General features: G+C 47.0%; 35 protein-coding genes (2 of these 35 running past the window's edge). 6 read left to right on the top strand and 29 right to left on the bottom strand.

From position 1 onward, the window contains the following. The 10 genes from QFZ51_RS09135 to QFZ51_RS09090 form a co-directional block, all read right to left on the bottom strand. Nucleotides 1-1,191, bottom strand: the 5' portion of a protein-coding gene (locus QFZ51_RS09135; protein WP_429045252.1) for an ATP-binding protein. The gene continues 210 nt to the left of window position 1, outside the view; only the first 1,191 of its 1,401 coding nucleotides appear in the window; its start codon is at nt 1,189-1,191; the stop codon falls past the left edge of the window. A gap of 113 nt (nt 1,192-1,304) precedes the next feature. Continuing rightward, entirely contained in the window at nt 1,305-3,602 is a 2,298-nt protein-coding gene (bglX, locus tag QFZ51_RS09130; RefSeq protein ID WP_429045250.1) for a beta-glucosidase BglX, read from the bottom strand. 10 nt (nt 3,603-3,612) lie between these two features. Beyond that, nucleotides 3,613-5,352 (bottom strand): family 43 glycosylhydrolase, encoded by a 1,740-nt coding sequence (locus QFZ51_RS09125; RefSeq protein WP_429045249.1) that lies wholly within the window; start codon nt 5,350-5,352, stop codon nt 3,613-3,615. Between the two features lie 5 nt (nt 5,353-5,357). Further along, nucleotides 5,358-6,674, bottom strand: coding sequence for a glucoamylase family protein (locus tag QFZ51_RS09120; RefSeq protein ID WP_429045247.1), 1,317 nt, complete (start codon nt 6,672-6,674; stop codon nt 5,358-5,360). A 12-nt stretch (nt 6,675-6,686) separates the two neighbouring features. After that, complete coding sequence (locus QFZ51_RS09115; RefSeq protein ID WP_429045245.1) at nt 6,687-8,345, bottom strand: glucoamylase family protein; 1,659 nt, start codon at nt 8,343-8,345, stop codon at nt 6,687-6,689. A 6-nt stretch (nt 8,346-8,351) separates the two neighbouring features. Continuing rightward, nucleotides 8,352-9,179 (bottom strand): LamG-like jellyroll fold domain-containing protein, encoded by an 828-nt coding sequence (locus QFZ51_RS09110; RefSeq protein ID WP_429045243.1) that lies wholly within the window; start codon nt 9,177-9,179, stop codon nt 8,352-8,354. 17 nt (nt 9,180-9,196) lie between these two features. Next, nucleotides 9,197-10,681 carry a RagB/SusD family nutrient uptake outer membrane protein gene (locus tag QFZ51_RS09105; RefSeq protein ID WP_429045241.1) on the bottom strand — a complete coding sequence of 495 codons (1,485 nt, stop codon included), beginning with the start codon at nt 10,679-10,681 and terminating at the stop codon, nt 9,197-9,199. A gap of 18 nt (nt 10,682-10,699) precedes the next feature. Next, nucleotides 10,700-13,963, bottom strand: a complete 3,264-nt coding sequence (locus QFZ51_RS09100; protein ID WP_429045239.1) for a TonB-dependent receptor — start codon at nt 13,961-13,963, stop codon at nt 10,700-10,702. Between the two features lie 222 nt (nt 13,964-14,185). Next, a complete protein-coding gene (locus QFZ51_RS09095) occupies nt 14,186-15,262 on the bottom strand; it encodes a FecR family protein (protein WP_429045237.1) in 1,077 nt (358 codons plus the stop codon). 85 nt (nt 15,263-15,347) lie between these two features. Then, complete coding sequence (locus QFZ51_RS09090) at nt 15,348-15,917, bottom strand: RNA polymerase sigma-70 factor (protein ID WP_370909602.1); 570 nt, start codon at nt 15,915-15,917, stop codon at nt 15,348-15,350. Nucleotides 15,918-16,106: 189 nt separating this feature from the next. Here QFZ51_RS09090 and QFZ51_RS09085 point away from each other — a divergent pair, with 189 nt between their 5' ends. From QFZ51_RS09085 to QFZ51_RS09075, 3 genes are read left to right on the top strand one after another with little or no spacing between them, the layout of a single operon-like run. Next, complete coding sequence (locus QFZ51_RS09085; RefSeq protein WP_429045235.1) at nt 16,107-19,451, top strand: RHS repeat domain-containing protein; 3,345 nt, start codon at nt 16,107-16,109, stop codon at nt 19,449-19,451. A gap of 10 nt (nt 19,452-19,461) precedes the next feature. Beyond that, on the top strand, nt 19,462-23,910 hold the full coding sequence (locus QFZ51_RS09080; protein WP_429045233.1) for a DUF6443 domain-containing protein: 4,449 nt from the start codon (nt 19,462-19,464) through the stop codon (nt 23,908-23,910). A 2-nt stretch (nt 23,911-23,912) separates the two neighbouring features. After that, complete coding sequence (locus tag QFZ51_RS09075; protein ID WP_429045231.1) at nt 23,913-24,416, top strand: hypothetical protein; 504 nt, start codon at nt 23,913-23,915, stop codon at nt 24,414-24,416. 58 nt (nt 24,417-24,474) lie between these two features. On the opposite strand, the gene QFZ51_RS09070 is transcribed toward QFZ51_RS09075, so the two are convergent. The 10 genes from QFZ51_RS09070 to QFZ51_RS09025 form a co-directional block, all read right to left on the bottom strand. Then, the gene (locus tag QFZ51_RS09070) at nt 24,475-26,832 is read right to left on the bottom strand and encodes an ABC transporter permease (RefSeq protein ID WP_429045230.1); all 2,358 of its coding nucleotides are present in this window, start codon (nt 26,830-26,832) and stop codon (nt 24,475-24,477) included. A 566-nt stretch (nt 26,833-27,398) separates the two neighbouring features. After that, nucleotides 27,399-27,800: a hypothetical protein gene (locus QFZ51_RS09065; RefSeq protein WP_429045228.1), complete on the bottom strand. Its 402-nt coding sequence runs from the start codon at nt 27,798-27,800 to the stop codon at nt 27,399-27,401. Nucleotides 27,801-27,937: 137 nt separating this feature from the next. After that, nucleotides 27,938-28,534 carry a class I SAM-dependent methyltransferase gene (locus QFZ51_RS09060; protein WP_429045226.1) on the bottom strand — a complete coding sequence of 199 codons (597 nt, stop codon included), beginning with the start codon at nt 28,532-28,534 and terminating at the stop codon, nt 27,938-27,940. Next, nucleotides 28,522-29,259, bottom strand: a complete 738-nt coding sequence (locus tag QFZ51_RS09055; protein WP_429045225.1) for a DUF2071 domain-containing protein — start codon at nt 29,257-29,259, stop codon at nt 28,522-28,524. The genes QFZ51_RS09060 and QFZ51_RS09055 overlap by 13 nt, the downstream gene beginning before the upstream one ends. Further along, nucleotides 29,243-29,623 (bottom strand): DoxX-like family protein, encoded by a 381-nt coding sequence (locus QFZ51_RS09050; protein ID WP_429045224.1) that lies wholly within the window; start codon nt 29,621-29,623, stop codon nt 29,243-29,245. Before QFZ51_RS09050 ends, QFZ51_RS09055 begins: the two co-directional genes overlap by 17 nt. A gap of 83 nt (nt 29,624-29,706) precedes the next feature. Further along, nucleotides 29,707-31,188 (bottom strand): glycoside hydrolase family 32 protein, encoded by a 1,482-nt coding sequence (locus tag QFZ51_RS09045; protein WP_429045223.1) that lies wholly within the window; start codon nt 31,186-31,188, stop codon nt 29,707-29,709. Between the two features lie 18 nt (nt 31,189-31,206). Further along, nucleotides 31,207-32,925 (bottom strand): RagB/SusD family nutrient uptake outer membrane protein, encoded by a 1,719-nt coding sequence (locus QFZ51_RS09040; RefSeq protein ID WP_429045221.1) that lies wholly within the window; start codon nt 32,923-32,925, stop codon nt 31,207-31,209. 18 nt (nt 32,926-32,943) lie between these two features. After that, nucleotides 32,944-36,018 (bottom strand): SusC/RagA family TonB-linked outer membrane protein, encoded by a 3,075-nt coding sequence (locus QFZ51_RS09035; protein ID WP_429045219.1) that lies wholly within the window; start codon nt 36,016-36,018, stop codon nt 32,944-32,946. 42 nt (nt 36,019-36,060) lie between these two features. Continuing rightward, nucleotides 36,061-36,966, bottom strand: a complete 906-nt coding sequence (locus QFZ51_RS09030) for a carbohydrate kinase family protein (RefSeq protein WP_429045218.1) — start codon at nt 36,964-36,966, stop codon at nt 36,061-36,063. A gap of 11 nt (nt 36,967-36,977) precedes the next feature. Continuing rightward, a complete protein-coding gene (locus QFZ51_RS09025; RefSeq protein WP_429045216.1) occupies nt 36,978-38,306 on the bottom strand; it encodes a sugar porter family MFS transporter in 1,329 nt (442 codons plus the stop codon). A 219-nt stretch (nt 38,307-38,525) separates the two neighbouring features. Here QFZ51_RS09025 and QFZ51_RS09020 point away from each other — a divergent pair, with 219 nt between their 5' ends. Further along, complete coding sequence (locus tag QFZ51_RS09020) at nt 38,526-41,291, top strand: hybrid sensor histidine kinase/response regulator transcription factor (RefSeq protein ID WP_429045215.1); 2,766 nt, start codon at nt 38,526-38,528, stop codon at nt 41,289-41,291. Nucleotides 41,292-41,354: 63 nt separating this feature from the next. On the opposite strand, the gene QFZ51_RS09015 is transcribed toward QFZ51_RS09020, so the two are convergent. The 4 genes from QFZ51_RS09015 to QFZ51_RS09000 all read right to left on the bottom strand — a co-directional run bounded on the left by QFZ51_RS09015 (nt 41,355) and on the right by QFZ51_RS09000 (nt 48,056). Further along, nucleotides 41,355-41,546 (bottom strand): cold-shock protein, encoded by a 192-nt coding sequence (locus QFZ51_RS09015; RefSeq protein ID WP_079469125.1) that lies wholly within the window; start codon nt 41,544-41,546, stop codon nt 41,355-41,357. Between the two features lie 145 nt (nt 41,547-41,691). After that, a complete protein-coding gene (locus QFZ51_RS09010) occupies nt 41,692-43,608 on the bottom strand; it encodes a SusD/RagB family nutrient-binding outer membrane lipoprotein (protein WP_370909588.1) in 1,917 nt (638 codons plus the stop codon). 18 nt (nt 43,609-43,626) lie between these two features. Continuing rightward, a complete protein-coding gene (locus tag QFZ51_RS09005) occupies nt 43,627-46,743 on the bottom strand; it encodes a SusC/RagA family TonB-linked outer membrane protein (RefSeq protein WP_429045212.1) in 3,117 nt (1,038 codons plus the stop codon). 128 nt (nt 46,744-46,871) lie between these two features. Next, the gene (locus QFZ51_RS09000; protein ID WP_429045211.1) at nt 46,872-48,056 is read right to left on the bottom strand and encodes an ROK family protein; all 1,185 of its coding nucleotides are present in this window, start codon (nt 48,054-48,056) and stop codon (nt 46,872-46,874) included. Nucleotides 48,057-48,324: 268 nt separating this feature from the next. Between QFZ51_RS09000 and QFZ51_RS08995 the strand changes: the two genes are divergently transcribed. After that, complete coding sequence (locus tag QFZ51_RS08995) at nt 48,325-48,522, top strand: KTSC domain-containing protein (protein ID WP_429045209.1); 198 nt, start codon at nt 48,325-48,327, stop codon at nt 48,520-48,522. A 3-nt stretch (nt 48,523-48,525) separates the two neighbouring features. On the opposite strand, the gene QFZ51_RS08990 is transcribed toward QFZ51_RS08995, so the two are convergent. After that, a complete protein-coding gene (locus tag QFZ51_RS08990) occupies nt 48,526-49,377 on the bottom strand; it encodes an AraC family transcriptional regulator (protein ID WP_429045208.1) in 852 nt (283 codons plus the stop codon). Between the two features lie 130 nt (nt 49,378-49,507). On the opposite strand from QFZ51_RS08990, the gene QFZ51_RS08985 reads away from it, so the two are divergent. Further along, nucleotides 49,508-50,476: an NADP-dependent oxidoreductase gene (locus QFZ51_RS08985; RefSeq protein WP_429045206.1), complete on the top strand. Its 969-nt coding sequence runs from the start codon at nt 49,508-49,510 to the stop codon at nt 50,474-50,476. A gap of 37 nt (nt 50,477-50,513) precedes the next feature. Here QFZ51_RS08985 and QFZ51_RS08980 read toward each other — a convergent pair whose 3' ends face one another. The 4 genes from QFZ51_RS08980 to QFZ51_RS08965 form a co-directional block, all read right to left on the bottom strand. Then, the gene (locus QFZ51_RS08980; RefSeq protein ID WP_429045204.1) at nt 50,514-51,650 is read right to left on the bottom strand and encodes a redoxin domain-containing protein; all 1,137 of its coding nucleotides are present in this window, start codon (nt 51,648-51,650) and stop codon (nt 50,514-50,516) included. A gap of 20 nt (nt 51,651-51,670) precedes the next feature. Continuing rightward, nucleotides 51,671-53,185, bottom strand: a complete 1,515-nt coding sequence (locus QFZ51_RS08975; RefSeq protein ID WP_429045202.1) for a RagB/SusD family nutrient uptake outer membrane protein — start codon at nt 53,183-53,185, stop codon at nt 51,671-51,673. Nucleotides 53,186-53,203: 18 nt separating this feature from the next. After that, nucleotides 53,204-56,665: a SusC/RagA family TonB-linked outer membrane protein gene (locus QFZ51_RS08970; protein WP_429045200.1), complete on the bottom strand. Its 3,462-nt coding sequence runs from the start codon at nt 56,663-56,665 to the stop codon at nt 53,204-53,206. Between the two features lie 341 nt (nt 56,666-57,006). Further along, nucleotides 57,007-57,671 carry the 3' portion of a FecR family protein gene (locus QFZ51_RS08965; RefSeq protein ID WP_429045198.1) on the bottom strand. 523 nt of this gene lie beyond the right edge of the window, so 665 of the gene's 1,188 nt are visible here — the last part of the coding sequence; its start codon lies off the right edge, out of view — the gene reads right to left on this strand; the stop codon is at nt 57,007-57,009.

Genomic DNA, 57,671 nt, shown 5'->3' with positions numbered 1-57,671 from the left:
GATATGCACACACTGGCGGTCCTTTGTGGTGGCTATTTCCAGCCGTCCTTTTTTAGCAGGTTCCATGGCATCCAGCGCATTATCCACGAGGTTGGTCCATACCTGGTTCAGCTCTCCGGGCAGCGCTTTTATTTTTGGCAGTGAGGCATCATAATTTTCTACCAGCTCCACGTTTCCTTTTCTGAACCGGTAATCCAGCATGGCCAGCGTGTTGTGGATACCGCTATGGATATCAATAAATTGTTTATCCGGCTCCTGGTCCATGTACGTATATCTTTTCACGGCGCTTACCAGGTCAAATATTCTTTTTGAAGAGATCTGCAGGTCGCCTACCATCCTGTTGGCTTCCAATGCACCATGTATCCAGTTGAAGATCACATCCAGGTGCGCGGGATCAAACAGCCGGCTGAAATCTTCCAGTGTAGTGGTTTCTACCCCGTATTCCGCCAGTATTTCTGCTATTTCTATCCGGGAGATGTTTTTGCTGTCCATCCAGTCCTCGATAGCAGTCGTTTTATCAGACAATTCCAGCACCGTAGGTGCTTTCACCGGCTTGTTGCTCCACCATTGCTGGAGGTTATCAACAATAGCGGTGGCCTGCTCCTGTGATAAACACAGCGCTGCCATCTCTTTAAATATGGCGGGAATATGGCTGATATTCTCAAACAGTTTATCCGAGCTTCTGCAAATGGCGGCTACCGGGTTATTCAGTTCATGGGCCAGGCCCGCGGATAATTTTCCCAGCGCCATCATTTTTTCGTTCTGCTGCTGCGAGGAAGTGGTTTCCCGCACGCGGCTCGTCATGATATGCACCAGTGCTTCCGTCAGTTCGTAATGTTGTTCAATATGTGCTTTAATCTTTTCCGACGGGCAAATCAGCAACCGGGTATCTTTCAGGCACAGGCCATTCCCCATGGCGTTTTTCACACGGGAAAAAGGCAGCCACCCGGTAATGTTATCGTCGTTCAGTTCCACTATTTCCCGGTAATGCCCGTTGATGGTGGCGGAGATGCGTATCTTTCCTGAAATCACAATGATGGTGGCCACCACCGGGTCACCGGCTTTAAACATCAGTTCGCCTTCCGGCACCAGCTTTTCCTCCGACTGGGATATCAGCCACTGCAGTTGTTCCAGCGGCACTTCTTTGAGAGCAGGAATACTTTTTAGTTGTATCGCAGTGATAGGTTCCATATAATTAGCGCTAATGGTCAGTTCTCAAATATAAGCTTTCAGCATCCCAAAAGCAAAAGGCCGTCCTTCCGGGCGACCTTGCTTCTTTTAACCAGTAATAAAGATATGCGGCTTTACAATAATTCAACCGTATTTTTCAGCCTGATATCGGCGGAAGAGGCGCCAATCATGAGGTCGAATGTACCCGGTTCGGCTATCCATTGCAGCTGGCTGTTGAAAAACGACAGCTTTTCCCTGTTGATGGTGAAGTGAATGGTTTTGCTTTCTCCCGGCTGCAGCTTTATCTTCTGAAAATCTTTCAGTTCTTTCACGGGCCGGGTAACGGAAGCTTCCCGGTCTCTCAGGTACAACTGTACTATTTCCTCGCCGGCATAAGCGCCGGTGTTGGTGAGTTTAAACGCTACATCGATGGTCTGACTGCCATTTATTTTATTGGTGCTCAGTGTAAGTCCTTCGTATTTAAAAGTGGTGTAACTGAGCCCGTATCCGAATGGAAACAGCGGGTCATTGGGCACATCGAGGTAGTTGGAATGAAATTTCTGGGTGGGGCCTTCCGGTTGCGGCCGGCCGGTATTTTTATAATTGTAGTAGATAGGGATCTGGCCTACGTTCCGGGGGAAGCTCATGGTGAGTTTTCCGGAAGGATTATAATTCCCGAAGAGTACATCCGCGATGGCGTTGCCGGCTTCGTGGCCCTGGAACCATACTTCCAGTAAGGAAGTAGCCTGTTCATTTTCGGTGGTAAGGGTTAATGGCCGTCCGCTCATTACCACTACTACCAGTGGTTTGCCGGTTTGTGCCAGTGCGGTCAGCAGTTTACGCTGACTTTCCGGGATGCCTATATCCGATCTGCTGGCGGCTTCGCCGCTCATTTCAGATGCCTCTCCCACCACGGCCACTACCACATCTGCCTTGGCGGCTGTGGTAATTGCCTCTGTGAGTAACTGCTCCGGTGTGCGGGTATCGATGTTTATTCTTTCGCCAAATACATTTACTTTTTTGGCAAAGCTGGTATCATCGCTGATGTTAGCGCCTTTGGCATAGAGGATATTCACGCTGCTGCCGGCTACCTGTTTCATGCCGTCGAGCACAGGCACTGATAATTGCGCGTCGCCACTTACGGCCCAGGTGCCGAGCATATTGCTTTTGTTATTGGCCAACGGTCCTATCAGCGCGATGATGCCTGATTTTTTCAGCGGCAATGTTTGCCGGTCATTTTTCAGTAATACGCAGGAACGGGCGCCCAGCTCCCTAGCAGCCTGCCTTTTATCTGCGCTCAGCACTTCTTTGGCAGCGGAAGCGGTATTGCAGTAGCGGTAGGGATCTTCAAACAGGCCGAGTTTATATTTTGCTTCCAGCACCCGGCGGCAGGCATCATTGATGTCGTTCAGTGTTACTTTACGCTCTTTCAGTGATTGCTGTAGGGTGGTCACAAAACCTTCGCCTACCATGTCCATATCCACACCCGCTTTTAATGCCAGCGCCGATACCGTTTGCAGGTTGCCCAGGCCATGGGCCATCATTTCATTGATAGCGGTATAATCCGTTACCACAAAGCCTTTAAAGCCCCATTGTTTGCGGAGCAGGTCTGTCAGCAGCCATTTATTGGCCGTAGCCGGGATGCCATCAATTTCGTTGAAGGAAGTCATGACGCTGCCGGCGCCGGCATCTATGGCCGCTTTATACGGTGGCAGGTAATATTCATACATTTTGATGCGGCTCATATCAGTGGTATTGTAATCCCTGCCTGCTTCAGCCGCGCCATATAAGGCGAAATGTTTTACACATGCCATCACACTGTTTTTATCGCCGAGGCGGTTACCCTGGTATCCACGCACCATGGCGGCGGCGATTTTTGAACCCAGGTACGTATCTTCCCCCGAGCCCTCTGCTACGCGGCCCCATCGCGGGTCGCGGGCAATGTCCACCATTGGGGAATACACCCAGCAAAGACCATCGGCACTGGCTTCTGTTGCCGCCAGCCGCGCACTGTGTTCAATCAGCGGCAAATCCCAGCTGCAGGATAATCCCAGTGGAATAGGAAAAGTGGTTTTGTAGCCGTGGATTACATCGGATCCAAAAATCAACGGAATTTTAAGCCTGCTTTTAGTAACGGCCAGCTCCTGCGCCTGCCGGATCTTTTCCACACCAATTACACCAAACAAACCGCCTACATTTCCTTTGCTGATCTTTGTCTCCACATCACTGCTTACCACTGAGCCGGTAGCTACGCCACCGCCGGGTGTAAGCAAATTCAACTGCCCGATCTTTTCTTCCAGCGTCATTTTTCCCATCAGCGCACTCACGAAAGTATTCATTTTCGCGCTGGTTGTTTGCGCCTGTACCTGGCCGGCAACCAACAGTATCAGCGCCACCAGCGTACTTTTAAAAAGGGTATGTATATCTTTCATACTGTTTGTTTTAATCTTCTTTTATCACCTTTGTTCTGGCAGATACGCCGTTTTCATTAATGGCTTCTATACAAAAATAATAGGGGAGATCTTTGTCCATGCCTTTGAAGTAGTAATCATTGTTGTTATGCACCATGATGCAGCTGTATAATTTATCCGGTGAGGTGCCGGTATAAATATTGTATGCGTATGCATTATCTACCGGCGACCACTTAATCCATGCACTTCGTTTATCCTTCTCCGTGCGAAGCACCAGCAGGTCTTTCACCGTATCGGGCACTGCGCCGTTGCCGTTGCCAAATACCCTTAGCCCACTGAGTGCAAATTTTCCGCCGGGCATATGGATGTTCTCCATTTTGATATAACGCGCCTGCACCGGCTTTGCTAACTCAATATAATCGTGCGGCACATCTTTGCGTTGCCTGCTTTTATCCGCCAGCATCTTCCAGTGTTTTCCATCTTCCGAAAACCAAAGTATATACTGGTGATATATAGCTGTTTGCTTACCCAGAAAGGGAGCATCCTGATCGGCATAGTTTACCTGTACTGCATTTACGCGGCTTACTTTCCCAAGGTCTGTTTGTATCCATTCGCCCTTGTTGCCGGTGGCGGCGCTCCAATACGTTTTTATGCTTTCATCTACGGCGTTGTTGGGCACATAGCCACCATATGTGGAAGATACGGCAACTGGTTTGTTATAGTTCAGCAGCATCCAACCGGTAAACCCGGCGTTATCAAAAGCGGTGGTATCAGCGCCCCTTGAAATATAATGCGGGTAGTCGCCGAAAGAGGTATTACAAAACATCACGTCTTCTTTATCGAATCCGGCGGGCCAGTAGCCGATACGGCGCTCGAAGCTGTTTTTTACCGCAATTACCATGGTAGACACATGCCACCAAAATCCTTTATTATCCTGGAACGTAGCGCCATGACCCGCACCACGGGCATAACCTCCGGGCTTATACGAAACGGGGTCTGACTGCGGCGTAAAAGGCCCCAGCGGATGATCACCTACCACTACTCCATCGGCATAGCCGCTGAATTCTGTTCCCGGAGCGCCGTATTGCAGGTAATATTTCCCGTGGTGCTTTGTCATCCACGCGCCTTCAATGAAGGGGTCCAGGAAAGTATTATCCAGGTTTTCGCCAAACCGTTGCCAGCCATAGCGGTCGGGCTCCAGCAGGTACATTTCTTTCCTCGTGCCTTTCGGTTGCAGGGTGCTGCGATTCATTTCCACGCCATACAACGGGTACCGGTTGCTGCTGCCGTTGTACATATACAAACGGCCATCGTCATCTGCAAAAAACGCAGGATCCCAACCGCCTATCTGCAGCGAGTCGATCGCTTCTTTCCATTCATTTCCTTTGGGATTAGTGCTCATCCAGATGGGGAAGTCGCTGGTATAGGTAGATCCGAATACGAGCAACGTATCGCCCATTACCCATGCTGCGGGCGCACACAGTTCATCGTACACATGATGATACGGCTTCAGGAATTTCCTTTCCACAAAATGCCAGTTGAGCAGGTCCGGGCTCCACCAATATCCCCACTGATTGGTGGAAAACAGGTAGTAGTCGCCTTTGTAATTTACAATTACCGGATCGGCGGTAGCACGGTGTTTCCCCCAGGTGGTGAAGTTGGGAATAGGACAATAGCCGTAGTCGATATTCACCGGGTTACAATAGGTAGTTTGCGCAGTTGTATCCATGCATATGAACAGGATCACCAGTGCATATATCCATCTTTTCATCATCACTATTTTTCCGTTGTTTCAAAATCAAGTTTCTTTAGTCCCTGCTTAATCTCCGGGCAACTCATGAACAACTTCCACAACAACCCGGTGCGGTAGTTTTCTATCATTACAACAATGGGTCCCTGGTCAATGGCCAGGTGCGAGGATGCATACCATTGCTTTGTTTCGTTGAAAGCGTCAGTAAAGCCATACTCCGTCCAGATTTTATCGCCCAGGTCGTAGTAAAAATGTTTCAACGCCTGCATAGAATATTCAGGCGTGTATGGGAACGCCGATAATGCCGCCGTGGGTGTGATCGTACCCAGGTCGTTTTCCGGCGAATGTGCATTATATCCGTCGTAGGTGTCGCTGGCGGTGAGTCCCCAGCAATTGGCGCCATAGCCTTTAAATCCTTTTGGATTACGAACACAGTGTTCGCGGTTGATAAGCGTATGATGCAGGTTTTGTTCCCAGTAATCGGCGTAACGGTCTTTTAAGCCGTGTGGGTTTAAGCCCAGGAAAGAATAGTGCGAGAAAAATAACGGTCCGCCGTAATCAAATCCCAGCGGGAGTTTGATCCCATAAAAGGTACGGTCGTTCCTGAAATAAATATTATTCATCCAGCCCTGGTGATATACTTCCGGGTTGATGGCATAGCTGGGAGATGAAGCAGCCAGTACATATGTGATAAGACATTCGTTCCATCCTTTGATTTCGTGGTTCATGCTCCAGCCGTTGTTGGGGCTCCAGTGCCAGTACAGTACATTGCGTCCGCCCTGCGTATACCAGTTCCATTCTGTTTCATTCCAGGTCCAGCTGATCTTATTTCGTAGCTCCGTTTCCGTTGGATTGTCGTTGCTGAAATACTGGCGGGCGCAAAGGAGTCCCTGGAACAGGAAGGATGTTTCCACCAGGTCGCCGCCATCATCTTTACGGCTGAAGGGAATCGTTTTGCCTGTGTTACCATTCAGCCAGTGTGGAAAAACACCATGGTAGCTGTCTGCCTTCCGGAGGAAGTTCACTATTTTCAGCAGCCGTTGTGCGGCAGCTTCGCGGGTGATCCATTTACGTTCAGCAGCTACAATGATCGCCATTACGCCGAAGCCGGTGCCACCGGTGGTAACCACTTCATCGCCATAGTCAAAGGATTTGTTGCTGCGTTCGCGCGCCATACCTGACACCGGGTGACCAAAATCCCAGAAGTAGCGGAACGTTTGTTTTTGTACCAGTTCCAATAATTGTTCGTCCGACATTTTTTGCCGGTTAACTTTGATCTTCTTTTGTGCCATTGCCGGCTGCAGCAGGAAAAACAAACAGCCAATAAACAGTATATACTTCATTCTTTTTCTTTTTTAGAGATGTGGGCTGGTAAAGCCGAGGTTATGCATACCCGTTTTTATTTCCGGGCAGCTCATGAACAGGTTCCACAACAATCCGCTGCGGTAATTTTCTATCATCACTATTACCGGCCCCTGATCGATGGCCAGGAATGAGTTGGCAAACCAAATGTGCTGAAGGGAGAAAGCGTCTGTAAAGCCGTATTCTTTCCAGATCTTATCGCCCAGTTTGTAATAAAAGAATTTCAGCGCCTGCATGGATTCCTGCGGCGTATACGGGAAAGACGACAACGCAGCAGTGGGTGCAATTACACCCACATCATTGGTGGGTGAACTGGCCGTATAGCCGTTGGGGATATCACTGGCGGTAAGCCCCCAGCAACTGGCGCCGTAGCCATAATTCTTTTCCGGGTTGGCAACACAATAGGCGTAGTTAATGCGGGTATGATTCACCACCTGTTCTTCATAATCCGCATAAGTATCTTTCAATCCTTTGGGATTGATGCCCAGGAACGAGTAATGCGAGAAAAACAGTGGGCCGCCCATAGCAGGACCCAGCGGCAGTTTGATATTATAGTAAAGATTGTTGTTGCGCATGGCGCCGTTATTTGCCCAGCCGCTGTCGTAAGTAGCTTTTGGTACCGGCGTTTGTGCGGAGGCCGCGAGAATATAGGTAATAAGACATTCATTCCATCCTTTTACCGGCAGGTTCATCTCCCATTTATACTCGTTGCTCCAGTGCCAGTACAGCACGTTTGCATTATCTTTCCGGAACCAGTTCCATTCCACTGCATTACAAATGGCATTGATATCGCTTCGTAGCTGCGTTTCCGTTACATCCACATTTTTAAAGTATTGGCGTGCGGTTAGGAGTCCCTGGATGAGATAAGCTGTTTCCACCAGGTCGGCGCCATTATCCTTTGTACTGAAAGGAATAGCTGCGCCGGTGCTGCCATTGAGCCAATGCGGGAAAGCGCCGTGAAAGCGTGCTGCCTTTGTGCCCAGGAAAGTGGTTATTTTCTGCATGCGTGCCAGTCCTTCGCTGCGGGTAATAAAGCCGCGTTCTATCCCGGTGATGATGGCCATGATACCGAAGCCGGAGCCGCCGGAGGTAACGGTTTCACCACTGGTGTTTCTTTCGCGTGCGAGGCCGCTAACCGGGTGACCAAAGTCCCAGAAGTATTTAAACGTTTGCTGTTGTACCAGTGTGAGCAGTGCATCATCGGAGATACGCGGGAATTTATCGGTGGTATCTATAGCGGTTACCAGCGACAATGAAACGGCCGATTGGAGCTTCGCATTTTTCACCGACAATAAACCTGCGCCTACGCTAACCGTATAGGCGGTGAGGTTAGACAATGGCGCCAACGGTTTCAGCACAAGGGTACTGTCGCCATGCTTCCACGCTACATTGTATGGCACGTTGCCACCGCTTTTACTGGTGAAAGAACAGGCGGCGGCCACAGCACTGCGCAATACGGCGTCTGAAAAAGAAATCCTGATGGCGGGTTGTGTGCCGGTACCATAATAGGAAAATCCCGCAGACACGCTATCCACGCTCAGGGCCTGAAAGCTGAAGGAGGGCGGCGTAACGGGCGGAGGCGACGTATTGTCGCCCCCGCCCTTACTGCAACCTGCTGTTATTATCAATAATAAACAAGCTATCCATTTCATAAAAAACTATTTACCCCGCCCTTCCAGTTTAACGAGGGCGCTGATATCCGCTTCTTCCAATGCTTTATTATAGATCCTTACTTCATCGAGGCCGCCGGTGAGATAGCTGGCCCAGTCCTGTGCGGTGGCTTCAGAAGTGAGACTGGGAACGGTCTGGAACTGTGAAGTACCAAATACCATTTTGCCGGGATTGAGGAACTGGATCGGGCCTGCCCCGCTCATCACGTGTGTGGCGATCCTTAATCCGTTTACATATACCTTAAAAGAATCCACACCGTTATATGACAGGGCGAGGTTGGTCCACCTGTCCCATACATTCTGCACATCATAGTTGCCCAGCCATGCTTCGCCCTGCGCGCTGGCTACGTGCATTTTCAGCACCGCCTTCGTATCGGTACTGCCATTTTCAAAAAAGATATCGATGTTGCCCCAGAAGCTTTTGGTATTGCTGAGGCTCAGCAGTCCTACAATACCTTTGGTATTCTGCGGGTTGTTTACCCATAGCGTGATCGTAAATGCTTTGAGACCGGTGATAGCAGTTCCCGGTGTGAACAGCGCGTATGCTTTTTCTGCGCCTTTAAGGGCGCGGCCTTTGATGCCTGTTGTGAAAGAGGTACCGTTGTTGTCGCAGTTTGTTTTAGAGACGCTGTCGGTGAGGTTGTCGTTGAACCCCCAGTGGGCCACCAGGTTGCCCGGCGCAATTTCAGAGGCACTGGTATAACCACCGATAGACAATGCCGGTTTATAGCTGTCGGCATCAAACTTTTTATAGCAGGACGACGTGAACAGCGTGATGGCTGCCAGCAGTGCGTATGATTGATATCTGAAGTTCATAATAGTTTTATTAGAGATTAGTAACCCGGATTTTGTGTCAGTGTTCCTGCGCTGATATCAATTTCATTCTGCGGAACAGGCCATACCTCATTTTTCCCGGCCACAAAGCCTTTGGCGCTAAACAGGGCAGCGCCTCTTCCCTGGCGGATCACATCGAAGTAGCGATCGTTTTCCATTGCCAGTTCTACTCTTCTCTCATGCCAGATTGCATTGCGCAATGCTACTTTATCGGTAGTGGTTACATCCGGAAGAATGGCGGTATTGCCGCCGCGGGCACGGGCCCTTACTGCGTTCAGCGAGCTGAGTGCCAGGGCGGTATTGCCTTGCTCATTAGCTGCTTCTGCATTCATCAGCAGCACTTCCGCGTAGCGGATTGCACGAAAGTTCTGATCGGCGCCTTCATTGTAGCCGGTTACAAACAAACGGAAAGGCACATACGCTTTCTGGTTGAACATTGGGTTATCGCCGGTAGGTGGAATGAGATCCCCCTGCGGTGTGGTTTCCCCTCTGAAAATGATGGTGGCATCTCTCCGCGGATCACCGGGTTCATACTCGCTTACGAGGCTTTGCGTAGGTACGTTGAAGCCCCATCCGCCGCCTACAACACCTTTTACGCCCTGTATTTGTGAGTACTGGGAGTTAGAGGCGTCTTTACTGTTCAGGATCAGCTGACACTGGATTTCAAAAACGGATTCTTTCGAATTTTCATTGGCGATGCGGAACAGTTGCTCATAGTTAGGATACAGGGTATAACCCAGTCCCATTACCTGGTTGGTATAATTGAGCACATCCGGCCATTTTTTGAGGTACATGGCTACCTTTGCATGCAGGGCCAGTGCAGCGCCTTTGGTGGCACGTCCTGCCTCGGAGGCAGGATATGCCGGTGGCAATACCGATGCGGCTTCCGTCAGGTCTTTTTCAATAGCCGCCCATACTTCTGCCTTGGGTGTTCTTGGTAAATTATATTCACTGGCATCAACCGGTATTTTCAGGCGCAGGGGCACATCGCCAAAGGCGCGTACCAGCCGGAAGTACGCATACGCACGTACGAATTTTGCTTCTGCGAGGTAGCGGTTTTTCAGTGCGTCGTCCATGCTGATGGCAGGAATATTATCCAGTACCTGGTTACAGAAATTAATTTCCTGGTATTGTGATTTCCAGAAATCAAGGATTTGTCCTTCTGTAGCGGTCACTGAAAAATCGTCGTATTTATTGAGGAAGCTGGCATCAGAAGCGTTACTTCCTTTTTCGGCGTCATCGGAGCCCAGGCTTTCTATAGCTACGGCGGCAAATCCCACCTGTTTCCATTCGCGGAGGTTTGCATAAATAGCATTTACTGCTTTGGTAGCATCTGCTTCATTTTTCCAGAACTGCTCGCTGGGTTGTTGTCCCTGCGGCGGTACATCCAGAAATGATTTTCCGCAGCCTGCGATGGCCAGTAATGCCGGCAATATAACGCCACCGGCTAAACGTTGTATATTAAGTTGAGTATTTCGTTTCATAACAAGTCTGCTTTATTATCAGAAAGTAACATTTACACCAAAATTGTAGGTTGCGTAGAGTGGGTATACGTTGTTATCGATACCAGCTTCCCTGGGCTTACCACCAATTTCCGGTGTAAATCCCCGGTATTGGAAGAAGTTGAAAGCATTCTGTGCGTTTGCAAATACGCGCAGGTTTTTCATGCCCCATTTTTCTGTCATAGCAGCGGGGAAATTATATCCCAGCTGAATGTTCCTGATCCTGAAGTAGCTGCCGTTTTCCACGAAGAAAGAGTTAGGCAGGTAGTTATCGCGACCGCCGATGAAAGCAGAGGGATAGGTATTGGAAGTACCTTGTCCATGCCAGCGTTTATCATAAAAATCTTTCGTGAAATTTTCATTACCAAAACGCGCACCGAGGTTTACATTGTAAACATCTACACCTGCAACACCCTGGAAATCGAGGGCAAGATCAAATTGTTTCCAGGTGAAAGATGTATTAATGCCATAGCTGAAGCGGGGATTAGGGTTCCCCAGTGGCACGCGGTCGTTCGCATCAATAACGCCGTCGGGCACGCCTTTAGGTCCGCTTACGTCCCTGTACTTAAAGTCGCCTGCTCTTGCTTTTTTTTGTGCAGAGGTTAACACCTCCGCATCTGTCTGGAAAATCCCATCTACTATATAACCAATAAACTCACCTATGGGCCTGCCGAGCATAGTACGGGTACTCAGTGCGCCGCTGGTGAGGCCACCACCGCCGCCATAAATAGGGTTCTTCCCGGATACCACGCTTAATACTTTATTTTCGTTATAACCGAGGTTACCGCCAACGGAGTAGGTAAAGTCTTTCTTTATCTGGCTTTTCCAGCTTATTGCGATTTCAATTCCGCGGTTCTGAAGATCGGCCTGGTTGGCGATGATAGTACCAGAGTTGGTACCCACAGAACCCGGAATATTTACATCAAAAATGGCCTGCATTGTTTTCCGGTTATAGAAACCGGCTTCCAGGTACAAGCGGTTATTAAGCATGCTGGCTTCCAGTCCTACATCCGTACCTACGCCTTTTTCCCAATAGGTAGTAGGCGGTACCACGGAGTTGATGCTTGCGCCGGTGTATACATTACCACCAAAGACGGCAGTGAGATAAGGGTCCTGGGCTACTCTCAATATAGAAATATTGGAAGAAACGGAGGCATTGCCTATCTGGCCCCAGCTACCACGCAGTTTCAGGTTATCGAAGAAATGTTGTTGCTTCATAAAGCTTTCCTCGCTGATGATCCAGCCCACCCCTACAGAAGGGAAATAGCCCCAGCGTTGATTACCGTAGAACCGGGAGGCGCCGTCGGCACGCAGCGAGGCATTGAGGAGGTACCTGTTTTTAAAGGAATAGTTGATCCGTCCGAAGTAGGAGGATACAGTGTAGATATCTCCTTCATCTGTTATTTCCCTGCCGGCGGTGCTGCCCAATTTCAGGTACATATCTCCTTCACTGTTATTCGGCACATTAGGTGCGGTAGCAGTGAGCTTATAAGTTTGATAACGCTGTGCACCCTGGCCCAGCAATACTCTCAGATCGTGGTCTTTGAATTTATTCTGATAGGTCAGTGTATTTTCCACAATCCAGTTACGGGTATCAGTATTTTCGCGGGTGAGTTTACTGTTGGTGGCGCGTTGTGCAATGGTAGCTGTAAATACAGGTACATAGTTGCGCATCAGGTTTTCGCCATATTCGCCGCCGATGCTGGTATGAAAAGAAAAGTGTTTGGCAAACCGCAGGTCGGCGTATACGCTACCTGTAACGGTTTGTTTTTTGGTGAACTGGTTGAAAAAGTCGAGGGTTGCCTGTGGGTTGAAGTTCGCGCCTTCACCGAGGTTATAATCGTTCGGATCGCCATAAGTACCGTCGGCGTAATGCACGGGTACTACAGGGCCTGCACTGTACAACTGGCGCCAGATAAGATCGGGAACGTCATTTGATTTATTGGCAGATGCAGTAACGGTATAACCAACCTTCAGTGGTTCAAATACCTGGAAATCGTTTTGTAACCGGGCGGTGTAGCGGGTAAAGTCGTTTGTATTTACCAAACCTTGCTGGTGCAGATAACCTATAGAGAAATTATAGGTAGATTTTTCTGAGCCACCGCTTACGGACAACTGGTGATTGGTTACCATTGCATTCCGCAGGGTTTGATGGTACCAGTCGGTGCCTCTTCCAAACTGGGAAGGATCATCGAACAACGGGGCTTTATCATTACGTTCCTGCAGTTCATTTACCAGGGTGGCATACTGGCTGGCATCCGCCATTTTCACCTCGTTGGTTACTTTCTGATAGCCCACATAGCCGTTATAATTCACGACTGGTTTTCCGGATTTTCCTTTTTTAGTGGTGACGAGCACCACGCCGTTTGCTGCGCGTATCCCGTAAATAGCTTCGCTGGAAGCATCTTTCAGGATACTCATATTTTCGATATCGGCAGGGTTGAGGAAGTTGATATCATCATACCACACACCGTCTACCACATACAATGGATTGGCGCTGCCATAGATGGTACCTGTACCGCGGATCTTGATTTCCGGTGCTGCGCCGGGTTTACCCATATTGGTAATGGTTACGCCGGGCACTTTTCCCTGAAGGGCGCTTACTGCGTTATTGATAGGCTGTTTATTGATTTCTTCTCCTTTGATCTGGCTGATAGCGCCGGTAACATCTACCTTGCGTTGCACACCATAACCCACTACTACCACCTGTTCCACCATACTCACCGATTCTACCAGGGTTACGTTGATCACAGAGCGGCTGTTGACCGGTATTTCCTGGCTGGTGAAGCCGATAAAAGACACCAGGAGCGTAGCGTTTTCCGGCACCGTAAGCGTATATGTGCCATCCGGCCCTGTAACGGTTCCGCGGGAGGTTCCCTTGATGCTGATAGTAGCGCCGGGCACCGGTGTATTGCCATCTTTACTGGTTACTTTACCGGTAATTTTGATATCCTGCAACTCCCCTGTGTTAGCCATGATGACCACCAGGTTGTTCTCTATCACTTTATATTTCAGGCCGGTATCGTTGAGTATTTCGCTCATGAGATCAGCCAGACGTGTGTTGGTCACATCCACATCCACTTTCTTCCTGATATCCTTCAATGCGTTGTTATAGAGAAACCGGTATTCGCCTTGTTTCTCAATACTACTGAGTACCTTGGCGATCTCCGTTTCTTTGAGCCGGAGGGTTATCGTTCCCTGCCCCTTCGCATTGGCAGATACCTGGAGCACACCTGCCAGCAGCAGTACGGCGGTCCAATTCATAATTAATAAGACTTTTTTGAAGGCATGGGAAGGTCGCTTCGCAGTTGTTAGCGATTTTTTCATACTTTTAGATCTAGAGGTAATAAAATGGAAGCCAGCTGTTTTTCACGATTGGCGAAGCTTCCTGTTATGCTTCAGGGGGAAATGTTGGCGCATTTCCCTTTTTAGTTACCAGCAGCTCAAGACGAATTAAATCTGTTTCCTTTTTTCATAACGGAAATATTACTGGTTAATAATAATTTCAGTACCGTGGATGGTATAATTAAATGCGGCAGTCATTTGTAATGCCTGCAACGCCTGTTGAATATTTTCCTGTGCAAACACGCCCGTGAACCGCAGCTCTTCTTTCTTTTTATCTGCAAACTGAATAGTTACCCCATACCAGCGTTCCATGCGGGCGGCCAGCGATGCAAATGACTCATCACGGAATACGAGTTTATTTTCCATCCAGGAAGTTTCTACAATGGCATCTTCTTTTTCAGCATAGTAAGTAAGATGCTTTACCGCCATCACCGGATCATTGGTTTTTACCGTGTGTAAAGAGTCATCTGATACCAGGATTTTCTCTGTGGGTTTCAGGATGATCCGTTCACCGGGACGGCTGGCGAGGGAAGCTTCAATGCTGCCCTGCAGCAGTGTGGCTTCTGTCATTTTATCTCCCGGGTAAGCCTTCAGGTTAAACCGGGTACCCAATACTCTCACATCCATGCGGGCAGTATGGATAATAAAAGGATAATCTGCGTTTTTAGCGATATCAAAAAAAGCTTCGCCGCTAAGGTTTACTTCGCGGTTGCTGTTGCCAAAATCTTTGCTGTAGGTAAGTTTACTGCCGGCGTTGAGCCATACATGTGAGCCATCGGGCAATTGTATAGAAGTGCGGGAACCGTTGCGGGTGGATACTTCGCTGATGGCCGGTGCATGTACCGCTTTTCCCGCAGGCCACCACCAGGTGGCTGCTGCAATGAGGATGCCGGCAACTGCAGCGGCAGCCAGGTAACGCAGCCATGGACTTCTTGTCCGGGTTTCCAGCTGGAAAATGGCAGACTGCTGTTCTTCTGCAGATAAACCAATAGCTATCCCCTTCTCCTGCATACGGCCAATAAGACGGGTATGCGCGTCCTCTCCTTCTGCCCTGTCGGCCGGATCAGGCGTGGTTTTCCAGATATCTGTAATGGCTTCCACGGGAAAGTGAAGATCAGGGTAGGCACGCAATAAACCTTCCAGTTCCTGCAGTTCTTCTGCAGATGCTTCTCCGGCCAGTTTCCTGCCAATCAATTCCCATACGCGCTTATTATTCATAACGTTTCGATAGCTACTCTGTATTTAGGTACCATTTGAAATCAATATCTACTAAAGGAAACAAAAATATTTTCCGGGCGGGGTATCAGCGGGAGGATTTCTTCAGCTGCACATTCAATACCCTGGCTATTTTAGCGAGGGCAACAGCCAGCTGGTTATCAATGGTTTTAACGGATACATTCAGGATTTCCGCTATTTCTTTATATTTCAGGCCATCTTCACGGATCAGCTTAAAAATGATCTTGCAACGGGGCGGCAGTCCTTCAATGGCGGCCTCAATGCGTGAGAGCATCTCTGCCGTCAGCAGCATTTGCTCCGGGTTCTGGTGCGGGCTTGCCAGCTCTACAGATAATTCATCAATGGTGATAGCAGACTGCTTCTTTTGTTTGAGCAGGTATTTCAGCGAGGTGTTCTTTACGCTTACATAGAGATATACCTGCAGGTTATTCACGTTTTCCAGCTGCTGGCGGCGCTCCCACAGGCTGATAAACACATCGGATACTACTTCTTCGGCTGTTTCGGCAGACTTTACAAAAGAGGTGGCAAACTTCAGCAGCGGCTTATAGAAGCGCAGGAACAGTTCCCTGTACGCCACTTCGTCGTCGTATGAGCTGATACGACGCTGCCATTCCTTTATTTCGTTTGCGTGGAACATAAAGTGAAAAGTGATTAGCTGCTTCTATGGACAAAGTAAAGAAAAAAAACAATGCGGGCGTGGGATGAGGGTGGTTTAATCGTTTTTAGAAGATCCTTTGTCCCAAAAAAATACAAGAGGAAGAAATTATAATATTATATTGGTGAAGGAATTATACCCTACCCTTTTATTTGTTAACTGATTTTTTATATGTATCCCTATAAGTTACGTTCTTTCCTGACCTTTTTTGTTTTATTCCTTTGTGTTGGAACTATTGTGAATGCCCAGGATTCCCTGTACCGGGGTGCAAAGGTAATTCCTCCATCGCCTACGTCGGCATCACTGGGGAAATATGGTAATACACCAGTAAGTTTGTACAAAGGCACTCCTAACATTTCCATTCCAATGTACAACATCAGTACTGCCGACCAATCGCTGGACATTGGACTACAGTATGATGCCAGCGGAACAAAGGTAGCCCAGGATGCTTCTCTGGTAGGATTGGGATGGTCTTTAAATGCCGGAGGCGCCATTACCCGGGTGGTACGACAGGGAGATGATTTTTCCGGGCATGGATATTATAATTATGCCGCTTTACCACCAAATACTACCGGCAACGATTATGCGTATGATCCCGCCCGCGAAAACCTCGACAGAGTATATTTTGATGATGTTTATCTGAATCAGGCAGATGCTGAACCTGACGTTTTCAGTTATAATTTTGCCGGTTATTCGGGAAAATTTGTTTTAGGAAAAAGAAATGCCGGTTCCATTGTTTTTTATGATGATAAGAACAATATGGATCTTGTATATATTAGCGGGCATTGGGAGGCAACCGATGCGAAGGGGTATAAATTTTATCTGGGCACTCCTGAGCATACACAAGATTATAGCAGATCTTCTCCGGTTGAGCTGACTTCTTTCAACGGAATAAATGGCCTCAACATGAGCATTAGCTCATTTCCCGTAACAGCGTGGTATATCGATTCCATTGTAGCGCCTACTGGTGGAAAAATTACGTTTGAATATATACTCGGCAAAAGCCTGAGCCTTGTGCAGCAGAGTGAAACTCTACAGAAGCTGGGAGGAATAACCCCTGGTTCAAGCGGTTGTTCTCCTGAAATTTACACACAGTTTCAGAGTGAGCAACATTCTTATGACGCAAGCCGCCAGGAATTGCGAGATGTGTATTTAAAACGGATTAATTATATCAATGGCTCAGTAGAAATGAAATACTCGCAGCGGATGGACATTGAATATCTGGCTGACCGTTATCCTGAACAAATAGTACCATCGAAACTGGATAGCATTATCGTAAAGAATGCTATAGGTACAAAGTTAAAAGCGTGGTCGTTTTACTACAACTATTTTAACGGATCATCGATACAAGGGCGGCTAAAGCTTGATTCTATCGTTGAATCAGGTGGCGCCGGAGAAAAAAAGCCTCCTTATGTATTTAGTTATTATGACCTTGGATTGCTACCAGACAAATACAGTAAAGCCGTAGACCACTGGGGATATTATAACGGAATTAATAATTCCACATTTCTTCCGACCAGTGTGTTTATCAACGCTCCATCTTCTTTTTATGGCGCGGACAGAAGTGCCGACACCTTGCATATGTATCCAATGAACGGGGTATTGTCCAATATAAAATACCCCACAGGAGGCACCACCAAATTTGAATATGAGCTAAACGATTATTCTAATCTCCATGGTGAGCAGGCGTATAGAACTATTTCCAATTCTGCCACTGTCCGTGCCAATCCTGACATAAATCCTCAAGGAGACATTACAGACGTAACTTTTCATATCCCTCCGCCATTAGGCGAACCATATCATCAAATACCTATTACTATTCAATGCAGCTATCAGAAAGTAAATCCTAATGTAAGTGACATTGTCAGCCTTGGATACTCCAACTTCTGGAGAATCAGACCTGATAATAGTTTGGAAATTATAAGCGGATGTACATCCGCCAATTATAACCAACCCAATCCGAGCCCTGTTTTTACGAACAGGAACGTAGACAGCGGCAATTATAAAATACACCTGCTCTCTACTTCCGGGTGGTCATTTTTTATGTCTGTTTCCTGGGAAGAAAAGGAACCCATCCCACTTGATAACCGTAAAGGTGCCGGCATCAGGATCATGAGAATAACAGATGATGATGGCATGGGCACCAAGCGGGTAAAGCGCTACACCTATAAAGGTGACGACGGGAAATCGTCCGGTGTTTTGATGACACCTCCGTTATATGCCTGTCATTACCAAGTGGGCGGCACCGAGTATTATATTGGTATTGGAAATGTATCCAGTTGTAATTTAGTGGCTGATTTTAACGCAGTTCTTGCACAACCCGGGCTTGTTCCCGGACTGTCATCAAAATCCGGCGTATTGGGATATACGAAAGTCACCGAGCTAGATGGCGAAAACGGAGAAAATGGGAAAACTACTTATTACTACCACAACAATGAAGATGCGGTAACCTTGTTCCCAAGCACTCCTACTGTTGGCGATCCATTAAATGGCAAACCCGATTCCGTAATTGTATACAACGCTAACGGGCAACCGGTGAAAAGAAATGATTACACCTATCAGGTAAAGGAAAATGACATTCTAAAGGGCATTAAAATATGGAATGTTATTGCTGCTGAGTCACCAGTTTATTATTATAAGATGAAATATTACGACAATATTTCCAGCTGGACCGTACCAGTTACTGAAAAGGAAACATTGTTTGATGGAACACGCCAGTTGATCACTACTAAAAAATATTATTATGACAATAATACACATAGGTCTCCAACCAGGATAGATATTGATCAAAGTGATGGCCGGCAAATGGTACAAAAGTTCAAACGCCCTGGTGATTATCCGGCAACTACTACTCCATCTTTTGCAAATCAAATGAAAAGTGTACATCTGATCAGTCCCGTACTGGAATCACAAACCTTTATTCAGAATGGAGCAGATACTAAATTACTTGGCGGCACCTATACCAGTTATAAGAAATATAACAGCAGGTTTTTCAAACCTGAAATTGTATATAATATTGAGACCGCAGAACCAGCGACCAATTTGCAGGAATCATCTTTTGCATCCAATGGTACGCCTGTCATGCACCCCGCCTATAAAGCTCAGGCTTACTTCGATGTTTACGACTCGCTCGGCAATGTTCAGGGACTTCATAAAAGCAATGATGCAGCTGAAACGTACTTATGGGGTTACAAGTCAACCTATCCTTTGGCAAAGATCACCGGAGTGGATTATAATACAATTAAACCGTATATCAATCAAAGCCTGTTGAATAATCCTGCGAGTGACCAGCAGCTGCGGGATCATCTGGCAGCTCTGAGGCTTCAGTTCCCTGCAGCGCTCATTACTTATTATACCTATCTTCCACAGATAGGCATAACAAGTGAAACTGATCCTACAGGAAAGACCACTTTCTATGAGTATGACGGGCTGGGCAGATTAATAAGAATTAAAGACAGCGATGGCAAAATACTCAAAGTGTTCAACTATCAATATCAGCAACCTATATCTCAATAACACCCGGTATATGTGTAATACTTTCTTAGGATTCGCATCCCCAATTTTTGTTGTTTGTTTACTGGGAACCGGATTATTATATGGTCAGGTCCCTACATCCAGCCAGCCTCCGGCAGCGACACCAATAGCTTTACCAGCGGTCTACACAAATACCGCTATTAATTATATACGAACCTGGGAACCTTCCATGCCATCCTCTGATCCGGCCGTAGTAACGGCAACGGCAAGAACAACCGCAGAAGTAAAACAGTCGACCCAATACTTTGATGGACTAGGAAGATTAGTTCAAAGCGTGGCAAAAGGGGCCAGTGGCACAGGAAAGGATCTTGTATCGCCCGTGGTGCATGATGCATTTGACCGTGAGGTCTTAAAATATCTGCCCTACGCCCCTCAATCCGGAAATACGAGTGACGGGAAATTCAAGACCACACCATTTGCAGCGCAACAGACCTTTTATCAGAACAGCACGCTGCTTCCAGGTGTAGCTGGAGAAAAAGTGTTTTATGCCAGAACAGATTATGAAGCATCTCCACTAAACAGGGAGCTTAAACAGTATGCACCTGGTAACAGTTGGGCAAAGATCGATGCCGCCACAGGTGAAGTTGGTGGTAATCTCCCTGTAATAATCTCGCAGCAGATAAATACGCTTGCTGATTCTGTCAGATTATGGAGAATGATTCCTGGATCAGCTATCCCTACCACTACTGCCATATACGATGCAGGACAATTATACAAGAATATAATTACAGACGAAGCAAAAAACCAGGTAGTTGAGTACAAGGACAAAGCCGGCCGGGTCATACTAAAAAAGGTTCAACAACTGGCTGCTATCGGTACTGCTCACATGGGATGGTTATGTACCTATTATATATACGATGACCTGAATAATCTGCGTGTCGTGGTCTCCCCCCGGGCAACGGCAGCTATCACAGGCAACTGGAGCCTGACTGCCGCCTTGATGGCAGAACTATGTTTTGTTTATCGATATGATGAAAGACAGCGGATGATCGTAAAGAAAATACCTGGTTCAGACTCCACCGAACTGGTATACGACGTGCGGGACAGAGTTGTATTCTCGCGTAATGGTAATATGAAAGGCGAAAATTGGTTAGTTACTTTTTACGACAATATAAATCGACCTGTTATGACAGCCTTATATAATTCGGCTGCTGAAAGATCTGCATTACAAAGTACCATGAACAACGCCACTTCCAATACGCAAACATTGCCTTATACTTTCCCTGCAGCAACAGACCTTGTTCTGAATAACCACGACGGTACCCCACTTTACCAGGCAACACAGAGCATTACCATGACGGATGGCTTTGATACAGGCACCGGCATGGAAATGACAGCAGAGATCAGTGCCACTGCCAACAATGGAATTATATCCCTTACTATTACCAATCCATTACCGAATATTCCAGCTGCTTCGTTAACACCACTTACCTATCTTTTCTATGGAAATTATACTTTCCCCGGAAAACAAAACTATGTTGCCGGCGATAAGGACAAAGTAGAAGCAGGCGGTAATCCCTACCCGGAAGCATTACCGGCCACACCAGCAACAACAGTAAATGGTATGCTCACCGGTACAAAAACCAGGATACTTGGCACAGATCAATGGCTTACTACTACGAATTACTATAATACTAAAGAAAGATTGATACAGTCAGTATCCAATAATATTACCGGTGGAACCGAGGTTAACACCAACCTCTATGATTTTAACGGAAAGCTACTGAGTAATTATTACCGGCATCGCAACCAAAGAAGCAGCGCCACCCCGCAAACTACTTTACTAACAATCCTCGTCTATGATGCTACCGGCAGGGTTGCCAGTATCAAAAAACGTTTAAACGATGTGGTGTCCCAGGAGAAAACCATTGAAATGAATGCTTATAATGAATTAGGGCAACTGGCAAGTAAACGATTAGGTATTAATGGGTCAGGACAACTCGAAACATTAAATTACGAGTACAATATCCGTGGATGGCTCAAAAGTATTAACAAAGGCTTTGTAAACAGCGACCAAAGCACTGCCAACTGGTTTGGACAGGAATTAAGCTACGATTACGGGTTTGATGGGCCACAATATACGGGCAACATTGCCGGAGCGAAATGGAAAAGCAAATCGGATGGCAAAGCACGCGCTTATGGATATAGTTACGACAAAGTAAACCGATTGACAGGGGCAAATTTTACAGAAAACAACAGCGGAGTCTGGAATCGTACTACCAATGATTTTTCTGTTAGTAACCTCTCCTATGATGCAAATGGAAATATCAATACCATGAACCAATCCGGGAAACGGGGTAGTTCTTCAGGAGTAATCGATCAGCTGACTTATACCTATCAAAGTAACAGCAATAAGCTAATGAAAGTAAAGGATGTAATTCCTGTTTCCACTGATAAACTAGGTGATTTTGAAGATGGCATCAATACCAACGATGATTACGCATATGATGCAAACGGAAATCTGATAAAAGATGAAAACAAGAAAATAAATACCATTAGCTATAATCATCTCAATTTAGCAGAAACAATAGCTATCACAGAGAAAGGGGAAATTTCTTACTTATATGATGCTAATGGTACAAAGCTCAGAAAGATAGTTGCAGACAACACTGGCACGATTAACCGAATGATTACCACCGACTATATAGATAATTTTGTATATCAGAATGACACACTTCAATTTATCGGTCATGAAGACGGCCGTATACGGCCGGTGTACGTTGTCAATCAACCTGTCAGCTATTGGTATGATTACTTTCTGAAAGATCATCTTGGCAATGTAAGAATGGTTCTCACCGAACAATCCGATCTTTCAGTGTATGCCGCCTCTATGGAAACGGCAAATGCTGCTACTGAAACCCAGCTATTCAGCAATATTGACAATACCCGTATTGCCAAACCTGCAGGTTATCCAGCCACAGACAGCAGTAATAAAAGCGTAGCTAAGTTAACACCCACCGGTAATGGAAAAAAAACAGGGCCATCACTCGTACTCCGGGTAATGGCTGGTGACACTATTGCCGTTTCTACCAATGCATTCTATAAATCCACTGGTCCCCAAAAGGATAAAGCGCCTTCTTCTGCCACCAATATGCTGGCAGATCTTATACAGACTTTCGGTGGTAACGCAGCCACTACAGGCACACACGGAAACTCTAATGCAGGATTGTCGGCACCATTTACCAGCAGCTTCTATAACAACGACTATCAGCAATTGAAAGAAAAAGAGCCTGATCAGCAAAACCCCGATAGACCCAAAGCTTATCTTAATTTTGTTTTGTTTGATGATCAGTTTAAATTAGTGGAAGAAAATAGCGGTGTAAAGCGGGTAACTGCATCTCCCGATGAGTTGCAGAAATTGATAAAGGACAAGATGCCCATAAAGAAAAGTGGATTCCTGTATGTATATACCAGCAATGAAAGTAACCAGGATGTATATTTTGACGATGTGGTGGTAACCCAGGCATCGGGTCCATTACTAGAGGAGACGCATTATTATCCGTTTGGGTTAACGATGGCAGGGATTAGCAGCTCCGCTATTAAAGGGCCTAACTATCCGGAGAATAAATATAAATACAACAAGGGGGCTGAACTACAAAATAAGGAGTTTAGTGATGGTAGTGGTTGGGAGATGTATGCTACGCCAATAAGAAGCCTTGACCCACAGTTAGGCAGATGGTGGCAGGTAGACCCCAAGCCAGACTATGCACAGAGTTTATACTCTGCAATGTATAATAATCCAATTAGCTTTAATGATCCATTAGGTGATACCGCGAGAATACAATTTAGGACGGGATTTTTGGGATTAGGTGGTAGAAAGAAAGTAGATTATAATGGAGGGAAATTAACAAATACAGACGGTTCTGCTTATACTGGTAAAGTAAAGGGGTTCTTAAAGAAAGCTGTTGCTGGTTTAAATAAAATTTCTTCAGGGGGACCTACCGGAAAGGGTTTGATAAATGATATTGTGAACAGTAAAGAAACAGTAAACATTATGAAAGGCAGTAATAGTTTTAACGCAAATGATAACGCAACAGGAATGACAAATGTGGTGCGTTGGACCCCAAGTAGTACAAATGGTGGGCCTGATGCCTCTTTAAATCAAAACAGACCTGCTTTTATTGGATTAGGGCATGAATTAGCTCATGCTGACGACCAGATATCGGATGGTAAAGTTGATTATAGTACTTGGTACACCACTTCTGGAGGGATTAATATACCTAAGGCTGAAATTTATTCTACACACATTGAAAGCCTTTTGCGAGCTGAGAACGGAATAAATTTAAGAGCTTTTTATAGTATAGGGCAGAATGCGGCAGGTGCGCCTATTGGAGAGGGTAGCGTATTAATACCTGGAACTAGAACAAATGCAAACTATCCAATTATCAGTAATATGTCTTTTTCACCGTTCGGATTAATCCCGATACCTTATACTTATTGATTATGAGAATCTGTATATTACTATTATTATTTAGTTTGGGCATAAGCCTAATGAGCAAAGCGCAGAATGATATTGATACATCACATAAATTTAGCGTAATCTATCTCCCTTCTTATTATAAAGAGAAAGGAGTGATTTTTAATAAAGATTACGTTGTCGGAGTTGAAATGCAAAATTTTAAATTAAGATATACGCCGACAAAAGACGACATAATAAAAGCAGAACAAATTTTCAATCAAAAGCATAATGAGGCACAAAAAGCAACTGTTGATACCAAAGTATTTTTTTGCCATTGGGTAAGACAATACGTGGGGTTTATAGATACTAATGGTGATAAGAATATTCTTTTACAACTTATTGACAATACAAAAGCAAGAAAAATAAATCGGTTATTGGGAAAAAATTGGGAAACTGTTTTTACCATTATGCTATCAGATAGTTTTTATAGTGTAAGCAAAAGGGTCAGGATTAATATAGATAGAAGCGAAATATCAGATAAACTATAACTATACCGTTAAAGAAAAATTTTTTCTCGCTGATCAATTCAGGGCTCCCCCCATCTATCTACTCACTTCTCAAACTCTTTACAGGATTCACAATAGCTGCTTTTACAGACTCATAACTCACTGTTATCCACGCTATGGTTAATGCCGCTAATGAAGCCATCAGGAAAATAGCCCAGCCAACATTTACACGATAAGCGAAACCGCCGAGCCACTTATTGGTGGCAAACCAGGCAATGGGTATTGCAATTACAATGGCAATCAGGATAAGCTTTGTAAATCCTGTTGATAACAGATATACTACATTGAATACAGATGCTCCCAGCACTTTTCTAACGCCTATTTCCTTAGTGCGTTGCTCCGCCATAAATGCCGATAGGCCATACAAACCCATACAGGAAATAAAAATGGCTATCATCGCAAATACATTAAACAGGCTACCCATTTGTTGCTCGCCTTTGTATAAATTATTAATGTCCTGGTCAACAAAACCGTAAGAGAAGGGGAAAGCGGGATTAAGCTGTTTGCTTATTTTCTCCAATGCCTGGATGGTGGCTGCCGCTTTTCCGGGTTGGGTACGCACCAGCACTATTCCTCCATTCCATTTATTGAACGCAAGGATCATTGGCTCAATGGCCGTTTGCGCCGGTTTATAATTAAAATCCTTTACTACGCCTACAATAGTTCCTTTATCGCCCGAAAACGTAAGTGATTTACCAATGGCCGCCGCCGGGGTCATCCCCATAATTTTTGCCGCTTTTTCATTAATCACATAATTACCTGAGTCAGCAAATTCGGTAGCAGACAAAGCCCGTCCGCTTACCATTTTCATTTGAAGAACGTCGAAGAAACCCTCCGTTACCCATGTTTTTGAAAACCAGATGTTCTTATCCTGCAAGGCCATTCCCTCCCACTCTATCCCGGTGGTGCTGCTCGTCAGATTGGATATTGGATCGGTGATAGCAGTAAAATTTGCAGTAAGCGGGTTCGCTTTGAGCTCCGCGTTCAATGCCAGTTGCTTGTCTCCCATTTCGCCGGTCATCGGCATATAAAGCAGGTTCGATTTATTAAAACCGATATCCCTGTTTTTGATATAATTCAATTGTTTGTATACTACAGCCGTGCCGGCGAGTAATGCGATCGAAACAACAAATTGCATTATCACTAACCCATTACGAAAATATAGATTCCCTCCACTCATTTTCATGCTTCCCTTCAGCACCTCCACGGGCTTAAATCCGGATAGAAATAAAGCAGGATAACTGCCGGAAACAAGCCCTGTAAATAATGCGATGCCGAGCAGCAATGCGATTAATTTTCCATCCAATAGTTGTATAGAAAGTTCTTTGCCTGCCAGGTTATTAAAAACAGGTAGCAACAGGCATACAATGCCAACAGCCATTAACATGGCCATAAAAGAAATGAATAATGACTCGCCGAGGAACTGACCGATAAGTTGCCCGCGACCCGCACCTACCGCCTTTCGCAAGCCCACTTCTTTTGCCCTGCGTTCCGACCTTGCGGTAGCCAGGTTCATAAAGTTGATACAGGCTACCGCCAAAATAAACAACGCAACAATAAAAAATATGTTTACATATTGGATATTGCCCTGGCCGGGCAAATTAGTTTGGTAATCAGAACGCAGATGAATATCAGTTAAAGCCTGCAGTTTCATATCAGGTTGATTTTCCTTTACGTGCTCTCCAAAAATTTTATTTACTTGCCTGCTAAGGCCGGCCAGGGCGGCCGGCGTAGCCTTGAAATTTTCATCAAGTTGTACATAGTCATAGAAATCATAACTAGCCCAGATGTTCCGGCGTAAACGCCAATCGGTCTGTGCAATGGCAGACAGCGGCATAATAAAATCAAATTGCAGATGCGAGTTTGCCGGAATATTTTTGAGCACGCCTGTAACTTCTACATTATCTTTGTTATCCCTTTTTAAAATTTTCCCAATTGGATCTTCATTGCCAAAATATTTCTTAGCCATATCTTCCGTAATTAAAACAGCATCAGGCCGTATTAATGCGGTTTCGGCATTTCCGTTTAACAGGGGAAATGAGAATACCTGCAACAGGGAAGAATCGGCATAGAAGACGGCTTTTTCTTCAAACTTTTTTGTACCCGTTTCAAAAACGGTAGGAGTAGGCTGACTAAAGCGTACAAAGTTTTTTATAGCAGGAATTCTTGCTTTAAGTTCGGGAACCATGGGCCCGGAATTTGTTGCACCACCAGCCGTAAGGCGGTAGATAGTACCCGCGTTTTTATGGAATTTGTCGTAGCTCAACTCATGCTGCACCCAAAGCAAAATGAAAATGCTGCAAGCCATGCCAATGGCCAATCCTGCAATATTAATTGTAGCGAAGGCCTTATGCCGGACGATGTTTCTGAAAGCAATCTTGAAATAGTTCTTTAACATGGCTGTTTTATTAGGTTTCCAGACTCCCTGGCAGGAATGCCCAAAGAAATGCCAAATAACAATTCATTATTACTTGATTTTTTATAGATATGGTATTTATTTAAACTGTCCGTTTATGAACTGGGGATGTTCACTTTCAGGAGATGATAATGCAGCTAATACTTCTCCCATACTTCTTGGATACTTCTCGGATACTTAGGAGTCGTGTATGTGTCGTATTCCCCATATATTCCCCATATAGCCCCCTTACATTCATGATACACTCCCCATACACTCATGATACACTTCCCATACACTCCCTATACACTATGACTCGTCCTGAAATAAGGTCACGTCCTGAAATAGGTTTACACTTTTGTTAGATAATCCTGTTTAAAATTTACAATATAAGTGTTAAATCTGGAAAAGGTTTATGTTGCGGCGGCATAATCCGGTAAAAATCGGCAAAAACGGCGGATTTGTTTTTCCATGGTTTCACACGTCCATACCTTTATGTTGTATTCCGGGATATAACATTGTACGATCAGATGGGAAACGCTTACTGGCGCGGGTTTTAACAACTGTATTTATACCTCCGTACGGAATACAAGCAGGAAAACAACACTGAAATATCCCCACACCAGTGAAAACAGGATATGCACAGTAGTTTCAAACCGTTTACCCTTCCACAACAACGGCGAGTAAACAAAGAACTGGAAAAGCAGCCGGCATAACCAGAATACAAATAACCCAAACGCCAGCAGATGCCCCAGGCGGGTATGCAGGATGTCGTGGGTTGCATAAATACATCCTATCCCCATCAGCAACACCATCAGCGCAATAAAAAAAGTATGCACATACATGATCTGCCTGCTCAAAAGACTGATCGCCGTGAACTCCTTCTTCCAGTTAAAATACCGCGGAAAGAAAATATGTATCAGCGATAATAGCACCAGTATATAACCGGCAATTTTAAGATGCAATTCCATTCTTTTTCAATATAAAGGCCGACAAAAAAGGGGTGATCTTCTTTTCTTTTACGACGATCAGGCCTGCGTTGTTGAATGCCCGATTCCAGGCAGTACGCGAAAAGAAATGCAGGAACCCGATCGTATATGCGATGAAGTTAGGTACATCCCGCCAAATGCTCCAGTACCACTATTCTTCCGTCAGCAGCCAGGCAGCGACGCAACTCTTTAAAAAAAGTGATCCTTTCCCCTGGATCCCTGATTTCATGCGCCGCCAGCAAAAGAAACACCACATCCGCTGATGCAGGTGCCAGCGGAACAGCGGCCGTGCTGATGATTTTCGTACCAGCATAAGGCACATACCTTTTCCGGGCACGTTCAATAGATACCTCGGTATGCATCTCCGGGTTATAAAAATCAAATACCTGCAAGTCAGCTCCCGGGTATTTATGCGCCAGCAGCTGGCTGGTTTCATCAAACCCTGCGTGGATGTTTACTACACGGCGGCATGGCCGAAGCGCCATATCGTCCAGCCACCGGAAGGTATATAAATCTGAATGGTCGTAAATATACCAGGAGACGACTAACGACGATAAGGTGGCGATGGCAGCTCCACACAACATCAGCCTGGTTAACGTGTATTGCGTGAATAGCAACCCTGCTACCAGTAACAGTAAAAACAACACATAAAAATGCCAGTTAAACCGGATGATATTCACGATGCCCTGAAACGGCGTTCTGTTTACCTTTTCCATAGATCCATTTTTCCTTTTTTCCAGTAGTAGGGAATTTGCCGGATGATAAATGCGTTCGCCAACAGGGCGCCCTGTAACGCAGGCGTGTTCAAAAAACCGGCTTCGCTATGCAACACCGATACCGGTACTGGCATCCAGTTTTCCCGCACACCTTCGATAATCAGCACTTCGCCGGAATGTTCGTTACAGGTAAATGTAAAAGGCAATGGACCTGCAAACCGCCTCGCCTCTTTCCAGTCAGCAAAAGGAGATCCTGCTGGTAATGCTGCTTCAGCACCGGTATCAACCGTGATATTCAACCCAGATGCCACCGATCTAACGGTAACCATATCGTCTTCTCCCGTAATACTGATATCGGTAGTGGTATAACTGTAATGGGTAAACAGGTTACCGAAAAATTCCATCTTCTTACTGTCTGTTTCTGATTTTAAAATATATAACCCCCGTAACCGCTTTCCCTCACTATTGGTATAACGTACAAACACCCGGTAACCGGTTAATACAAAATCATTCCCCATAAATGCCGGGAAGCCTTTAGGCCGCAGGTTCCTCGTTTTCACAATGGCAATGGCTATGAAGGCCCACTGATCCTGGAATATATCCAGCTCCAGTTGCGGAGGTATTAAGGGTTCCAACACCGATACCGGCAACGCATAGGTAAGCACAAGGGAGCTTTCAAAGAACGCTTCCACGGCAAAGGGATGATTTTTAAGAAAGGCTAACATGGGTACTATATTCATTCCGGTAAATGATAAATATAAAAGCGGCAGCGATGATAATATTCATTCTCCCAAACAATAACAGGTCGGGTGCTGCTATAAACTCTATGATGTTCATAGCGGCTACCAGCAGCATTTGCAAAATAACACACCAGCGGGATTTTATCCGGGAAAGTATCCATATCGCCATTCCGGCTTCCAGGACACCGATGATACGGGTCAGTACAGGCGCATGGGATTCGCCAAGTATTCTTGCTACAATTAACTGGTGCCGGGGAACGTAGTTCAGCACTTTACAGTACACGCCATTTATCATCCACACAAGGGCTATTCCGGTGTTAACCACATTTTTTTGCTTACTAAAGGCCATGGGACCAACTTTATCAATACAAGTTAACACAAAAAGCGCCGGTCTCAAAAAAGAGCCGGCGCCTGTCTATAAATAATTCCCCCTTACTTACCCAGGTCCCACGCTTTCAATCCATTCAACTGCACATCGCCGTTTTCTGCAAACACAGCCAGCCCCGTAGCCGCTTTATCCGGGAATATTAAAGTGGTAAGCACTTTCTCCCCGTCGTTTACAAATACCTCTACCGACGATTTATCCAGCAGCACCTGCAACCTGATTTTATTGTTGGCAGATGGAATGCTCATTTGTTGCACGTCTTTTCCATCGCGGATATAGAGCTCATTCCGTTGTACATTATAGCCTACCACTACATCCTGTGCTATCTTAAAACCAAAATCAGCCGCGGTACCAATGGTAAATTCGGCATCCACCCAATTACTATTGGTATTAAAACCTTTGCCGCTTAATTGCAGTTCCTTGCTGTTAAGGGTTTGTGCTTTTAGCTGCAGTTTTTTAGCCGCAGGTAATTTCCGGAGATAGGTACTGATCTCAGCAGATGGCTGTTGAAATAAACGTATACCCGCTGCCGTAGTTTTCAATTGCAGATCGCGTGGAATTGACATCTGCCCGCGCCACGGTGAAGTGGGCGTTTCAAATGGCATAAGCCAGCCGATCATCATCTGCCGGTTGTCCGGCAGATGATTGTAAGGAATGGCGGCATAAAAAGTTTTGCCGTAATCTACAAACAACTGGCTTTCCGGCTTGTTGTCATTGGTGAATGTTTTGCCGTCGAAGTCGCCGGTAAAATACTGCATGCCGGTAGCGGCATCAGGGTTACCGGAAGACACCATCAGCAACCATTTCTTTTTCGCCGGGTTGCCGTCTACATACAACGGCGTTAAAGACGGGCACTCCCATATTTTACGGGTATCGCCCTGGTTGCCAAACTCACTCAGCAGCTCCCAGTTCTTCAGGTTTTCAGATGCGTAGAACTGTACTTTATGCTCGGCAGGTACCGCCACCGTCATGAGCCATTTATGCTGATCTTCCAGCCAGATCACGCTGGGATCGCGGAAATCCTTTTTCTGTATGTCTATAACGGGATTGCCGCTGTAGTTGGTGTAGGTTAAACCACCATCATTACTATAGGCAATAAACTGTGATTCCTTTTGCTGCTTCGGCTGATCTGCCGTGTAAATAGCTACAATAGGAGCCTTCCCGTTTTTACCAAAACCGCTGCTGTTATGTTCGTCCAGCACTGCGGAGCCGGAGAAAGCCCAGGTGGTGGTATCTTTCTTTTCTATTTCCGGAATGGCAACAGGCAGGTGTTTCCAGTTAAGCAAATCCCTGCTGGTAGCATGCCCCCAACTCATATGCCCCCACTTGTTTTCAAAGGGATTATGCTGGTAGTACAAATGATACACGCCGTCTATGTAGATCAGTCCATTGGGATCGTTCAGCCAGTTTTTAGGCGCTGTAAAGTGATATACCGGTCTCCATTGCGGAGTAGGCGTGGCATTATCCTGTGCGTGCAACCATCCGGGTAATAATCCTGCCAGTAATATGGAAAAGAGTTTTTTCTTCATAACAATGATATTTAATTTTTACCAGCCGGTGTTTTGTTTGTATAACCCTTTGCTGTAGTTAATCTGGTTTAATGGTATGGGCAGGTATTCATCCCTGCCTCTTTTGAAGGAAGCATCATTCAGGTGTGACCGGCGTGTTTTTTCCACGGCAAAATAAGCATTGAGATATTCTGCTGCAATACCCCAGCGTACCAGGTCGAAGAAACGGGAACCTTCCATGGCAAATTCCAGCCGCCGTTCCCAGCGTAATGCCTGCCGCGCAAAGTCGGTGGACCAGGTGCAGTTAACGCCCGGCTGATAAGTATTCATCTTATAACTGGAAGTAAAGGTACCATTTGCCTGTTTTAATAAGCCGGTACTGGCAGCCGCTCTTTGCCGCACCTGGTTGATGAGTGGCAGCGCTTCGGCAGCGCGTCCAAGTTCTATCAATGCTTCTGCTTTAAATAACAGCACATCAGCATAACGGATAATCTCCCAGTTTTTGGAGCTCGACATAAAAGGCGGTACCTTCTGAAAAGTAGCATCGCCGGGCAATACCGCTTCTTTGAGGCTCAGGTAGCTGCCATATACCTCCGGCGCACGGGCCCAGGCGCGCTGGTACAGAAAAGCAGGATCATATTTGTAAGGATGTCCCGGAATAGCCACGGTATGATCTAAGCGCGGATCAAAGGTGTGCGTATGAAAATCCGCTTCCGTAACGATGTTCACATTATTGAAAGTTTCAAACATCGGCAGCCCGCTGGCGCTTGTTTGAAAAGCATTCACCAGGTTACTGCTGGGCGAATGAAAACCGCAACAACCATAGGCCTGGTTCATCGGGTAATCCAGTGCATGTCCGTAATCGAGGCGGCCTTTAGGCGTGCCGTCATCCTTTGAATACTGGATAGCGAAAAGGGATTCCGGGCCGTTTTCACTTTTCGACAAAAAGTTGTTCGCATAATCAACGGCCAGCTGGTATTTGCCGGAGGCGATTACTTCATCGCATAAGGTATTTACCTGTTGCAGCAAAGCCGCATCAATACCGGTTACATGGTTATTCTCATCCTGCTTATAGGCTTCATACAATAATGTTTTGGCCAGGTAAGCTTTTGCGGCGAATTTATTGGCCCTTCCTATTTGCGGTTGTATATCGGGGAGATGGGAAGCGGCAAAAGTAAAATCATCTGCGATCTTCGTCCATAGCTCCACGTTGGAATAAGTGCGGTTGGAAATGGTATCATAGGTTTCCTTTGGCGCATTTTCATCGATGTAGGGCACATACTTGAATAATGTTTTCAGCAGGAAATAATAATGTCCTCTCAGGAACTTCATCTCTGCCTGCCGCACTGTTTTTTCCGGAAATTCGCTTTCATTCACTTTATTTAACCGTGCCAGTGCATCGTTTGCGCGGCCAATGCATACATACAGACGAAACCATACCAGGTCGGAGGAACCGTTATCCACCCTGTTCAGGGAAAAGGTTTCATAGAAGTGATAATCGCTGATATCGCCGGCGCCATCACCGCCTTTATAGGCATCGCCACTGCGGATATTGCCATAGGGCCACATGCTGGAATAAGGAGCGGTATAGTGATCGTTGCCCAGTGATGCATAGGCGGCGGTCACCATTTTTTCCAGGTTGGCCGGCGAGTTCAGGTCGTCGCCTGAAATAACACCCTGCGGCGTTTGATCCAGGAATTTGCTGCATGCGCCGAGCAACAGGCAGCTGAGTAAAAGGATATATTTTGTGTACTTCATGGTGGCTGTGTTGTGTGTTTAAAAAGACAGGTTTAAACCGATCGTGCCAATCACCGGAATGGGATAGGCATTGTTAGGATTCTCAGGATCGGTGGCAGTAAAACCTTTGTTTTTTAACGTGAGCAAATTGCTGCCCTGCAGATATACCCGTGCTGTTTGTAAACGCTTGCTGAACATATGCTGGAAACTATACCCCAGTTGCAGGTTCCTGAGTTTGAGATAAGAACCTGATTCCAGAAAATAGGTAGATGTCCGGTTTTCATTGTTACGGTCTACCAGCGTGAGCGCAGGTATGGAAGCATTTGGATGTTGCGGCGTCCATGCATCCAGCGTACGTGCGCCCCAGTTAGTTCCCGGCCAGATGGAGGAGAAGTCGGTGTATGTTTTGTAAGTATTATATACCTGGATGCCCTGTATTCCCTGCAGGAAGAAGGTCAGATCAAAGTGTTTATACTCCAGTGTTACATTCAGTCCGTAAGTAAAATCAGGATCTCCTTTGCCGATATAGTCGCGGTCCTTGTCATCGATCACCCCGTCGCTGTTCAGGTCTTTATAACGGATGCGGCCCACGCCCTTCCCGATTTGCGTGGCATAGTCATCTACTTCCTTTTGTGAGCGGAACAATCCCTCGGCTACGTACCCGAAGGTGGAATTAATAGAGTGGCCGAGAATGGTTTTATCCTGTCCGTTGCCGGGATAGGAAGTCAATACTTCCGGTGGCAGCCTGGTGATCTTATTGCGATAGGTGGCTACGTTACCTGTAACGGTGAGCGCCAGTTCGGGTGCAATGTTACCGTTATACGACAGCAATACTTCCAGTCCTTTATTTTGCATGGAGGCGCCATTAACGAACTTGGTACCACCTTCGCCGATCACTGCGAGGTAAGCCGGGCTGATAAGGATATCGGATGTCTTCTTAATAAAATAATCCACCGAACCGCTAAGGTGATTATCAAACAAACCAAAATCTATCCCGGCATTAGACTCCATGGTGCTTTCCCATTTCAATGCGGGATTCCCCTGCTGGATCAGTGTATACCCCGATGGTAACTGGCCGGAGCCTGCACCGCCCAGATCATACGCGCTGCCGCTGTCGAAATCCCAGGTGGGATCTATACCATAAATCGCAGAGTACAAAGTGTAGGTAGCGTTGTTGGCAATTTCCTGGTTGCCCGATCTGCCCCAGCCATAGCGGAGTTTCAGGTCCGACAGGAAAGGCAGGTTTTGTTTGATGAAATTTTCTTCACTCACGCGCCATCCGAGAGATACCGCAGGAAACATCCCGAAACGGTTTTCTTTACCAAAGCGGGAAGAGCCATCGCGGCGCAATGTCACCGAAGCGAGGTATTTATTATCGTAAGAATAGTTTGCTTTACCAAAATAAGACAACAACGTATAGCCGCTGCCGGTACCGCCGTTATCTTTATTGGAAGATCCTGCATTCAGGTAAGCATAGTCAATATTTTCGAGCGCGTATCCCTGCCTGCTGGCGTAGAAATTCTGCGCAATATATTTAATCTGTTCCCCTCCCAGCAGGAAATCGAACCGGTGCTTCTGCAGGGCCACATTGTAAGTGAGCGTGTTTTGCCATACCCAGTTACCATTATAATCCTGTGAGGTTTGGGAGAAGTTGGACGGATCAGAAAGGAACCCGGAAGTATACGACTTACGCAGGGTACGCTGATAGGTACCGTTATAATCTATACCATAGCTGCTTTTGAAATGGAGGTTTGGAATAATTTCCAGGTCGGCATATACATTACCAAATAAGCGGAGGAAATTACTTTTGTTCTGCCGGTTATCTTCAATGAGGCGCACAGGATTCTGCCGGTCGGTCATGCCGGGTGCGGGGCCACCCCAGCCACCGTCGACGGTGTGTACCGGCACTACCGGTTGTTGCACCAGCGCGGCGAAGAGAATATCCGTGGCTGGCACCAGCGCGTCCCTGATATAGGTAGCCGACAGGTTTTCACCGATCTTCAGCCTGCCTTTAAAAAAGGAATAATCCGTATTAAAGCGGGCGGTTATTTTCCGTTGCTGTGTTTCTTTTACAATGCCTTTGTTGTTATACATGCCTACTGAAAAATAAGAGTTACCTCTTTCGTTACCATTGGCAATAGACACGTTATAGGTTTGCAACAGGGACGTTTGTGCGATCTGGTCGTACCAGTAAGTATCCGCCGGCTTCATGGTTTTGGCGGCATCAATAAATTCTGGCAGATTAATTTTGTTAAGCACCGGGTTGTTGAAATCGCCATTCCAGTCGTATTGGTAAATCTGGTTGTTGTTGGGATCGGTGCGGTCATTTACCGCAGCCTGCCAATAGGCGCGGCCGCGGCCTTCCGTGTTCAGCGTTTTTAACTTGGTACTGTAATCCTGCAAAGAAGCAGATACATCTGCCGTGATGCGGCTGTAGCCTTTCTTCGCTCTTTTGGTGGTAACAATGATCACGCCGTTTGCAGCGCGGGAGCCATAAATGGTGGCAGCAGAAGCATCTTTTAATACCTGGATGGATTCAATATCATTCTGGTTCAGTTCCTGCAATCCTCTTTTGGTAGGAATACCATCTACTACATACAGCGGATCGTTGTTGCCCAGCGTGCCGATACCGCGGATACGTACCGTGGCATTGCTGTTAGGGTCGCCGTTGGAAGTAATGAATACGCCGGGAACGCGGCCCTGCAGGGCTTTCACCGGGTTGCCGAGCGGAATGTCTTTTATTTCGCTCACATTCACTACTGATACGGCGCCGGTAAGATCGGCTTTTTTCTGTGTCTGGTAACCGGTTACGATCACCTGGTTTAAATCGGTGGCATTATCTTCCATTTCTACGGACATACTGCCTTCCGAAGCTTTCAGCGACATTGGCTTCATGCCGATATAGGAGAAGTTGAGCACTTCCCCCACGGCAGCCGGTAATGTAAATTGCCCGCTGCCGTTGGTAATGGTGTTCCTGTTGCCCGACTGTACGGTTACGCCGGGCAAAGGCGTTCTGTTTTGTTTACTGATAACGGTACCGGTGATGTTTCGTTGCTGTGCAATGGCGAAGAGGCCGAACAGCAACATCGGTAATAAGTAAAACAACTTTTTCATAATGGAATTTGTGAAATGGTGGTGTGGAAATGTAATAACTGGCTAAGTGTGCTGTGGTATTTTCATCAGGCTGTATATCTCGGATGGATCGTATGGCGGACAGCCACCGGGGCGGGATGCCACCAGTGCGCCCAATGCATTGGCATAGGCCAGGCTCCAGGCAGGGGAACGTTGTTGCAGCCGGCATGCGAGAAAGCCGGCAAGGAAAGCGTCGCCACTGCCAATAGTATCTGCTACTTTCACGGTTTGTCCTTCCTGGTAGTAAAAAGCTTCATCTATATATCCCATGCAACCTTTGCTGCCCAGGGTGACAACTATTACCGGGATGTTAAACCGGGAAGACAATGCCTTTACCTGTTCTTCGTGCGTAGACCATGCACCATACCAGGCGCTGATCAGCTCCAGTTCAGCAATATTCAGCTTTAGCAGCTGACAGCTGTCCATGAGCCATTCCAGCGTTTCACGGGAGTACCACGGAGTGCGCAGGTTAATGTCCAATACTTTTGTGGCGGTTGATTCCAATGCTTTACGGAGCGTATTCCTGGATACCTCATGCCGGGCCATCAAACTGCCAAAAACAATATACTGCAGGTCATCACCCGTTAATAAAGCCTCCAGGGAAGCATTCCAGCCAATATGATCCCAGGCCACCGGGTACAGGATATCATATTGCATATCGTTATGCGCATCCATCCAGGCATTTACTTTACCCGTGGCGTAAATAGTATTCGTTTGTACGTAAGCGGCAGAGAGCTGCATGTTATTCATCAGTTGCAGCAGTCTTTTGCCATGATCATCTGTACCTGTAGCCGATACCATGGCAACGGACTGCGACAGTTTCTGTAAATGATACGCTACGTTCATGGGAGCGCCGCCGGGCAGTTCCTGGTCTGGTAATATGTCCCACAATATTTCCCCGAGGCAGGCGATGTTATACTTTGTTGTCATAAAATGTTTGTTTAATGCACGACCATTGTCATTTCAATTTCTTCCAGGGTTTGTCCTTTTGTTTCCGGCATCCAGCGCCATACAAAGAGTAGTTGCAATACCATCATCACACAGAAGAAGGCGAAAATGTGACCACCGCCAATATGGCTGGCGAGCCAGGGGAAAGTAAAAGCAATGACGGCGGCCATGATCCAGTGGGTAAAGCTGCCCAGCGTTTGACCTTTGGCGCGTACCGCGTTTGGAAATATTTCAGAGATAAATACCCAGATCACGGCGCCCTGCGAGAAGGCAAAGAATGCCATATACACCAGCAGGTAGGAAATCACGGCAATACCGCCGGTATGCATATAAAAGGAAATAGCGGTGAGGCCCAGGGTGGCAATAAGCCCAACGGTACCTATCAGCATCAGTTGCCGGCGGCCTATGCGGTCGATAAACCGTATAGCCGTTAACGTAAAAATGAAGTTCACGATGCCCAGTCCGACCGTAGAAAGCAAAGAAGACGCCGTGCCTAAACCGGACATTTCAAAAATGCGGGGAGCATAATAAATGATAGCATTAATACCCGACACCTGGTTGAAGATGGCAAACAATACTGCCAGCATTACCGGCGTGCGGTACTTGCCGGAGAACAGCCGTTCCTTTGGCGCGCCAATGCTCTGGTGCCTCGACTGCCGGATGGTGGTGATATCGTCCTCGTAACCGGCGGGGTTGATGATTTGCAGGGTTTTGATGGCGGCAGCTTCTTTTTTACCGTGCAACAGCAGCCAGCGGGGACTTTCCGGTACCCAGCGGAGCAGTAGCAGGAACATAGCCGCGGGGAATGCCTGGATGCCCAGCATCAGGCGCCAGGAGTTTTCACCTCCATATCCGCCAATGAAATAGTTTGATAAATAAGACACGAGGATACCGAAAACCACGTTAAACTGGAATAAAGCGACCATTCGTCCGCGGTAGGAAGCAGGTGATACCTCTGAAATATATACCGGGGCCGTTACAGAAGAAGCGCCTACACCGAGACCGCCGATAAAACGGCATACCAGGAAAAAGTACCAGTTGGTAGCCATTGCTGTACCCACTGCCGACACCAGGTATACCAACGCTACCAGCAGCAGGGTGGCACGGCGTCCTAGTTTATCCGAAGGCGTGCTGCCTCCCAATGCGCCAAACACCGTTCCTATTAATGCAATGGATACCGTAAATCCATGTTGTACTTCCGTTAAATGCCAGTATTGCTGAATATGTTGCTCCGCACCGGAGATGACAGCGGTATCAAAACCAAAAAGAAAACCGCCAAGTGCTACCACAAAAGCCCAGAAGAAAACAATCTTGTTGTTCATAACGTAGAAATAAGTTTTGATCGATAAGTCAAACCTACTTCTTTGCTAAAGGCTGCCGTTATTGTATAGCACCGCTTTCTTTCGAAATTATAACAACGGGCATAAAATCAGTTAATATATTGACATATATATTTTTATACATTAAGATAGATATATTTCAGGCTAACGTCTTTCAATTTTGTATCATTGTTTTTCGAAATAAAACCAAAATTATTCCACTTGCCAGCAGTATTAAAACGATATCTCTGTTTAATAAGTCTTTTCCTGTTGATGTATGTCGCAGGATGCCGCCCGGAAACCGGACCGAAATACCGGATCGGTTTTTCCCAGTGTACCGGCAACGACGACTGGCGCCGGAACATGCTCACGGAAATGAAGCGGGAGCTTTTCTATCATCCGGAGATGCAGTTATTGTACAGAGATGCGGAAAGTGACAGCAAGCGGCAGGTACAGCAGATCGAGGAACTGCTGGCGGGGAAAATAGACATCCTGGTGGTATCCCCTAATGAGGCCGCGCCCCTGGCGCCGGTAATAGCCGCTGCCTATGGAAAGGGCATCCCGGTGATCATCCTGGATCGTAAGGCCGCCACGGACTCTTTCACCGCTTACATCGGGGGCGATAACTACAATATCGGTAAGCTGGCAGCAGAATATATTGCCGCCCGGCTGAATGGCCACGGGCGTATTATAGAGGTGACCGGGCTTCGTGGATCTTCTCCCACCGTGGAAAGGCACCAGGGGTTCCGTGATGCCCTCGCACACTACCCCGGCCTGAAAGTGATAGCCACCCTGGAAGGCAGCTGGGTGGCAGATAAAACGCGGGAAGCCGCCGCACGCAACGATTCCGCCGTGCAGCAGGCGGATGTAATCTTCGCACAAAATGATGTGATGGCGTATAGCATGTACCGTTATTGCCGGGAAAAGGGCCTCAAACAAACCCGGTTTATTGGTGTAGATGCTTCACCTTACCCCGATGCCGGGATAGACCTGGTATCGCGCGACATCCTCAGCGCGTCGCTGCTGTACCCCAGTGGCGGCAAAGAAGCCATCAGCATGGCTGCGGATATACTCGCCGGGAAAAAGGTACCCCGCAATACGCTGCTTCAAACCGTACTGATCGACAGCAGCAATGTAAAGCTGATGCGCCTGCAGATAGATAAGATACAGGCCCAGCACCAGGAAATAGAAAAGCAGCAATCATTGCTGCAGGAGCAGCTTTCGCTGTACCAGGACCAGCAGCACCTGCTGCGGATAGTAGTCACCACGCTGGGCATCGCTTTCCTGCTCGGTATTGTGCTGATCTTCATTTTACGCACCAACCGCCGGATCAATCAGCAACTGAAACAACAGCGCGATGAAATTCTCCAGCAACGGGACCAGCTGGTGGAAATGACCGCCCGCGCGCAGGAGGCCACAGAGGCCAAGTTCACCTTCTTCACAAACCTCTCGCATGAATTCCGTACCCCTTTAACCCTCATACAGGCGCCACTGGAAAACCTGATGGGCAGCAGGCAGCTCTCTTCCCCGCAGAAACAGCAGCTGGAACTGATGCGCAGGAATGTGACCCACCTGATGCGGCTGGTAAACCAACTACTGGAATTCCGCCGGATTGAAAGCGGCAAACTGCAACTGAAAGTATCAGAAAATGAGCTGCCAGCCTTTATGCTGGATATTATGGAAGCATATAAAGGTATCGCGGTTAAAAAACATATCGATTTCCGGCTTATCAGCCGGCAGCCCGGCATCAAAGCCTGGTTCGATCAACACCTGTTTGACCGGGTATTATATAACCTGTTGTCCAACGCTTTCAAATTTACCAGCGACTACGGCAAAGTGCATATTTACCTGGAACAGCCTGCAGCCGGGCAGGAAGCGGTAATACGTATTGAAGATGATGGCAGCGGCATGGATGAAAACACCCTGGCACATGCCTTTGAACTGTTTTACCAGAGCCGCAACAATGAACATAAAGGAACCGGTATCGGGCTGGCACTCACCCGCGAAATCATTTCCCTGCATCATGGCAGCATCACCGTAAAAAGCAGTAAAGGCGCCGGCACCACCTTCAGTATTACCCTGCCGGGTACTTCCGCCCCTTTTGCACCAGAGGAAATTCAGCAGGAAGATGAACATATGAATGTGATCAATCACTCGCTGCATAGCTATACGGACGACCTGGACGACACGCCGGCAGAAGAAATACCGCTCACCCTGCAGGCACATCCTCATTCGGTGCTGCTGATTGAAGACCACCCGGACCTGAATCATTTCCTGGCCGATTTTCTCAGCGGTCAATATGAAGTGTTCCACGCCGGCAACGGCGCAGATGGGTTAAAGCTGGCCTTTGAGCATGTACCGGACCTGATCCTTTGCGATATTATGATGCCGGGCATGGATGGGATCCAGGTGCTGGAGACTTTAAAAAAAGATATCCGTACCTCGCACATCCCGGTAATCCTGCTCAGCGCCAACAGCAGCGAGGAACAACGTATAAAAGGCATGCAGCACAATGCAGACGCCTATATCAGTAAACCCTTCCACCTGAAATACCTGGCGGAAAGCATCAGCAGCATGCTCAATAACCGGGCTTTGCTGAAAGATCACTATATCGCCGAACCTGACACCCGGGTACACAGTACCCAATCCAGCAAACCAGACCGTAAGTTTGTGAATGACTTTACGGCCATCGTGGAGGCAAACCTGGGAAACGACCAGTTTGGGGTGGAAGATATCTGTCAGCAGCTGGCTATTTCAAAAATGCAGCTGTACCGTAAAGTAAAGTTGTTATTAAATTGTAATGTGAACGACTATATCCTGGATGCGCGGGTTAAAAAAGGCAGGTACCTGCTGGCGAATTCAAAGTTATCGGTAGCGGAAATAGCCTATGAGTGCGGATTTTCCTCTCCAGCCTACTTTTCCACAGTGTTTAAGGCGCGTACACAGCAAACGCCCAAAGCATTCCGTGACAAGAAAAGCGAGGGATAGTTAAGGGCATAAAAAAAGGGCTGATCTTGCTGATCAGCCCCCCAGAAAATAAGATATGTAAACTTAGATAACTTTTACGTTAACTGCATTCAGACCTTTTTTACCATTTTCAACTTCATACGTTACGGTGTCATTCTCACGAAGTTCGCCAGTAGTACCGGAAATATGAACGAAAATATCCTGTCCACCATTAGATGGAGTGATGAAACCAAATCCTTTGGATTCATTGAAAAATTTAACTGTACCTTGTTGCATTATATTGTATTTGCTCACAAGATAGTCTAATATATCCGTATCACCTAAGAGTTTTTTTCTGATAGTGGTCCGGCTTGCTCTAAAACAAGAGCTGACCGGGTTTTACGCGGTCAGCTTTTTTTAATAAATATAAGTGAACAGCAAATTATTGCTTAATTGCCCACCATAATGGTGTTAATACTTCATCTCCGCCAGCTCCAAGAAAGCTGACAGCCTGGTCGTATCCGGCAGCATTGGTATTCTTCAGGGAAGAAGGATACTTCAGGCGCTGCGGGAAGAACTTCACATTGCTGGTCATATAATTGGAAGCATTGAGTGTAGGCAATGTACCCAGTGGCTCTTCCACGTTGGGATTTTCGAAGAAAGGCAAACCAAGTCTGCGTTTATCATTCCATCCTTCCAGCGGTAGCCAGGGAACCTGTGCTATATATTTCTGGGTGATGATCTTTGTTAAGAGATCGTTTTTAACGGTACCATTCTTATACAGGTTATTCACCGGATACTTGATTGCCACGGTGCCCGCCGTATTGGTATAACCATTTTTGAAATCCATGGTATGGGTAGCAGGGGGCTCTATGGTATGATCCCAGCTAACAGAAGTACCAGTCATGTTATAGCTGGTAGAGGCCAGGTAAGTACCCAGGAACCCGTCCACCTGCCAGTATTCGAAACTCTGGGCGATGCCTTTTTCGTAGGCGGCTTTACCACCCAGTGGCACCGTCCATCCTCTTACCGCAGCTTCTGCCAGCAGGAAATGTGTTTCCCATGGAGCAAAGAAGATGCGTTTGTTAGCGCTGTTCCTGAACTGCTGACCCAGACGGGGAGCTGCACCAGGGAAAGCCCTCCACTGGTTCCTGGTTCCCTTTACGCCCCATGCGCCTGCATTGGAACCGTTCCAGGCAAATTTACCGTCCAGTGTTTTCACCACGGCGCCAGTGCCATCCAGCAGGTTCCGGGCGGTTGTTTCCCAGGTAGGCCTGTCGTAAGAAGGATATTTACTAAAGTTGGGATTTGTAAAATCCCCGGCCGGGATAAATGCTTTATAAGCACGGGGGTCAACCGTTTGCGGTAATCCATCGAACCAGAAACCTGCAAACGGATCATTCGTCATGGTAGAGAAATGGTCTGTCAGCTGCAAACCGGCCCAGTTGGCTGGTCTTATGTATGATTGCAGGGAAGCATCTACCTGGTCAGCAGTTTTTACACTTCCTAAACCGGTATAAATGTTTTCCAGGGTGGTAGACAGGATCTGGGAATTCCATTCGCGGCTCATTACGCCGCTAAGTGCATCCCATCCTGGCTTTTCCTGTACCTGGAAAATATCGGTCATGTTAGTCATCAAGTCGCCCGCTGCTGCTGCCTCAAATTCTGCTTTAGCCTTACCGGGATCTACTTCAGACAAACGCATGGCCAGGCGTAAGCGCATGGAGTTGGCATAACGTTTCCACTTCATGAAATCATATCCAAAAGCGGGATCGGTTTTCTTCAGTTCATCAGATGCGACAATAGTGGTGTTCAGCTTGGAGCTGGCATCCTTCAGTTCATCCAGCGCAAAGTAGTATACATCTTTCACGCTTACGAATTCGGGGTTGGTACCCTGGAATGCGTTGATGGGAATAGGACCGAAGTTATCGGACAATTCACTCAGCAAATAAGCGCGCCAGATACGGGCCACCTGTTTCAGGTTATCCGTATATGGTTTGGTATCGCCGGCTTGTGTTTTTTCATCAGCAATCTGGATGGCTGTATTAATGCTGTTTAACCAGCCGGAGCTATAGCGATAGTATTCGGAAGACCATCCGTCATCTACTGCGCCGGAAGACAAGCCTCCGCTGAGGTGCTGCCGGCTAGCAGTTTTCCAGTATAATACAAAAGAACGTTCCGCAATATTGGGATCCATCTGTGCGCCGATAATGGAATTATTGATAAAGTATTCCACCTGTACCTGGTTAAGGCTGGCGTCTTTCGGATTTTGATTGATCTCTTCAAATTTATTACAGGCAGACATCACCATCGCGAAAGCAGCCAATGCCCAGCCTGATTTTATGAGTATCTTCTTCATTTCAGTTACAATTAAAAGTTAAAAACTAAGGCTCAGGTTCACCAGGAAAGTACGGGTGGTTGGAGGAGCACCGTTTTCAAAACCAGTGGCATTTGTACCTACCGCAAATACGGATTCCGGATCCAGGCCGCGCATATGGCTGGAAATCATCCATACGTTGTTACAGGATACACCTACTTTAGCAGACTGGATAGGTGTTCTGCCCAGTAATTTTTTTGATAGGTTATAGCTCAGCTGAACATTTCTGAGACGGATATTGGAAGCGTCGTAGATGTTCAGTTCAGACACGCCGAGATTACCTACGTTGGTATTCACTGATTCCCAATATTGCTGTGTAGTGATTGATTTGGTATTGGCAGTATAACCGCCGGCGCCATTTGATACTACCCCTGCAAGTGTCATGTCATCTCTTTTTCCACCGGGTGCAGTGATATCCGCTGTTCCGGCTCTCTGCATCATTGCCTGGGTTACAGAGAACATGTCTCCGCCAAAACGGGCATCAATCAGGAAAGCAAAGGTGAAGTTTTTGTAACCGAAGCTGTTGGTAATACCGAGTAATGCTTTGGATTGCTGGTTACCTAAACGAACATTCTGTTCACCACGTTGTGGTCTGCCTTCTGCAGTGAGCAGCAGCTGGCCATAGTGTTCACTCTTTTCGTCTGTTACACGCAGGAATTTGCTACCGTAAATTTCACCGTACAATTGACCGGCAACCGCTACGATGGATACATCATCGAAGCCACCCAGCTGGTATCTGTTCACTTTATCAGCAGCAGATATTTCGATAACTTTATTCCTGTTCATAGACAGGTTACCGGAGATGTTCCAGATGAAGCCTTTATCAAGGATCTTTGCATCTGCCATAATTTCAAATCCGCTGTTCTGGATATTACCGGCATTGATCTTTCTTTTTTCGTAACCGCTGGCAGGATCCATTGGCAGATCGATCAGCTGGCGGGTAGCATTTGATTTATAGTAGCTGAAATCCACACCAAACCTGTTATCCGCAAAGCGCAGCTCAGTACCTACTTCATAGGATTTAATCAACTCACTGCGAACATTTGGATCAAAGAGAGTAGTTTTCCTGGAGGCAGTCGGGTTACCATTAGGATCCCTGTCGATCGTATATGTATTCAGCAACTGATAGGGCGAAAGACTGTTACCAACTTCTGCATAGGAAGCACGGAGTTTACCGTAGCTGATCCATTTAGGCAAGCTCTTAAACTGTTCTGTAAATACATAAGAGAAACTCACAGAAGGATAAAAGAAAGAGCGGTTAGCAGGACTGAGGGTAGAGGACCAGTCGTTACGCATAGTTCCATCCAGGAACAGGTAACCATCCCAGTTTACACCCACAGTACCATACAGGGAATTAATACGTTGTTCCGTTACTTCGTCCGTGATACCCGGATTACCCTGTGAGTTTTTGATGCTGAACAGATCCGGTACCAACAGCGAAGCGGCGTTGTTGCTTAGCCTGGAGGAGTGTTGCTGCATCAGGTTACCGCCTACGCTTGCAGACGCACCAAACCTGCTGAACAGGTTATCTTTCTTTGCCGTGATCAGGGTACTGTAGTTCAGTTCAGAGAAGGTAAATTTGCCCACGCTGTAACTACCATTGGTAGAAAGCGGGCTACCTGCATAGGTTTTAGCTTCTGTATTGGTGGTATAAATATCAGCACCTGCTTTTACTTCTGCATTTAACCAGTCGGTGAACTGGTATTTAATGCTTCCGTTCATGATAAAGCGGTTACGGATATCTTCGTTCTGACTGTAACGGCTTGCCCAGTATGGATTCACCTGGTTGCCGGTACCATACCAGCGCATAGTGCCCAGCTCATTCAAAGGATCTTTAAACTGGGTGATATCCATTGTACCAGGCAGGGTATATAACAGGGAAGAATAGTTCCTGCTGTTTACACCGGTTGTAGGCCTGTTCCTGGCGTTGGTATTAGAGTATTGAACTTTAAAATCGGTAGACAAACGTTCAGCTGTTCCATACTTAGTAGTGGCTCTGGCCATGAGATTTACCCTGGAGAGTTTGGTACCTGGAATCATACTGTTATCGTTCATGTAATTGAGGGAGGTGTACACAGACGTTTTATCCAGCTGTTGCTGAAATGAAATGTTTTCGTTGTGGTTTACCCCGGTCTTGTAAAAATTGTTGATGTTGTTGAAGTAACGGAGTTTTTCCGTTTTGCCGTTCCAGTTAGTAACATCCTGACCTGCAATTTTTGGTCCCCAGCTGGTAGTACCTATTGGATCATAATCATTCACAGAACCCTGTCCGAAACTTTTCTGCATGTCAGGATTTGTGAATATGCTTTCAAAACCTACTGTAGAAGATACGGCAATGCCCATACCATTTGACTTCTTACCGGTTTTGGTGGTAACAAGAATAACACCATTACCTGCGCGGCTACCATACAAGGCGGCAGCGGAAGGTCCTTTCAGCACAGAGATGCTGGCGATGTCGTTCGCGTTCAGATCAGCGAGACCATTACCCATATCCAGTGATGGATTCCAGAAATCGTTGTTGCCATCTGTTACGCCCACGAAATTATCTACCGGAATACCGTCCACTACGATCAACGGTTGATTGTTCCCGGTGAGGGAGTTATTTCCGCGCAGATTAATTTTAGAAGAACCTGCAGGACCGGTGCTGGAGCGGATCACCTGTAAGCCCGCCACCACGCCGGTAAGCGCGTTGGTAAGATTGGGTTCATGCGCATCTATCAGCGTAGCACTTTTTACTTCCTGCATGGCATATCCCACGGATTTTTTCTGGCGGGTAATGCCTAGAGCAGTTACTACCACTTCGTTTAACCCTTTGGAAGTTTCTTCCATTACCAGGTCAAAATTAATGGAAGTACCTACCGGCACTTCTTTGGTAGTAAACCCTACGCTGGAAACAACCAGCGTTGCTCCGGGGCCTACCTGGAACTTAAACGCTCCTTTTTCATTGGTTGTTGCGCCATTGGTAGTACCTTTTTCAATGACTGTTGCATAGATTACGGGAGCGCCGGAAGCGTCTTTCAGGGTACCGGATACCCATTTTTTTTCCTGTGCGGAAACGCTTTGATAGCACGTTGCCACTAAACACGTTAGCAGCAGGAAGCCTAGCCACCTTTTCATTAGTGTGAATTTAGATGAAGATGAATAATCAAGGCATAGTTTCTCTGATGGCATGGGAAGCCCGCATGCTGCAGGTAGTTACTGCCTCATTTTTGATTGATACAAGTGAACGTTATTGCTTTGTTTTACTACAGTTGGCCTTTATCGAGGTGTTCCATAACAAGTGCTGCAGCGCCAAGTCTTTCCGCCGCATACCCCAGAGGCGAGATTATTATTTCAATATTTTCAGCGATTTTTGGTATACAATGTTCATTTAACGCATGCTGTACAGGCGCCAGCCATAACTTTCCGGCTAATGTTCCTCTCCCGCTTAAAATGATCAGGTTAGGATTCAACAAGTGAATAAGGATGGCAATGCCGCGTCCGATATGATAACCCGCCTGTGATAATAATTCCACCGCGTAATTATCGCCCTTTACCGCTGCATCCATAATTTTTCTAAACGTGTCGTCGCGGTTGTCCATCGACAAGTCTTTCATAACGGTAGTTCTTCCTTCCCTGATACCAGCTACCGCTTTTTCTGCAATCACCGACAATGAGGTTTCCGTTTCCAGGCATCCCATTTTCCCACAGCTGCAGATCTTATTATTGGTAAAAAGCGGGATGTGTGAGAACTCCCCTGCAAACCCGTTTTCTCCCCTGAAAAGATCACCATTCAGCACCATTCCCAAACCTATACCCCAGCCTATATTAATAACCAGTGCATTTTGCCTGTTCCGGGCTGCTCCCAGTTTCCATTCCGCGAGCGCAATTAAACTGGAGTCGTTGTCAATGATCACCTGTAAACCGGTAAGCGCTTCGAGGTATCCATTGATACTGCCGTAGTGCTTGTCGAAGAAAGAATAATTGATGCCCTTTGTTACATCTACAAAACCCGGCATCCCGATACCAATGCCTGCAAACTTTTCCAACGGGATTCCTGAATGATCGATAAATGCTTTCAGTTCCTGCCCCAGTTGTGCGATGGCGTCCGGATGTGCCGACAGGTCCAGCGACACCATGCGTTCTTTTCCCACTGTTCTGTTCTGCATATCCAGTATACTGATACTGGTTACAAACTGGTCCATCGCTACCGATAAAATGTACATGTAGTCCGGCTTCACAGAGTACATCTGCGGGCGCCTTCCTCCAGTGGAAATGGCATACCCCGATTCCAATACCAAACCGCTTTTCACGAGTTCATTCAAAGCTTTGGTGGTATGCGGGAGACTCCTGCCGGTGAGCAGCGTGAGATCGGCACAGGATAATTCCTTGCTAAAGTACAGGTGTTTTAATAACGTTTTTTTAAATATTTCCTGGCGATCAGACACCATTTAGATGATTGTTTGCTTACAGTTTAAATCTACATCAATTTGGTACAAGTGAACAACATTATCAGTAAAATGCTGATTCAAGATAGGCAAACTTCTGTAAATTTTACAAGAACTTTTATGAAAATTTTAATTAGTTGGCAATAATTATCAAAATTATACGATAAGTTATCTTGTAAATGTTAATTCTGCATCAGAAAAAAGCAAAATAGTTCCAGCTGGTGACCGGGTTGGCATGTCGCACCGGTATGATAATTGATCCGGCACCGGTATGCCTTCATCTGTGGTAGCCCGTATGATATATGACGCAGAAACGCGTACGCTCCGGATTATATTCGTGTCGGGGATGATATATGATTACAAGGACGTGCCTGAAGCGGTATACCTGGCAATGAAGTCGTCCGGTTCAAAGGGCATCTATCTCAACAAACACATCAAAGGGCATTATGATTTTGAAAAGGTAAAATAACCATTATGCGGCGCCATGCATGGCCTGCCGCCGGATATCGCTCATCCCCTTCTGGTAAAACCGTTTCATCATTTTATTCAGGTGGCTGCTGTCCGTGAAACCAAGGTCCCAGGCAATTTCCTTAAAGGGCAGGTCGGTGTACAGCGCCTTCGCCTCGGCCAGTTTTAATTTGGAACGGAGCACAAACTCCTGGTAGGTTTCACCGGCGTTACGTTTGAAATATTCGCTGAAATAAGTAGCCGAGATATTGAACCGCTGGCATAAATAAGACAACGTAATTTTTTCTTCGTCGAGCAAATGATATTGAATGTGCAACAGTACTTCCGCAAAACGCCTGCCTTCCACGCCCTGTCCGCCGGGAAGCTCCATTGCCACATTGCGGGCTATCAGCTCCAGCACGGCCACCATCAATCCCTGCATAATGCGCCGCGAATGATTGTCGGAACGCTGCTGCTCATACATCAGCAACTCCAGTAAACGAACCAGGTGCTGTTTGTCGCTGTCCACGGTGATCAGCTCCCCTGCCCTGCGGTTATAATTACCAATGATGAAATTGAGGCGGCAGAACCATTTCCCGAAATCTATCACACAGTCCTGTTCTCCCGAAAAAAAACTGGCGTTGAACTGGATAAACAGGAAAGTAGTGGGCTGATCTATCCGGTAGGTATGGCAGTCGGACGACGGCAACAGGAAAATACTTCCTTTGCTGTAACCGGAACGGGTATGCTCTACCTGCTGTTCCCCGCTGCCTTCGAGGATATACACCAGTTCAAAAAAGTTGTTCCTGCGGTTGCGTTTTTCCCAGCGCTCCAGGGTGGTGATGCTGATGCTAAACGGGTCGTGTACCTTTTCCATACTGTAAATGTAAGTAATAAACTGCCGCTGCATAAGGGGCATCCCATCCTGTTACTGCTGTTTCCTTTTACGGTACGGGCGTACCGGCGGACGGCTGGTTAGCTTTGCTGTCATAAAAAATGAAGATCACATGAAAGCAATTATTTTAGAAAGACTGGATAAAAACGCCCCTCTCACCCTGTCACACACCGCCATACCGGCTATTGCTGAGGACGAAGTACTCATTGAAAACAAAGCGATAGGCATTAACCCGGTCGACTATAAAACACTGGAGGACTATACCACGCCCGACGGACTACGGGCCAGCTGGGCGCCTGCCCTGGATGGTATTTCGCCGCTGATCCTGGGATCGGATATTGCCGGCGTGGTAACGGCAGTGGGTAGCGCTGTCACCAAATTCAAAACAGGCGACGAAGTATTCGGGATGATCAGGATGCCGGGGCATGGCCGCGTATTCGCGGAGTATGTTGCGGCGCCGGCTATCCATCTTGCTAAAAAACCGGGGAATATATCCTTTACAGAAGCGGCTGCAGCAACACTGGCAGCGGTTACGGCATGGCAAAACCTGCATACGCATTACACGGTAAAAAAAGGCGACCGGGTGCTCATCACTGCACCGGCAGGCGGCGTTGGTCATTATGCCGTGCAAATGGCTAAAGCAGCAGGCGCCTATGTAATAGCCGTAACTACCGCCGCCAATGCCGGTTGGGTACTTCAATTGGGCGCCGATGAGATCATCGACTACCATCACTTTGATTTTGAACAGGCTGATAGCCTGCAACTGAACCTGGTACTGGATTCCGGCGGAAGATACCCGGCCTCCCTGTATGAAAAACACTTCGCGCCGGGCGCCGCCCTGTTCTACCTGCCGCATGGCCTGCCGGCAGCTACCACCCAATACTACCAGTCGAAAGGATTTGATGTACGCTTCACCGGCGTTGCCTCCGACGAAAAAGCGATTGACGCCATCGCCGTATTGCTGCAGTCAGGAAAAATAAAATCTTACATCGATAAAGTGTTTCCGTTCGACCAGATGCGGGCGGCCATAGATGAAATGAAAAAGGGCACTACGAAAGGAAAGATCGTAGTAACCCTTTAACAAACATGGATAACAGCCGGGGTATTTCCGGCTGTTATTAATGCGGCAGTAGCTCCGCCAGTTTTTTATCCAGGTCTTCCCCACGCAGGTTTTTGGCCACAATTTTCCCTGCTGGATCCAGCAGGAAATTTTGCGGCACTGCACGAACACCGTATAATTTCGCTACTTCATTTTCCCAGTACTTCAGATCAGATACGTGCGTCCAGGTGAGTTGATCGGTATGAATGGCTTTCAGCCAGGCATCGTGCCCGTTAGCCTGATCCAAAGATACCCCCAGGATGGTGAAGGACTGGTCTTTGTATTTATTATAGGCTGCTACCACGTGCGGATTTTCTGCACGGCAGGGGCCACACCAGCTGGCCCAGAAATCCACCAGCACATATTTGCCGCGGAAATCGGTAAGGTTTACCGGCTTGCCCAATGTATCATTTTGTGTAAACAAGGGCGCAGTAGCGCCAATAGCGGTTTGCTTCCAGCCATTGATCAGCGCAGCCACTTCTTTTCCCTTTTTGCTTTCCTTCACCCCGGCAGATAAAGTGTTGAAAACCGTTTCCAGCTCCGCAGGGTTTTCGGGAATGGAGCCGGCACTGCTTTGCAGGGCATCCAGGCTTACCAGGGATGCAGGATTTTCTTTTATAAACGCCTGGTAGATCTTTTTTTCTTCTTCACGGATAGCCTTACTTTTTCCATCGTAAGTTTTCCGGAATTCCGGTGATTTACGGGCTTCTTCTGTAGCGGCAATATAATCTTCCGTGAGCTGATCTCTTTGCGCAGCCGTTGCTTTCAGCTTTGCCTGCAGGCGCTGCTGATCGTTGTTAAGACGGGAACCTTTTATGGTAGCATTATACACAGAATCTTTACCACTGAGAACAATGGTACCTTTTTCAAGGTATACCGCCAACATATCAGACTTATAAGACATCATATTGGTAGGCGGGGTATGACGCAGTACCAGCGTAGCTTTCACAGGGTCGCCCACTTTGCCTTTAAATTCAAATACGCCCTGCTGCAAGGCGGCTGAATCCCTTACGACAGTGCCATTGGCCCGGTAAGTGAGAAACAGTTTGGCGGGAGCATCCAGTGTCCCTATTTTCCCTTTCAGCACATATGTTCCGTCCTGCGCCAGGAGCGCTGCCGGCAATAACGCCAGCATTGATACTAAGATGTGTTTCATTTGGTTTTTAATTTTATGATTTAAAATGGTCTTCCATCCAGCGGTATATTCCATTGCGGGTTAAACTTCAATATCACGTTGGAGATGGTTAAAATAAAGTCTTTTGAATCCACGGTTCCTTCATGCGTTTCCGTGCCTATCTTATGTTGTATTTTAGGTTTGCACCAGGGCTTGCCGGTTTCGAGGCAAAGTCTTTTCAGGTCCAGGAAACGTTTGAATGAACCTAGCGGCAATTCTCTTCTTCTTTCATCCAGCACCTGCTGAATCACTTCATCCTGGGACCCTACCGGAAGCGTAGGCGTTCCGGTTTTGTAACGATAGCGGCGCAGGGTATTGAGGTCGCCGATGGCGGCGGCCAGCTGGTTGGTGCGGGCATATCCTTCTGCACGCATCAGCAACAGTTCGGGATATGAGAACCCGGCGGTCATGTTGGTTTTGGAACCGCGATAATACTGGATGCGGTTACCATCATCATACACCACATTATTGTAAGTGGTTTTATACCCCGGCGCTGTTAAAAAGAAATATTTAAACCGGAGGTCATTGGCCTGGTCGTACAACGCAATCACTTCATCGGAAGGATAGCTGGAGGAAGACCTGCCGGCGCCGGCATCGAGATTGCGGTACAGCAGGTTTTCACGGCTGTTGGCGGCGCTCAGGAAATTATCCGGTCCTTTAATGGTACTGTTGATAAGGTTGGTGGGATCCGTCCACGAAAAGCTGTTGTAGTCATAAATCAGTTTATCGGTGCCCCCTTTGCTGGCCGCCGTCCACGCGAGATTGGCATAATACACCACGCTGTCGTACTTCTGGGTAAACAGGTGATAGTATGCCAGCAATGCCTGCGCTGCCACTTTATTCGGGCGGGAAGGCCAGTTGGTTACTTCCGGCACATCCGGTAAAGCGGTGAGCACATCATTCTTCACCTGTGCAAAGGCCTGTTCCTGTGTGGATAAATCTGGTAATGCTGCGCCTATATCAGCACTGGTCACATAAGGAATGGTTTTAGTATCGTTGGGTGAACCAGGCTTATACACCGGACCATATACAAGCGTGGTAATAAAGTACGACCAGGCTCTATCTACCAGCGCCTGTGCCACTACTGTTTTTGCATACTGCTGATTTTCTGCACTGAGGTTGGGAATAGCGCGTATGCCATCTATCACGTTGTTGAAATAAGCCATAGAGCGGTAAGTGCCCCAGTCCCAGAAATAATCCGATGTAGACGGATTTTTATAAGGCTGTCTGAAAACATACGCCCAGTAACGGTCGATGTTAGGATGGTTGTTGGCTTTGTAACTAATATTCCCGATACCATCGGAAAGCGACAGGTTATCTGTCAGGTAGCCGAGGTTACACCCGGTGTTGTTATCAATGAACACCCACTGGGCAATATTGCTGTTATCCAGCAGGTGATCAAAGTCTGCCACCTCTGAAGGGATCAGTTTTCCTTTTGGTTTTACATCCAGGAATTTTTTGCAGGAGCTGATACTTCCCGCCATGATAATAACCAGTATGAGTATACGCTGTTTCATGATCGCCGTAGTTAATTGTTAAAGACTGAATGATAACCCTACATAAAATTCCGGCCGCAGCGACAGGGAAGAAAATCCTTGTTCTGTAAATGCGCCGGTACCACCGGACAGGTTCAGTTCTGATGTTTCAGGATCACGGTGATCGCTGTTAGCGGTGATCATGAACAGGTTCCTTGTCTGGAAATAAATCCGGGTACTGGTGAAGCCGATACGTTTCAGCAGGCGAGGGTTAATATCGTAGGTTAATGTTACATCCCGGAGTTTCATGTAGCTGGCGCTTTCTATGAGAATGTCTGAATAAGGGAAATAGAACATATCCATATTCCAGCTGCTGAGTTTAGGATAAATGGTGTTGGCTTCATCGCCCGGTTGTTTCCATCTTTCCGATACATGCTTGTTCAGGATATTAGATCCGCTGAAGGCATCTCTCCTCAATACATTCCCGAGCTTTGCAATAAACATAAAAGACAAATCGAAATTTTGCACACGGAAAGAATTGGTTAAGCTGATCGCATATTTCGGGCGCAGGGTACCGCTGTAAATCAGGTCGCCCACGGCCACGTTGCCACCGCCGCTTTTTTCTCCTTTGGCAGTATAGAATTGTGATACGCCATTATTATCGAGGCCGGCATACTGGTAGCTGTACAGGGCATCCAGCGGATCGCCTGCTTTTTTGATAGCGCCATTGGTGATGCTGGAGGCATACTGGTAATTTACATTATAGGTAACAACCGTATTATTGTTGTAGCTGAAATTGAGGAAAGTGTTCCAAACGAAATTACGTTTCCGTAATACATCTGCATTTATTGAAATTTCATATCCTTTGTTTCTTACTTCCCCTATATTTTTCACCAGGGAACTGAAGCCACGGGTAGGATCAATAGCATCGGATGCCAGCAGGTCACTGCTGTTACGCAGGTAATAATCGGCGGTTAAATTAATCCGTCTGTTCAGCAGGGAGATATCCACACCAAAGTTGGTGCTTTTTGTTTTTTCCCAACGGAGCGAGTTATTAGGCGGTGAAGAGATACTGTAAGATACATCTCCGGTATAATTGGAATAACTGCCAGGGGTAATGATCAGGAAAGGACCTGAGTTCAGGGAAATATTTCCGTTGATACCATAGGATGCGCGCAGATCCAGGCGATCAATCAATGGTACATGAAAGAATTTTTCCTCCGCCAGTTTGTAGGTGCCCCCGGCAGACCACAACGGTTTGTAGCGGTAGCGCGGATCGGTACCAAAGAAATTGGTTTGATCCAGCCGGATACTTCCACTGAGAATAAAGCGGTTATTATATTCATAGGAACCGTTGGCATACCAGGAAACAAAACGGTTATCCTGGTAGGCGTAACTGCCTATGCTGGCTGTAGGTCTGCTGGTGCCCAGCATATCTGCATTATAGGACCCTGCATTATAATCGGCATAGTTAAAAGTAGAAAACGTACCTGCCTGATCGTTGTATCCAAAGCGGGTTGGCAGGGCATTGTTATCTGCCGTGTTCCGGCTTATTTCATTACCGGCGATGGCGCTTACGCGGTGTTTGGTTGCAATTACCCGGTTAAAGTTCAGCTGTGTGCGGAACATATAGCTCTGGTTAAAATTGCGCGCTTCATTTACCACTGCGCCATCCGGGATATAATGTTTGGAACCGTTGGAGATGGAAGCATTATCATCGTACCATTGCCGCACCCGGTAAGACGTTTTATCGTACAGCGACCTGGTTTGTGCATCGCCGCGGCTCCAGGCACCTCCTGCTTCTATGTTCAGCCCGTCGAAGATCTTTACATTCACGCTGCCGCCCAACCGGATCTGCAATGCTTTTGTGTTGTAGGTTTCCAGCCCAAGATCATCCAGCGGATTATAGTACAGTGGTTTCAACCCTGTTAACGCAGTATACCGGTCTTCTTTCTTCTGGTTTTTAGATGGCACATTCAGTGTTTCTCCTGTAGCCGGGTCTACCAGCAGGTTGTACGGTTGTATCAGCGAGGTGTTGGTGAATGCCAGCATATCTTGCCAGCCGCGCACCGGTGAAGCGGAAGTGGCATAGTTCACATTGGAGAACAGGCGGATGTTCACACCTTTGCGGGGCTGCCAGTCGTTTTTCACATCGAAGATGAGGCGGTTGTCTGAATTCCGGACGGTGTTATTCTGATTGGATACATATCTTACTGCGGCGTTGAGCATACTTTTTTCACTGCCGCCGGATAAGGAGATATTGTGTTGCTGTGTAAACTGGTTTCTGAAATAATATTTCTCCATCTGTGCCAGTCCGTCGTTTTTCTTCAGGGCATCCAGCTCCGCGGTCACATCTTTTTCGTTCATCCATCCCTGTGACTTTGCGATCAGCAGGTAGTTAACACGGGAAGTGCTGCCGTAGTTATTATAGGTAGTGAGATAGTCGTTGGGATCCTGGTTATAGAGCTCTATTTCCGCATCCACGTAATCGGCGGACGATGCCCTGTTAAGATTCGACAGATCGGGTTTCAGCGTGATGCCGGTAGATCCTTTGTATTCTACCTGCAACGCACCTTTTCTGCCGGTGCGGGTAGCGATTACGATTACGCCGTTGGAGGAGCGGGCGCCGTAAATAGAGGCGGCTACTGCATCCTTGAGCACAGTGATCGATTCTATGTTATCGATATTGAGAGATTCCAGTCCTGCGCTGGAAGGGTACCCGTCGATTACCAGCAGGGGCGCGCTGGCAGCAGTGCCCAGCAAGGTAGACACGCCACGGATTTCCAGGTTACCTTCCTTGGTGAGTACCACCCCGGTGGCTTGACCTTCAAGGGCTGATTTCACATCCGGTTTCAGTTTAGCGCGGAGGCGATAGGGATCAATGACGGAAAAAGAGCCGGTGGCCCTTTCCCGGGAAATGGTCTGGTAGCCGGTGTTCACCACATCGATGCCGGTGAGCTTATTATTGGATGGTTTCAGCGTGATGCTGATAACGCCGTTTTTGCCCACTACAAGTTCCTGTTTTTCGTAGCCCACATAAGAGAACGACAGCACGGCATTTTCGTCTCTCACCGCAACGGTATACTCCCCGTTGTTATTGGTTTGTGTGCCTTTGCCGGTGCCTTTCACTACTACCGAAACGCCGGGCAGCGGAATACCATTTTCATCGGTAATGCGCCCGGTAATTACGATCTGTGCCGGGGCGGCGGGCAATGCCGGCGTACGGGGCACGATGCGTGTAACCGTAATGGTTTTGTCTTCGATGGCATACTCCAGGTTCTGCCCCATGAGCGAAACGTGTAGTAGTTCCTGGATAGTGGCATTTTTCATGTCCAGCGTAACGGGGCGGGTACTTTGCAGTGCATCGTAATTATAAAAAACGATGTAGCCCGTTTGCCGGTTGATAGTGGTAAAGACCGTTGATAACGGTGTGTTTCTGACAGACAGTGTTACGCGTTGTGCAGCGCTTTTGGCGCTAACCTGCAGCATGCCTGCCATTAGTAATAAAGCAGATAACCTCATGATCCTCCAAATTTTGGTTGGCAGATTATTTTTTTTCATTGTACCGGCAAATACCGGGTTGTAAGATCTGCATTGGTGGTGATGCTTTCCGGAAGTGTTGATGTGGTGATGATCAGGCCTGCGGACAAGGGAATACGATCCCTCTTCTCTGTTTTGGAACAAAGCAGTTAAAATCATACATTTGATTTCGGTGATAAAAATGAGTTTACACGAATAATTTATTGCCTGTAACCAGTGATGTTTGCCCATCACTGGTTTTTTAATGGCGCTGGTTTTAGTTGATTTTGATTACTTCTGGTACAATAGCTGGTCAGATTTAAGTGTTAAAAAATATGGCATGCTTACGATCGTAATACGGTTATTTTTCTTCCTTCTATTTTAAACAGTACTCCATTTTTTTCTAATATTTTGAGGATGCCCGATAGGGACAGGCTGCGCTGCATACCGCCGCCAAAGCGCATTTCGGGCGGTGTACCTTCGTATACAACTTCTATATCGTACCAGCGTTCCAGCTGCCGCATCACGGTGGTAATGTCTGCCCGGTCGAAGATAAAAAAGCCATTCTTCCAGGCTACGGCTTCCTGCACATCGGTACCTGTTACTGTGATGTTGTTACTGTTGCTGATGCGTGCCTGCTGGCCGGGCAGCAGTTTTTTTATGACGCCATTGCGGCCAACGTTCACAGCGCCTTCCAGCAGGGTTACTGCCAGCGCATTTTCATTCGTATATGCCATCACATTAAAATGGGTGCCCAGTACGGTGATATCGGCGCCGTTGGCCTTTACCAGGAATGGTTTTCCGGGCGCCTTAGCTACTTCAAAATATCCTTCGCCGGTGAGTTCCACGGTTCTGTTGTTACCTGTGAAAGCTGTAGGAAAACGCAGGGAGCTGGCTGCATTGAGCCATACCTGGGTGCCGTCTGGCAGGGTAAGCTGGTATTGTCCGCCACGGGGAGTAGTTAATGTATTATAAGTAACCGGGGCGGTAGCGCCGGTGGCATGGTACA

The sequence above is a fragment of the Chitinophaga sp. W3I9 genome, from assembly GCF_050434025.1.
Taxonomy (GTDB): Bacteria; Bacteroidota; Bacteroidia; order Chitinophagales; family Chitinophagaceae; genus Chitinophaga.
This window is presented reverse-complemented; position numbering and strand designations above follow the sequence as displayed.

Coding starts and splice junctions, on each gene's coding strand:
- QFZ51_RS09125 (WP_429045249.1), bottom strand. CDS start 5,352: ATGAAAAGATGGATATATGCACTGGTGATCCTGTTCATATGCATGGAT.
- QFZ51_RS09060 (WP_429045226.1), bottom strand. CDS start 28,534: ATGGAAAAGGTAAACAGAACGCCGTTTCAGGGCATCGTGAATATCATC.
- QFZ51_RS09070 (WP_429045230.1), bottom strand. CDS start 26,832: ATGTTAAAGAACTATTTCAAGATTGCTTTCAGAAACATCGTCCGGCAT.
- QFZ51_RS09085 (WP_429045235.1), top strand. CDS start 16,107: ATGTATCCCTATAAGTTACGTTCTTTCCTGACCTTTTTTGTTTTATTC.
- QFZ51_RS09040 (WP_429045221.1), bottom strand. CDS start 32,925: ATGAAGTACACAAAATATATCCTTTTACTCAGCTGCCTGTTGCTCGGC.
- QFZ51_RS09090 (WP_370909602.1), bottom strand. CDS start 15,917: ATGTTCCACGCAAACGAAATAAAGGAATGGCAGCGTCGTATCAGCTCA.
- QFZ51_RS09045 (WP_429045223.1), bottom strand. CDS start 31,188: ATGAAGAAAAAACTCTTTTCCATATTACTGGCAGGATTATTACCCGGA.
- QFZ51_RS09000 (WP_429045211.1), bottom strand. CDS start 48,056: ATGGTGTCTGATCGCCAGGAAATATTTAAAAAAACGTTATTAAAACAC.
- QFZ51_RS09115 (WP_429045245.1), bottom strand. CDS start 8,345: ATGAAATGGATAGCTTGTTTATTATTGATAATAACAGCAGGTTGCAGT.
- QFZ51_RS08995 (WP_429045209.1), top strand. CDS start 48,325: ATGCCTTCATCTGTGGTAGCCCGTATGATATATGACGCAGAAACGCGT.
- QFZ51_RS09030 (WP_429045218.1), bottom strand. CDS start 36,966: ATGACAACAAAGTATAACATCGCCTGCCTCGGGGAAATATTGTGGGAC.
- QFZ51_RS09015 (WP_079469125.1), bottom strand. CDS start 41,546: ATGCAACAAGGTACAGTTAAATTTTTCAATGAATCCAAAGGATTTGGT.
- QFZ51_RS09100 (WP_429045239.1), bottom strand. CDS start 13,963: ATGAATTGGACCGCCGTACTGCTGCTGGCAGGTGTGCTCCAGGTATCT.
- QFZ51_RS09005 (WP_429045212.1), bottom strand. CDS start 46,743: ATGAAAAGGTGGCTAGGCTTCCTGCTGCTAACGTGTTTAGTGGCAACG.
- QFZ51_RS09055 (WP_429045225.1), bottom strand. CDS start 29,259: ATGTTAGCCTTTCTTAAAAATCATCCCTTTGCCGTGGAAGCGTTCTTT.
- QFZ51_RS09050 (WP_429045224.1), bottom strand. CDS start 29,623: ATGGCCTTTAGTAAGCAAAAAAATGTGGTTAACACCGGAATAGCCCTT.
- QFZ51_RS09110 (WP_429045243.1), bottom strand. CDS start 9,179: ATGAACTTCAGATATCAATCATACGCACTGCTGGCAGCCATCACGCTG.
- QFZ51_RS09120 (WP_429045247.1), bottom strand. CDS start 6,674: ATGAAGTATATACTGTTTATTGGCTGTTTGTTTTTCCTGCTGCAGCCG.
- QFZ51_RS09095 (WP_429045237.1), bottom strand. CDS start 15,262: ATGAATAATAAGCGCGTATGGGAATTGATTGGCAGGAAACTGGCCGGA.
- QFZ51_RS09010 (WP_370909588.1), bottom strand. CDS start 43,608: ATGAAGAAGATACTCATAAAATCAGGCTGGGCATTGGCTGCTTTCGCG.
- QFZ51_RS09025 (WP_429045216.1), bottom strand. CDS start 38,306: ATGAACAACAAGATTGTTTTCTTCTGGGCTTTTGTGGTAGCACTTGGC.
- QFZ51_RS09105 (WP_429045241.1), bottom strand. CDS start 10,681: ATGAAACGAAATACTCAACTTAATATACAACGTTTAGCCGGTGGCGTT.
- QFZ51_RS09080 (WP_429045233.1), top strand. CDS start 19,462: ATGTGTAATACTTTCTTAGGATTCGCATCCCCAATTTTTGTTGTTTGT.
- QFZ51_RS09035 (WP_429045219.1), bottom strand. CDS start 36,018: ATGAAAAAGTTGTTTTACTTATTACCGATGTTGCTGTTCGGCCTCTTC.
- QFZ51_RS08970 (WP_429045200.1), bottom strand. CDS start 56,665: ATGAGGTTATCTGCTTTATTACTAATGGCAGGCATGCTGCAGGTTAGC.
- QFZ51_RS09065 (WP_429045228.1), bottom strand. CDS start 27,800: ATGGAATTGCATCTTAAAATTGCCGGTTATATACTGGTGCTATTATCG.
- QFZ51_RS08990 (WP_429045208.1), bottom strand. CDS start 49,377: ATGGAAAAGGTACACGACCCGTTTAGCATCAGCATCACCACCCTGGAG.
- bglX (WP_429045250.1), bottom strand. CDS start 3,602: ATGAAAGATATACATACCCTTTTTAAAAGTACGCTGGTGGCGCTGATA.
- QFZ51_RS08985 (WP_429045206.1), top strand. CDS start 49,508: ATGAAAGCAATTATTTTAGAAAGACTGGATAAAAACGCCCCTCTCACC.
- QFZ51_RS08980 (WP_429045204.1), bottom strand. CDS start 51,650: ATGAAACACATCTTAGTATCAATGCTGGCGTTATTGCCGGCAGCGCTC.
- QFZ51_RS08975 (WP_429045202.1), bottom strand. CDS start 53,185: ATGAAACAGCGTATACTCATACTGGTTATTATCATGGCGGGAAGTATC.
- QFZ51_RS09075 (WP_429045231.1), top strand. CDS start 23,913: ATGAGAATCTGTATATTACTATTATTATTTAGTTTGGGCATAAGCCTA.